At 42.6% G+C, this 57,671-nt stretch carries 59 protein-coding genes and 1 riboswitch (2 of these 60 running past the window's edge); of the genes, 44 read left to right on the forward strand and 15 right to left on the reverse strand.

Translation table 11 applies throughout. The features are described from left to right. Positions 1 to 881: the 3' portion of a thiol reductant ABC exporter subunit CydC gene (gene cydC, locus C6348_RS10580; RefSeq protein ID WP_106042983.1), read on the forward strand. The gene continues 853 nt to the left of window position 1, outside the view; the window shows 881 of its 1,734 coding nt (coding positions 854-1,734); its start codon lies off the left edge, out of view; the stop codon is at positions 879 to 881. Positions 882 to 935: 54 nt separating this feature from the next. Here the strand turns inward: cydC and C6348_RS10585 are convergent, their stop codons facing one another. Further along, positions 936 to 1,946 carry a pectate lyase family protein gene (locus C6348_RS10585; RefSeq protein WP_425592955.1) on the reverse strand — a complete coding sequence of 337 codons (1,011 nt, stop codon included), beginning with the start codon at positions 1,944 to 1,946 and terminating at the stop codon, positions 936 to 938. 510 nt (positions 1,947 to 2,456) lie between these two features. On the opposite strand from C6348_RS10585, the gene sigY reads away from it, so the two are divergent. The 13 genes from sigY (at position 2,457) to C6348_RS10645 (ending at position 13,749) form a co-directional block, all read left to right on the forward strand. Next, positions 2,457 to 2,990: an RNA polymerase sigma factor SigY gene (gene sigY / locus C6348_RS10590; protein ID WP_106042985.1), complete on the forward strand. Its 534-nt coding sequence runs from the start codon at positions 2,457 to 2,459 to the stop codon at positions 2,988 to 2,990. Further along, positions 2,987 to 3,298 carry a YxlC family protein gene (locus tag C6348_RS10595; RefSeq protein ID WP_034660438.1) on the forward strand — a complete coding sequence of 104 codons (312 nt, stop codon included), beginning with the start codon at positions 2,987 to 2,989 and terminating at the stop codon, positions 3,296 to 3,298. The genes sigY and C6348_RS10595 overlap by 4 nt, the downstream gene beginning before the upstream one ends. Continuing rightward, the gene (locus tag C6348_RS10600) at positions 3,295 to 3,507 is read left to right on the forward strand and encodes a hypothetical protein (RefSeq protein WP_060597571.1); all 213 of its coding nucleotides are present in this window, start codon (positions 3,295 to 3,297) and stop codon (positions 3,505 to 3,507) included. Before C6348_RS10595 ends, C6348_RS10600 begins: the two co-directional genes overlap by 4 nt. Positions 3,508 to 3,821: 314 nt before the next feature. Beyond that, entirely contained in the window at positions 3,822 to 5,192 is a 1,371-nt protein-coding gene (gene gdhA, locus C6348_RS10605; RefSeq protein ID WP_060597570.1) for an NADP-specific glutamate dehydrogenase, read from the forward strand. Positions 5,193 to 5,275: 83 nt separating this feature from the next. Then, positions 5,276 to 5,389, forward strand: a complete 114-nt coding sequence (locus C6348_RS19065; RefSeq protein ID WP_008345567.1) for a hypothetical protein — start codon at positions 5,276 to 5,278, stop codon at positions 5,387 to 5,389. A 124-nt stretch (positions 5,390 to 5,513) separates the two neighbouring features. Continuing rightward, positions 5,514 to 6,896 carry a copper amine oxidase gene (locus C6348_RS10610; RefSeq protein ID WP_106042987.1) on the forward strand — a complete coding sequence of 461 codons (1,383 nt, stop codon included), beginning with the start codon at positions 5,514 to 5,516 and terminating at the stop codon, positions 6,894 to 6,896. A gap of 70 nt (positions 6,897 to 6,966) precedes the next feature. After that, positions 6,967 to 7,581 carry a class F sortase gene (locus C6348_RS10615; RefSeq protein ID WP_106042989.1) on the forward strand — a complete coding sequence of 205 codons (615 nt, stop codon included), beginning with the start codon at positions 6,967 to 6,969 and terminating at the stop codon, positions 7,579 to 7,581. A gap of 237 nt (positions 7,582 to 7,818) precedes the next feature. Continuing rightward, positions 7,819 to 9,762, forward strand: coding sequence for a BglG family transcription antiterminator (locus C6348_RS10620; RefSeq protein WP_106042991.1), 1,944 nt, complete (start codon positions 7,819 to 7,821; stop codon positions 9,760 to 9,762). A 122-nt stretch (positions 9,763 to 9,884) separates the two neighbouring features. Further along, positions 9,885 to 10,190 (forward strand): PTS sugar transporter subunit IIB, encoded by a 306-nt coding sequence (locus C6348_RS10625; RefSeq protein ID WP_106042993.1) that lies wholly within the window; start codon positions 9,885 to 9,887, stop codon positions 10,188 to 10,190. 14 nt (positions 10,191 to 10,204) lie between these two features. Next, complete coding sequence (gene celB / locus C6348_RS10630; protein ID WP_060597567.1) at positions 10,205 to 11,554, forward strand: PTS cellobiose transporter subunit IIC; 1,350 nt, start codon at positions 10,205 to 10,207, stop codon at positions 11,552 to 11,554. 26 nt (positions 11,555 to 11,580) lie between these two features. After that, positions 11,581 to 11,907 carry a PTS lactose/cellobiose transporter subunit IIA gene (locus tag C6348_RS10635; RefSeq protein ID WP_034660431.1) on the forward strand — a complete coding sequence of 109 codons (327 nt, stop codon included), beginning with the start codon at positions 11,581 to 11,583 and terminating at the stop codon, positions 11,905 to 11,907. Then, positions 11,904 to 13,232, forward strand: a complete 1,329-nt coding sequence (locus C6348_RS10640; protein ID WP_106042994.1) for a 6-phospho-beta-glucosidase — start codon at positions 11,904 to 11,906, stop codon at positions 13,230 to 13,232. The genes C6348_RS10635 and C6348_RS10640 overlap by 4 nt, the downstream gene beginning before the upstream one ends. Positions 13,233 to 13,350: 118 nt before the next feature. Further along, positions 13,351 to 13,749, forward strand: a complete 399-nt coding sequence (locus C6348_RS10645; RefSeq protein WP_106043219.1) for a hypothetical protein — start codon at positions 13,351 to 13,353, stop codon at positions 13,747 to 13,749. Positions 13,750 to 14,063: 314 nt separating this feature from the next. Here C6348_RS10645 and C6348_RS10655 read toward each other — a convergent pair whose 3' ends face one another. Next, entirely contained in the window at positions 14,064 to 15,155 is a 1,092-nt protein-coding gene (locus C6348_RS10655; RefSeq protein ID WP_060597564.1) for a branched-chain amino acid aminotransferase, read from the reverse strand. Positions 15,156 to 15,523: 368 nt separating this feature from the next. Between C6348_RS10655 and C6348_RS10660 the strand changes: the two genes are divergently transcribed. The 5 genes from C6348_RS10660 to ywaC all read left to right on the forward strand — a co-directional run bounded on the left by C6348_RS10660 (position 15,524) and on the right by ywaC (position 21,768). Then, on the forward strand, positions 15,524 to 16,951 hold the full coding sequence (locus C6348_RS10660) for a right-handed parallel beta-helix repeat-containing protein (protein WP_106043221.1): 1,428 nt from the start codon (positions 15,524 to 15,526) through the stop codon (positions 16,949 to 16,951). A 116-nt stretch (positions 16,952 to 17,067) separates the two neighbouring features. Next, positions 17,068 to 17,177: riboswitch (SAM riboswitch) on the forward strand. A gap of 169 nt (positions 17,178 to 17,346) precedes the next feature. Continuing rightward, positions 17,347 to 18,465 carry a sugar ABC transporter substrate-binding protein gene (locus C6348_RS10665; protein WP_106042996.1) on the forward strand — a complete coding sequence of 373 codons (1,119 nt, stop codon included), beginning with the start codon at positions 17,347 to 17,349 and terminating at the stop codon, positions 18,463 to 18,465. Positions 18,466 to 18,534: 69 nt separating this feature from the next. Beyond that, positions 18,535 to 20,031, forward strand: a complete 1,497-nt coding sequence (locus C6348_RS10670; RefSeq protein WP_106042998.1) for a sugar ABC transporter ATP-binding protein — start codon at positions 18,535 to 18,537, stop codon at positions 20,029 to 20,031. Continuing rightward, the gene (locus tag C6348_RS10675; protein WP_034660426.1) at positions 20,028 to 21,041 is read left to right on the forward strand and encodes an ABC transporter permease; all 1,014 of its coding nucleotides are present in this window, start codon (positions 20,028 to 20,030) and stop codon (positions 21,039 to 21,041) included. The genes C6348_RS10670 and C6348_RS10675 overlap by 4 nt, the downstream gene beginning before the upstream one ends. Before the next feature lie 94 nt (positions 21,042 to 21,135). Next, the gene (ywaC, locus tag C6348_RS10680; protein ID WP_003215004.1) at positions 21,136 to 21,768 is read left to right on the forward strand and encodes a GTP pyrophosphokinase YwaC; all 633 of its coding nucleotides are present in this window, start codon (positions 21,136 to 21,138) and stop codon (positions 21,766 to 21,768) included. 48 nt (positions 21,769 to 21,816) lie between these two features. Here ywaC and C6348_RS18890 read toward each other — a convergent pair whose 3' ends face one another. Together C6348_RS18890 and C6348_RS10685 are read right to left on the reverse strand one after the other, a co-directional pair. Beyond that, complete coding sequence (locus C6348_RS18890) at positions 21,817 to 21,957, reverse strand: hypothetical protein (protein ID WP_162839379.1); 141 nt, start codon at positions 21,955 to 21,957, stop codon at positions 21,817 to 21,819. A gap of 19 nt (positions 21,958 to 21,976) precedes the next feature. After that, a complete protein-coding gene (locus C6348_RS10685) occupies positions 21,977 to 23,062 on the reverse strand; it encodes a Rap family tetratricopeptide repeat protein (protein ID WP_106043000.1) in 1,086 nt (361 codons plus the stop codon). 528 nt (positions 23,063 to 23,590) lie between these two features. Here C6348_RS10685 and C6348_RS10695 point away from each other — a divergent pair. The 3 genes from C6348_RS10695 (at position 23,591) to C6348_RS10705 (ending at position 25,794) form a co-directional block, all read left to right on the forward strand. Next, positions 23,591 to 24,355, forward strand: coding sequence for a transporter substrate-binding domain-containing protein (locus C6348_RS10695; protein ID WP_034660424.1), 765 nt, complete (start codon positions 23,591 to 23,593; stop codon positions 24,353 to 24,355). 69 nt (positions 24,356 to 24,424) lie between these two features. Then, on the forward strand, positions 24,425 to 25,069 hold the full coding sequence (locus C6348_RS10700; RefSeq protein ID WP_003215015.1) for an amino acid ABC transporter permease: 645 nt from the start codon (positions 24,425 to 24,427) through the stop codon (positions 25,067 to 25,069). Next, entirely contained in the window at positions 25,066 to 25,794 is a 729-nt protein-coding gene (locus C6348_RS10705) for an amino acid ABC transporter ATP-binding protein (RefSeq protein WP_106038309.1), read from the forward strand. The genes C6348_RS10700 and C6348_RS10705 overlap by 4 nt, the downstream gene beginning before the upstream one ends. Before the next feature lie 110 nt (positions 25,795 to 25,904). Here the strand turns inward: C6348_RS10705 and glxA are convergent, their stop codons facing one another. Then, positions 25,905 to 26,288, reverse strand: coding sequence for a glyoxalase GlxA (gene glxA / locus C6348_RS10710; RefSeq protein ID WP_034660421.1), 384 nt, complete (start codon positions 26,286 to 26,288; stop codon positions 25,905 to 25,907). A 118-nt stretch (positions 26,289 to 26,406) separates the two neighbouring features. On the opposite strand from glxA, the gene C6348_RS10715 reads away from it, so the two are divergent. After that, complete coding sequence (locus C6348_RS10715; RefSeq protein ID WP_034660420.1) at positions 26,407 to 27,588, forward strand: class I SAM-dependent rRNA methyltransferase; 1,182 nt, start codon at positions 26,407 to 26,409, stop codon at positions 27,586 to 27,588. Between the two features lie 35 nt (positions 27,589 to 27,623). On the opposite strand, the gene C6348_RS10720 is transcribed toward C6348_RS10715, so the two are convergent. Together C6348_RS10720 and C6348_RS10725 are read right to left on the reverse strand one after the other, a co-directional pair. Next, positions 27,624 to 28,304, reverse strand: a complete 681-nt coding sequence (locus C6348_RS10720; RefSeq protein WP_034660418.1) for a CidB/LrgB family autolysis modulator — start codon at positions 28,302 to 28,304, stop codon at positions 27,624 to 27,626. After that, positions 28,298 to 28,681: a CidA/LrgA family holin-like protein gene (locus tag C6348_RS10725; protein ID WP_080869561.1), complete on the reverse strand. Its 384-nt coding sequence runs from the start codon at positions 28,679 to 28,681 to the stop codon at positions 28,298 to 28,300. The genes C6348_RS10720 and C6348_RS10725 overlap by 7 nt, the downstream gene beginning before the upstream one ends. 165 nt (positions 28,682 to 28,846) lie before the next feature. Here C6348_RS10725 and cidR point away from each other — a divergent pair, with 165 nt between their 5' ends. From cidR to C6348_RS10745, 4 genes are all read left to right on the forward strand, one after another. Then, the gene (cidR, locus tag C6348_RS10730) at positions 28,847 to 29,734 is read left to right on the forward strand and encodes a cidABC operon transcriptional activator CidR (RefSeq protein ID WP_003214744.1); all 888 of its coding nucleotides are present in this window, start codon (positions 28,847 to 28,849) and stop codon (positions 29,732 to 29,734) included. Between the two features lie 17 nt (positions 29,735 to 29,751). Beyond that, a complete protein-coding gene (gene thiM, locus C6348_RS10735; protein WP_106043002.1) occupies positions 29,752 to 30,576 on the forward strand; it encodes a hydroxyethylthiazole kinase in 825 nt (274 codons plus the stop codon). Next, entirely contained in the window at positions 30,563 to 31,231 is a 669-nt protein-coding gene (gene thiE, locus C6348_RS10740) for a thiamine phosphate synthase (RefSeq protein ID WP_106043004.1), read from the forward strand. Before thiM ends, thiE begins: the two co-directional genes overlap by 14 nt. A 134-nt stretch (positions 31,232 to 31,365) precedes the next feature. Beyond that, positions 31,366 to 31,740: a nuclear transport factor 2-like protein gene (locus C6348_RS10745; RefSeq protein ID WP_106043006.1), complete on the forward strand. Its 375-nt coding sequence runs from the start codon at positions 31,366 to 31,368 to the stop codon at positions 31,738 to 31,740. A 26-nt stretch (positions 31,741 to 31,766) separates the two neighbouring features. On the opposite strand, the gene C6348_RS10750 is transcribed toward C6348_RS10745, so the two are convergent. The 5 genes from C6348_RS10750 to C6348_RS10770 all read right to left on the reverse strand — a co-directional run bounded on the left by C6348_RS10750 (position 31,767) and on the right by C6348_RS10770 (position 35,522). After that, positions 31,767 to 33,308 (reverse strand): solute symporter family protein, encoded by a 1,542-nt coding sequence (locus tag C6348_RS10750; protein ID WP_106043008.1) that lies wholly within the window; start codon positions 33,306 to 33,308, stop codon positions 31,767 to 31,769. Continuing rightward, the gene (locus C6348_RS10755; RefSeq protein ID WP_034660734.1) at positions 33,305 to 33,619 is read right to left on the reverse strand and encodes a DUF485 domain-containing protein; all 315 of its coding nucleotides are present in this window, start codon (positions 33,617 to 33,619) and stop codon (positions 33,305 to 33,307) included. Before C6348_RS10755 ends, C6348_RS10750 begins: the two co-directional genes overlap by 4 nt. A 107-nt stretch (positions 33,620 to 33,726) precedes the next feature. After that, complete coding sequence (locus C6348_RS10760; protein ID WP_106043010.1) at positions 33,727 to 34,398, reverse strand: glycosyltransferase family protein; 672 nt, start codon at positions 34,396 to 34,398, stop codon at positions 33,727 to 33,729. Next, positions 34,391 to 35,080, reverse strand: a complete 690-nt coding sequence (locus tag C6348_RS10765; protein WP_106043012.1) for a class I SAM-dependent methyltransferase — start codon at positions 35,078 to 35,080, stop codon at positions 34,391 to 34,393. Before C6348_RS10765 ends, C6348_RS10760 begins: the two co-directional genes overlap by 8 nt. Before the next feature lie 301 nt (positions 35,081 to 35,381). After that, the gene (locus C6348_RS10770) at positions 35,382 to 35,522 is read right to left on the reverse strand and encodes an anti-repressor SinI family protein (protein ID WP_008345506.1); all 141 of its coding nucleotides are present in this window, start codon (positions 35,520 to 35,522) and stop codon (positions 35,382 to 35,384) included. A gap of 456 nt (positions 35,523 to 35,978) precedes the next feature. On the opposite strand from C6348_RS10770, the gene C6348_RS10775 reads away from it, so the two are divergent. Beyond that, positions 35,979 to 36,362 carry a GtrA family protein gene (locus C6348_RS10775; protein WP_012011676.1) on the forward strand — a complete coding sequence of 128 codons (384 nt, stop codon included), beginning with the start codon at positions 35,979 to 35,981 and terminating at the stop codon, positions 36,360 to 36,362. A 27-nt stretch (positions 36,363 to 36,389) separates the two neighbouring features. Next, positions 36,390 to 36,647 (forward strand): hypothetical protein, encoded by a 258-nt coding sequence (locus tag C6348_RS10780; protein ID WP_003215318.1) that lies wholly within the window; start codon positions 36,390 to 36,392, stop codon positions 36,645 to 36,647. A 35-nt stretch (positions 36,648 to 36,682) separates the two neighbouring features. On the opposite strand, the gene C6348_RS10785 is transcribed toward C6348_RS10780, so the two are convergent. Further along, the gene (locus tag C6348_RS10785) at positions 36,683 to 37,528 is read right to left on the reverse strand and encodes an AraC family transcriptional regulator (RefSeq protein ID WP_034660412.1); all 846 of its coding nucleotides are present in this window, start codon (positions 37,526 to 37,528) and stop codon (positions 36,683 to 36,685) included. A 181-nt stretch (positions 37,529 to 37,709) separates the two neighbouring features. Between C6348_RS10785 and C6348_RS10790 the strand changes: the two genes are divergently transcribed. From C6348_RS10790 to qoxD, 8 genes are all read left to right on the forward strand, one after another. Beyond that, positions 37,710 to 38,888 (forward strand): galactokinase, encoded by a 1,179-nt coding sequence (locus C6348_RS10790; RefSeq protein ID WP_411266107.1) that lies wholly within the window; start codon positions 37,710 to 37,712, stop codon positions 38,886 to 38,888. Next, complete coding sequence (galE, locus tag C6348_RS10795) at positions 38,888 to 39,880, forward strand: UDP-glucose 4-epimerase GalE (RefSeq protein ID WP_106043015.1); 993 nt, start codon at positions 38,888 to 38,890, stop codon at positions 39,878 to 39,880. Before C6348_RS10790 ends, galE begins: the two co-directional genes overlap by 1 nt. Before the next feature lie 35 nt (positions 39,881 to 39,915). Next, positions 39,916 to 41,436, forward strand: coding sequence for a UDP-glucose--hexose-1-phosphate uridylyltransferase (galT, locus tag C6348_RS10800; RefSeq protein ID WP_106043017.1), 1,521 nt, complete (start codon positions 39,916 to 39,918; stop codon positions 41,434 to 41,436). Positions 41,437 to 41,440: 4 nt separating this feature from the next. Next, positions 41,441 to 42,523: a M24 family metallopeptidase gene (locus C6348_RS10805; RefSeq protein WP_106043019.1), complete on the forward strand. Its 1,083-nt coding sequence runs from the start codon at positions 41,441 to 41,443 to the stop codon at positions 42,521 to 42,523. 515 nt (positions 42,524 to 43,038) lie between these two features. Continuing rightward, on the forward strand, positions 43,039 to 43,995 hold the full coding sequence (gene qoxA, locus C6348_RS10810) for a cytochrome aa3 quinol oxidase subunit II (protein WP_095285740.1): 957 nt from the start codon (positions 43,039 to 43,041) through the stop codon (positions 43,993 to 43,995). A gap of 27 nt (positions 43,996 to 44,022) precedes the next feature. Next, positions 44,023 to 45,981: a cytochrome aa3 quinol oxidase subunit I gene (gene qoxB, locus C6348_RS10815; protein ID WP_034660406.1), complete on the forward strand. Its 1,959-nt coding sequence runs from the start codon at positions 44,023 to 44,025 to the stop codon at positions 45,979 to 45,981. Next, positions 45,981 to 46,598, forward strand: coding sequence for a cytochrome aa3 quinol oxidase subunit III (qoxC, locus tag C6348_RS10820; protein ID WP_007497820.1), 618 nt, complete (start codon positions 45,981 to 45,983; stop codon positions 46,596 to 46,598). The genes qoxB and qoxC overlap by 1 nt, the downstream gene beginning before the upstream one ends. A 1-nt stretch (position 46,599) precedes the next feature. Continuing rightward, entirely contained in the window at positions 46,600 to 46,980 is a 381-nt protein-coding gene (qoxD, locus tag C6348_RS10825) for a cytochrome aa3 quinol oxidase subunit IV (RefSeq protein ID WP_106043021.1), read from the forward strand. Positions 46,981 to 47,057: 77 nt separating this feature from the next. On the opposite strand, the gene C6348_RS10830 is transcribed toward qoxD, so the two are convergent. Next, positions 47,058 to 47,324: a spore morphogenesis/germination protein YwcE gene (locus tag C6348_RS10830; protein ID WP_003215279.1), complete on the reverse strand. Its 267-nt coding sequence runs from the start codon at positions 47,322 to 47,324 to the stop codon at positions 47,058 to 47,060. A 471-nt stretch (positions 47,325 to 47,795) separates the two neighbouring features. On the opposite strand from C6348_RS10830, the gene C6348_RS10835 reads away from it, so the two are divergent. The 3 genes from C6348_RS10835 (at position 47,796) to C6348_RS10845 (ending at position 50,926) form a co-directional block, all read left to right on the forward strand. Continuing rightward, a complete protein-coding gene (locus C6348_RS10835) occupies positions 47,796 to 49,007 on the forward strand; it encodes an FtsW/RodA/SpoVE family cell cycle protein (RefSeq protein WP_106043022.1) in 1,212 nt (403 codons plus the stop codon). Between the two features lie 110 nt (positions 49,008 to 49,117). Beyond that, positions 49,118 to 49,867 (forward strand): oxygen-insensitive NADPH nitroreductase, encoded by a 750-nt coding sequence (gene nfsA, locus C6348_RS10840; protein WP_066031565.1) that lies wholly within the window; start codon positions 49,118 to 49,120, stop codon positions 49,865 to 49,867. A 54-nt stretch (positions 49,868 to 49,921) separates the two neighbouring features. Further along, positions 49,922 to 50,926, forward strand: coding sequence for an LLM class flavin-dependent oxidoreductase (locus tag C6348_RS10845; protein ID WP_189293915.1), 1,005 nt, complete (start codon positions 49,922 to 49,924; stop codon positions 50,924 to 50,926). 324 nt (positions 50,927 to 51,250) lie between these two features. On the opposite strand, the gene C6348_RS10855 is transcribed toward C6348_RS10845, so the two are convergent. After that, positions 51,251 to 53,677 (reverse strand): S8 family peptidase, encoded by a 2,427-nt coding sequence (locus C6348_RS10855; RefSeq protein WP_106043024.1) that lies wholly within the window; start codon positions 53,675 to 53,677, stop codon positions 51,251 to 51,253. Between the two features lie 500 nt (positions 53,678 to 54,177). Here C6348_RS10855 and C6348_RS10860 point away from each other — a divergent pair, with 500 nt between their 5' ends. The 4 genes from C6348_RS10860 to C6348_RS10875 all read left to right on the forward strand — a co-directional run. After that, entirely contained in the window at positions 54,178 to 54,456 is a 279-nt protein-coding gene (locus C6348_RS10860) for a hypothetical protein (RefSeq protein ID WP_106043026.1), read from the forward strand. A 52-nt stretch (positions 54,457 to 54,508) separates the two neighbouring features. Next, positions 54,509 to 55,342: a PRD domain-containing protein gene (locus C6348_RS10865; RefSeq protein ID WP_106043028.1), complete on the forward strand. Its 834-nt coding sequence runs from the start codon at positions 54,509 to 54,511 to the stop codon at positions 55,340 to 55,342. 254 nt (positions 55,343 to 55,596) lie between these two features. After that, positions 55,597 to 56,985, forward strand: a complete 1,389-nt coding sequence (locus C6348_RS10870; RefSeq protein WP_106043030.1) for a sucrose-specific PTS transporter subunit IIBC — start codon at positions 55,597 to 55,599, stop codon at positions 56,983 to 56,985. A gap of 19 nt (positions 56,986 to 57,004) precedes the next feature. Then, on the forward strand, positions 57,005 to 57,671 hold the start of the coding sequence (locus C6348_RS10875) for a sucrose-6-phosphate hydrolase (protein ID WP_106043032.1). The gene runs 791 nt beyond the window's last position; 667 of the gene's 1,458 nt are visible here — the first part of the coding sequence; its start codon is at positions 57,005 to 57,007; the stop codon falls past the right edge of the window.

Consider the following 57,671-nt stretch of genomic DNA (forward strand, 5'->3'; position numbering starts at 1 on the left):
TAACAGAAGCCTTTCTTCCACTCTCAGATGCAGCAGGTGATATTCCAGTCTATCAGCATGCTGTCAGCAGATTAAATCATTATGAAAAGCTTTCGTATGAAGGAGAATCAGAGCGCAAGACAGTGGATCATTCAGCTATTTCTCAAGGTGAAGCTGTCTGTTTTGATCAAGTGTCCTTTCGGTATGATTCGCACCAATACGTGCTAAAGCATCTCTCATTTTCACTGAAGCAAGGGGAATCACTTGCTCTCTTAGGAAAAAGTGGTGCAGGAAAATCGACTATTTTGAAATTGTTAGAAGGAGCTGTCGTGCCAAATCAAGGAGCTGTCAGTATCCAGGGGAAACCGGTAGAAAGCATTCGAGAAACCGTGTCCACCTATGTGTCAGTGCTCAATCAACAGCCGTATTTATTCGATACCTCTGTTTTAAACAATATTCGCTTAGGCTCTCCAGATGCGACAGAAGAGCAAGTAAAAGAAGCAGCGAGACAAGTGCAGCTGCACGATACCATCGAATCTTTGCCAGAGGGTTATCACACCGGTGTGCAGGAGACAGGGATTCGTTTCTCAGGTGGAGAAAGACAACGGATGGCGTTAGCCCGGATTTTGCTGCAAAACACCCCGATTGTTGTATTAGATGAGCCCACCGTCGGACTTGATCCGCGCACAGAGCGTGAGCTGCTTGAAACCATCTTCCGTGTGTTAAAAGGAAAAACGGTCATTTGGATTACCCATCATCTCACTGGCTGTGAGGCATGTGACCGCATTATGTTTATTGAAGATGGACAAATTGAGATGCAGGGGGAGCATCAGGATTTACTGAAAGAAAACCCGCGCTATCAAAAATTGTATGAGATGGATCGTCCATTTTCTAAAATATAAATAAACGAAATAACAACGTTCGGACAGAAATCTCTGCCCGAACGTTTTGTGGTTTTAAGGGTTTACCTTTCCAACACCAGCATTTGATACCACTTCTGATTTGACATTGTTTACGTTAAGCAAAGAGTAGTTATAAGGAGGGTTGTACGTACCTGTTGAAGACGTTGGCAGACTGCCTGAGCTGTTAATAAATGAGTTGTTGATGACATGCCATGTACCGACTTGACGGCTGTCCCAGCTGCCGATCGCATTATTTGTATTTTCAAATACGTTGTGCTCAATTCTCATCTTCGCGCCCATACGAGAATTGATCGCTGTGGTATGAATGCCTTTATAGTAGTTGTTATACACATGACCTTCCCCGTAGCGCATAGACGGTACACGAGAATTCAGGTTTTCAAAACGGTTGTTATGGAACGTAATTTTTCGGTTGTAGTTGTCGTTATCAGAGCTGCCCATGAGCATCGTTTTCCAGCTGTCATGAACATAGTTCCATGAGAAGGTAATATAGTCGGAGTCTTTTTTCACATCAAATAATCCATCATAATCATCTTTCCCAGAGTTTAATGTGTTGTACAGCTCATTATGATCGACCCATACGTTTTTAGAAGCGCCTTCGATTCCGATGGCATCCTTGTCACCGATGTTACTGTGATGGATTTTCAGGTTGCGGATAATGACGTTATTGGAACGCCATACTTTGATACCAATTCCATTAAATTCACCTTTCGTGCCTTTGCCGACGATCGAGACATTGTTTGTATCTTTCACATCGATTTTATTGGCAGATGTATTAGAAGGGTTAATCGTCCCGTCGACAACAATTTTTAATTTTTCGTTTGTTCCTTTACTTTTGAGGGCAGCCAATAGTTCATTTCCAGTTTTGACTGTGACGGTTTTACCGCCTTCACCGCCTGTTGTACCGCCATTTAATGTGGAGAATCCTTGTTGATTAAAATTGGCCATAATAGAAGGGCTTTCTGGATACTTGGCTGCCGCTTTTGCCTCCCCATTAGGTGCAAATAATGAAGTCACGAGACCAACCGCTAACACACCAGCTAACATTGGAACTTTTTTCTTCAAAGTCAACATCTCCATTCTATTTTGTTTTAATGTAAACGTTTCCAAAAATAAGCTGCAATTCAACTGCCCCCCTTTCTTCGCCAGTATCGCCTTTTTCGGAATGTAGGAAGAGCATAGCACGCAAAAAGGTATCATCGGCTAAGAATTGGCGCTGTGTATTCCATGATTTTCTAGGAAACTAAGGCCATGATTATTTTATTTTCATCTAAATGAGACAAGGATCATTGACGATAGGTATTGGGATGACCTAGTGATTATGAGGGAGAGGCTCTTCGCTTGATAGAAAATCAAGATGATTACGAACGCACCATTTTGTTAGGGACGAAAGAATGTCATAATCATTACATAAGAAAAAATTGGATATAAAATGAATCAAATACTGGATCAACAGGGAGAAAAGGGAGCCAAGTTAAAAAAATTAAGTCTATTTTGAACGATGTCGTCATCCGTGTCGTCACATGAATAAGAGAAGAAAAGGAAGGAGGGGTGTGTTTGGAGCAGACAGAAGAGACATTATTGATTCAGCGGGCAAAACAGGGAGATGATGCTGCATTTACAGCCCTTTATCGTCATCATTATTCCTTTCTTTACCGTTATATAATGAAGCTCACCCTTCAACAAGAGCTGGCAGAAGAAATCATACAAGAAACGATGCTGAAAGCGTACATGAAACTTTCTTCATTTAGAGGAGATTCCTTATTTTCAACATGGCTCATTTCCATTGCATCTAGGCAATTTTTAGATCACCAGAAGAAAAGAAAACGTGAACAATTAAGAGAAGGGAAGGCGAATCAAGAGACCATACGCCGCTTCAAATGGGACATTCAGCAAAAGGGCCACACATGGCATGAAATGTGGGATGCTCTAAACGAATTGAAGGCTCAGGAGAGAGCACCGATTATTTTGCACTATTATTATGGCTTTACTTATCCAGAGATTGCTTCAATGCTCGGTATGAGAGAAGGCACTGTGAAGTCGAGGGTTCATCATGGATTAAAGAAAATTCGAAAGGAGTGGTCTCAATGAAGGAAGATCAGTTCACCGAACGTTTAAAGGAAGAGTTACAGCAGCTAGATGAACAAATTGAAGTGAAAGAGCCAAGTGAGCAGGCTGTCATGATGATGCTGAAGCAGGCAAAGGAACAAGAGAAAAGGCGTTTTAAACAAGAAGTACTGGCGTACGTTCTCATCAGTCTGACCATTCTGGCACTATTTGTCGCTGCCATCACCCATTTGCCTATCATCTTCATTCTTCTTCAAGTAGTGAGTGTGCCGCTCTGCGTCGTTGTCGGCATCAAGGAATATCAACACATTAAAGGAGGGTCTTCCTTATGAGTCAGACGGAGATGATCATCTTATTGTGCGCATTGCCGTTATTGTTTGCGCAGGGGCTTCTTTTATTTATGGATGCAAAGAAAAGAGGGCGCTATAAGTGGTTTTGGGGCATTGTCGGTTTAATTAATTTCCCATCGTCTTCTATTTTATATTGGCTTTGTGTCGTTTACCCTGATCGAAAGAAAGATGAGAAGATCCGAAAAGATTGAGCGGACGGCCTATAAAACTTTAGGCCTTTTTTTCGGGTTGAAGATCAACTAGAAATCATTCATGATTCATCTATTTGTCAAAGAGTGCGGGATATATAACGTCTAAATCATCAATTCTAGCACAATAGTCATTCTGCAAGAGATACTTTCTAAAAACGATTGCTGCGGCTGCTTGATCCATCTCAAATCGGCATCATTTTCATCTGTTATCAGTATTGATCAGATTTTACAAATGGTGTTAAATTAATCTCAATATGCGTTAGAAAATCTAACAGGATAAATGTGTGAAGATATACAAAGGAGGCAGATGAGACATGTTGACCTTAGATCGAGCAGCACAAACAGCACAAAGCTACATCGACCGTGTGTTAGAGGAGGTGGAAAAACGAAATCCTGGTGAGGAGGAATTTCAGCAAGCCGTAAAAGAAATTCTAGAATCACTCGTTCCTGTTTTTGCAAAACACCCAGAGTATGAAAAACAGGGCATTTTAGAACGACTCATTGAGCCTGAGCGGCTTGTGGTATTTCGTGTACCTTGGGTAGATGATGAGGGGAAAGTACAAGTCAATCGGGGGTTCAGGGTTCAATTCAATAGTGCCATCGGTCCTTATAAAGGAGGCATCCGTTTCCACCCATCTGTCAATGCAAGCATTATTAAGTTTTTAGGATTTGAACAAATCTTTAAAAACGCACTGACTGGTATGCCGATCGGCGGGGGAAAAGGTGGATCAGATTTTGACCCTAAAGGGAAATCTGATGGAGAAATCATGCGTTTCGTCCAAAGCTTTATGAGTGAACTCAGCCGATATATTGGACCTGATCAAGATGTACCAGCAGGTGATATTGGCGTAGGGGCACGCGAAATTGGCTATATGTTCGGACAGTACAAGAAAATGCGCGGTGCTTATGAGGCGGGTGTGCTCACAGGGAAAAGTCCTGGATTTGGAGGCAGCTTAGCGAGAAAAGAAGCGACAGGCTATGGACTGGTGTACTTTATGGAAGAAATGTTAAAAGCGCATGGACTGCAATTTGAAGGGCATTCAGTTGTTGTGTCTGGATCAGGGAATGTGTCTATTTATGCGATGGAAAAGGTCATGGAGCTAGGCGGTAAGGTCGTTGCTTGCAGTGATTCAAGCGGAGCGATTTATGATCCTCAAGGCATTTCACTTGAGACCGTGAAGCAGCTAAAGGAAGTGAGCAATCAACGGATTGGGGCATACATAGACATTCACCCGCATGCCGAATTGATTGAAGATTGTGAACAAATTTGGTCTGTTCCTTGTGATATTGCGCTTCCATGTGCAACGCAAAATGAAATATCTGAGATGCAAGCGCAGCAGCTCGTGGAAAATGGTGTCATTGCGGTAGGAGAAGGAGCTAATATGCCCTCTACTCTTCAGGCAGTCAAAGTGTTTGAACAGAATGATATTCTATTTGCGCCGGCAAAAGCGGCGAATGCTGGCGGGGTAGGTGTCTCAGCACTGGAAATGGCACAAAATAGTGCAAGAATGTCTTGGACATTTGAAGAAGTAGATGATCAGCTGAAACAAATGATGCAGACGATTTATCGTCAGTGTACAGAGACAGCAGACGAATATGGACACTCTGGAAACTTAATCGTAGGAGCAAATATTGCAGGATTTCGCAAAGTGGCAGATGCGATGATCGCACAAGGCGTGATTTAACTCCTGCTCTCCCGCACCTGTTTATTTCATGACAAGATGGGGAATCGTCCTTGTAAGAATGACAATAAGGAGGCGCGGGAGAAATGAAAAAATGGCTGAAACAAATTGTCAAATGGGCACCAGTGATTTATCCAGTGGTGAGGAAAATATATAAAGAGCGAAAAGCATCTAAAAGTCGTAACGTATCAGCCGGATAATCCGGCTTTTTTTATGCAAGCATTACCGATTTGTGTCCTGAACGAAAAAATAATAGATTTGAATGATCCAAGTCATGCCTCACTCCGTTAAGTACATAACAAACGGAAAGAGGAGGAAAAACAGATGAACATGAAAAAAGCAATTTTAACCATTCCACTTAGCGCAGCATTACTATTTCCGGCAGCTCATAGCGCAAGTGCACACGAAGGACATATGCATGGAGAGGCAAAGAAGACATCTTCGTCACAAGAGGTGTCAAACAAAGCAACCGATCTTCGAGCAGCACTAGACCAGTTATTTTCGGAGCATGCCTACTTAGCAGTCATCACAATGCAAAAGGGAATTGACGGTAGCAAAGATTTTAAACAAGCAGCGGCAGCGCTAAATGACAACACAAATGACTTATCGGAAGCCATCGCTTCTGTGTACGGAAAAAAAGCAGGGAAACAATTCAAAGACATTTGGTCAAGTCATATCGGCTACTTTGTTGATTATGTACAAGCAACGGCAAAGAAAGATGAAGCAGGTAAAAAGAAAGCAGTTAAGCAGCTTGACCAATATCGCATGAAACAAGCTGATATGCTCGATCAAGCAACAGACGGCAGTTTGAAAGCTAGCGAACTAGAAGAAGGCTTAAAAATGCACGTCAATGAACTGTTAAAAGCGTTTGATAGCTACACTGAAAAGGATTTTGATACGACCTATGAAACGGTTAGAAAATCCATTCATCATATGTTTGAAGTCGGTAAAGGCGTATCGTGGGCGATCACAGATCAATTTCCTGGGAAATTTGATCACAAATCAGTCGACACACCAGCAGCAGACCTTCGTGAAGATTTAAACTACTTGTTCTCAGAGCATTTGGCGCTTGCGGTCGTTGCTATGCAAAAAGGAAATGATGGCAGCAAGGACTTTGATCAAGCAGCGGCAGCTTTGAACGAAAACACAAATGATTTATCAGATGCGATTGCATCTGTTTATGGTAAGGATGCAGGAAAACAATTCAAAGACATTTGGTCAAGCCATATCGGTTACTTAGTTGATTATGTCAAAGCGGATGCATCAGGAGACAAAGAAGCGAAAGAAAAAGCTGTGAAAAACTTAGATGCGTATCGGATGAAGCAAGCGAAATTTCTAGATCAAGCGACAGATGGACGTTTGAAGGCGGCGGATTTAGAAGCTGGCTTGAAAATGCATATTGATGAGCTGATCAAAACATATACGTCTTACCATAATGGCGAATATGATCAGCTTTATCCAACAGTGAGAGAAGCGTACGGTCATATGTTCATGGTCGGTCAAGATGTCGGAGCAGCGATTGTTGATCAGCATCCTGAACTGTTCAAATCCAACATGCCTAATGAAATGCCGAAAACAGGTATGGGAGGCACAGCCGGTCCTTTAGGTATGTCATATGAAGCATTTGCGGGAATGATCGCAAGTTTGATCCTAGCCGGCGGTGCAGCGGGTGCGTTCTTCCTTACTCGCCGTAAGACATCAAATTAAGCTCGTATAAAAAGGAAAGGGGAACGTGCACAATCGTGCCGTTCCTTTCTTTAAAAGGAGGCAGACTGACTTGATAAGGTGGTTGTTTGGTCTTCTGATGCTTCTCATCATCACGGGCTGCGCATCACAATCTATGGATGATTCGTCATCCTCTAAAACAACCTCATCTCCTGAAAAAATGACAACAAACCAAGCCGCAAAACAGTCTCATTCACAAGACATGTTAAAAGACGAACCGTCTGGTATTGTCCCGGCTGAAATTGCGATTCCGGCGATTGATGTCAAAGCAAAGTTGGAGAAAACAACTTTATCAAAGGATGGCAGTATGGGCGTCCCAAAAAATACGGACAACACAGCTTGGTTTAAAGATGGTCCAAAGCCAGGAGATAAAGGAAATGCCGTCATGAATGGCCATGTTGATAATAAATGGGGACCTTCTGTTTTTTATCGATTAAAGGAGCTAAAAAAGGGAAACAAGGTAATCGTGACTTCCTCGTCAGGAAAAAAGCGAACTTTTGAAGTGATCAAAGTGCAAAGCTATCCGCGTGAAGAAAAGCCGAATGCGTTTTTCGGGTACGCTTTTACACGGAATCTCAATTTCATTACGTGTACAGGGACATTTGATCATGCAGCAGGGACTCATGAAAAGAGACTGGTTGTCTTTACCCAGCTGATCCCTTCATAAAAAAGGCGATGACACGGAGGTGTAGCGCCTTTTTTGATGGTTTCTGCCAGAGTCCTACAAAAAGATTCATAGGTCATTAGATATGGTTTGTTGTATAAATAGGGGCGTTTGTCATATAAATGAGTTGGCAATTTTTATTTCTTTTCAGTAGAATATGAGTAATGAAGAGAACTGCAAGCGTATACACCCTGTCCAGACAAGGCAGATTCTCCACCCTTACATAAGGAGGCCGATCTGATGCTGAGTAAAAGACTGGCGCACATCTTAAGTCAGCTCATGGCAGCGGAGACCCCGCTCACAAGCGCTGCGCTTTCTGTCAGCTTACAAGTGACAAGCCGCACCATTCGTACAGACATCAAGGAACTGAACGACCGTCTCGCTCCTTATCAAGCGGCTGTATCAGCTGTTCGAGGAGCTGGCTATGAGCTGTTGATCAACGATGAGAATGCCTTTCGCCGTTTTATGAAAGAGGAGGTCGAACAGGAAGAGCCACTGGCTGTTCTGCCGGAGGAGCGCGTTCGGTTTATTTTAAAGAAGCTGCTTCTCGCAGAGTCTTATGTGAAACTGGAAGACTTACAGGACCAGCTGTTTATTAGTAAATCGACGATGAGTAACGATATGAAATGGGTCAAACGCAAGCTTGAGCCATTTGATCTGAAGCTGGAAGCGAAGCCGAATAAAGGCTGCCGGATCAAAGGATCGGAGATGAAAATTCGTTATTGTATGTCAGAATATTTATTCAATGAACGCCGTTCCTGCCAAACGATGCTGAACACAGCAGTCACCATTTTGCCAAAACATGAATTGGAATTGATTCAGAAAACAATGATTGATTATATCAATGAAGAAAGAATGAATCTATCAGACATTTGCATGAATAATTTAATCGTTCATGTTGCGATTGCCTGCAAACGGATTAGACACGGAAACTATGTATCTGTTTTGCCAGAGGAAATCAATGAGATACCACAGGCAAAGGAATATAAGGTCGCTAAAAAAATGGTGGAATGCCTTGAAGGACTGCTGGACGTCTCTTTTCCACAAGAGGAGATCGTCTATATCGCCATTCATTTATTAGGAACAGCCAAAATGGTACAGTCTTTTTCATCGAGTGGTCAAAAACAAATTGTGGATGATGACACGAGCCGTCTTGTTCAGCTTATGCTCCAAGCCATTGATCAAAAACTGCAGCTTGATTTAGCCGGCGATGCGGAATTAATGATTGGACTGAGTCTGCATTTAAAGCCAGCCATGACCCGGTGTAAATATGGAATGAACTTAAGAAATCCGATGCTTGATGAAATAAAGGCGGGGTATCCACTTGCTTTTGAAGCAGGTATTATCGCCAGCAGGGTCCTAGAAGAAGAGGAGGGGCTGAGTATTCATGAGAATGAAATCGGATATATGGCGCTTCATTTTGGTGCGGCTTTAGAGAGGAGGAAAATGGAGATTCCGCCGAAGCGATGTCTCATTGTCTGTGCATCTGGTGCAGGGAGTGCAAGGCTGCTTCAGGATCGTTTGCGGTCACAATTTGGGTCAAAACTGACCATTTTAGGAACAGCAGAGCTTTATTCGCTTCCGCATGTGTCTTTACATGCCCTGGATTTGATTATTACAACGGTCCCGATTCAGATGGATTTACCGATTCCAGTCATACAAGTAAACACCATTTTAGGAGGCGGCGACTTTTTAAAAATTGAAGAAGCCCTGACGAGTGAAACAAGGGTGACATTGGCCTCTCAATATATGAAAAAGGAATTGGTCTTTACAAAATGCGCCTTTCAAACAAAGGAAGAGGTCATCACCTTTCTCACGGAAAAAATCATCGATATGGGTTTAGCACCAGCAGAGCTTACACCTTCTGTGATGGAAAGAGAAGAGGCTGCTCCTACATCCTTCGGGCATTATACAGCCATTCCGCACCCTATGACGCCGCTGACAGAAGAGACGTTTTGGGCGATATGTACATTAGAAAAACCGATCATATGGGGAGAGAAAAAAGTTCAATTTGTCTGCTTGCTTTGTGTCGAAAAAGAGAATGCCAAAGATTTAAAAGGGATGTACCGTCTGCTGGGCGAGCTTGTGCATAATGTGAAATTCATTCAGCATCTCATCGCCTGTGATACATTTGAAGACATGCTGGATACCATGTATAAAAAGGTCCCTTCGTACAAGAACTAACAGTGTGATCTTAACTTTTTCCGCTTCCTAAAGGAAAAAGTATAGGTGTTTATGAAAGCGGTTTCATAATATGATGAATGTGTAAAGAAAAGCTTCACACTTTCAAAAGGGGGCGTTTACACATGAACATCTTATTGGTTTGTGCAGCAGGTATGTCAACAAGCTTACTAGTCACAAAAATGGAGAAAAGCGCACAAGAACAAGGAAAAGACTATCGTATTTGGGCAGTATCAGGAGATTCAGCAAAAAGTCATATTGATCAAGCCGATGTGCTTTTATTAGGACCACAGGTTCGATATTTATTACCACAAATGAAAAAGCTCGGAGAAGAAAAAGGAATTCCAGTCGACGTCATTAATACCGTGCATTATGGCGTATGTAATGGGGCTGAGGTTTTAAATTCTGCTGAACAGTTAGTGAACGGATAAAGGGGGCGGAAGGGATGAATGGATTCAACCGATTTCTAGAAGAGAAGGTCATGCCGTTTGCAGGGAAGATTGCCGCTCAAAGACATTTACAAGCATTGCGTGACGGAATTGTTTTAACCATGCCTCTCATTATTGTCGGTTCACTGTTTCTCATTTTAGCCAACCTTCCGATCCCAGGATACAGCGATTTTATGGCAAGTATCTTCGGAGCTGAATGGGCCACGAAACTATCCTATCCTGTTAATGCAACCTTTGACATTATGGCACTTGTTGCCACATTCGGGATTGCCTACAGGCTTGCTGAAAAGTATGCAGTGGATGCCCTATCATCTGGTGCGATCGCTGTTGCAGCTTTCCTTTTGGCGACACCATATCAAGTTCCTTTCACACCTGAAGGCTCAACAGAAGCCATCCTAGTAGGTGGGGGAATTCCAGTCACATTGATGGGCAGTAAAGGGTTATTCGTTGCCATGATTATTGCCATGCTTTCAACTGAAATTTACCGATTCATTGTCCAGCGGAATATCGTCATTAGGATGCCTGATGGTGTACCGCCAGCAGTGAGTAAATCGTTTATCGCACTTATACCAGGTTTTGTGGTCATCACGCTGATCTGGGTCGTTAGACTTGTGATTGAGATGACACCATTTGAGAGTATTCATAATATCATCACGGTCTTAATTGGCACACCGCTTTCCATTCTTGGTGGAAGCTTAGGCGGAAGTATTGTCGCCATTGGTGTGCAAATGCTCCTCTGGGCATGTGGTATTCACGGAGCAACCATTGTCGGCGGCGTCATGGGCCCAATTTGGCTCGGTGCGATGGATGAGAACCGTCTCGCATTCCAAGCAGGAGAAGTGCTGCCAAATATCTTCACAGCGCAGTTCTTTGAAATCTTCATCAATGTCGGCGGAAGCGGTGCAACGCTTGCTTTAGTGCTGACGATGATCTTACGTGCCAGAAGTAAACAAATGAAACAGCTTGGCCGACTTGCCATTGGGCCAGCCATCTTTAACATCAACGAACCGATCATTTTTGGAATGCCGATTGTCATGAACCCAATGCTTCTCATTCCGTTTATCCTTACGCCAATCATGATGATCATCACCACATATATCGGAATGAGCACAGGACTTGTAGCAAAACCGGCGGGGATTGCTGTTCCATGGACGATGCCGCCCATCATTTCAGGCTATCTCGCCACAGGAGGCAAAATCTCTGGTGCTGTCATGCAGCTGATTAACCTGGCGTTGTCATTCGCTTTATACTACCCATTCTTTAGAATGTGGGATAAGCAGAAATTAAAAGAAGAAAGTGAGCTAGAAACAAAAGCATCAACTGATGAAAATGTCGTCAGCATGTAATAGAGGAAACAAGGGGGATGCGGCCGATGGAAATGGAACAAATTGTGTTTCAACTCATCTTACATGGCGGGAATGGCAGAAGCTCTGCGATGGAGGCCATTACAAGTGCAAAGCAAGGAAACTTTGATGAGGCGAAGCAAAAATTGCAGGAAGCACAAGACGCGTTAAATGAGGCGCATCACGCACAGACAGAGCTGATCCAAGGAGAAATTAGAGGAGAAAAGACCGACATCAGTCTCTTAATGATCCATGCACAGGATCATCTCATGAACGCAATGACCGTCAAGGAGCTCGCGGCGGAAATCATCGAGCTCCATGAAAAAATGAAGCAACTCGGAGGTGTCAATTCATGAAAGATGGAATCAAAATTGTCACAATAGGCGGGGGATCGAGCTATACGCCTGAGCTTGTCGAAGGGTTTATCAAACGATATCATGAATTGCCTGTAAAGGAATTATGGCTAGTGGATATTGAAGCGGGTCAGGAAAAGTTAAACATCGTGGGCGCTCTCGCGAAACGCATGGTTGAAAAAGCGGGTCTGCCGATTGAGGTACACCTGACGCTTGACCGCCGGGAAGCCCTGAAGGACGCAGATTTCGTGACGACACAATTTCGTGTAGGACTGCTGGAAGCACGGGCAAAAGATGAGAGAATCCCGCTCAAATACGGCGTCATCGGTCAGGAAACGAACGGACCAGGCGGTTTATTTAAAGGACTTCGAACCATCCCAGTCATTCTAGATATCGTGAAGGATATGGAAGAACTTTGTCCAGATGCATGGCTTGTGAACTTTACAAATCCGGCAGGCATGGTCACAGAAGCTGTGCTGCGCTACACAAATCTAAAAAAAGTAGTCGGTCTATGCAATGTACCCATTGGGATGAAAATGGGGATTGCCAAGGCGCTTGATGTAGATGTTGAGCGAATCGAGGTACAGTTTGCAGGCCTCAATCACATGGTCTATGGGTTAGACGTGTATTTAGACGGGGTCAGCATTATGGATCAAGTGCTCGATGAATTGGGAAATCCGAATAGTCAGTGGTCTATGAAGAACATTGAAGCGAAAAACTGGGAACCTTCTTTTGTGAAAGGCTTAGGGGTGATCCCATGTCCGTATCATCGCTATTACTATAAAACAAAAGATATGCTGGAAGAAGAGCAAAAAGCGGCCCAAGAAAAAGGAACAAGAGCAGAGGTTGTACAGCAAGTCGAGCAAGAATTATTTGAGCTCTATAAAAATCCTGATTTATCGATTAAACCACCGCAGCTCGAAAAAAGAGGCGGGGCATATTACAGTGATGCGGCATGTAACTTAATCAGCTCCATCTATAATGATAAGCATGACATCCAACCTGTTAATACAGTGAACAGAGGGGCGATTGCCAGCATTCCGGCTGAATCAGCGGTTGAAGTGAACTGTATCATTACGAAGGACGGACCAAAACCAATTGCGACGGGCGATCTGCCTGTATCTGTGAGAGGGCTCGTTCAACAAATCAAATCATTCGAGCGTGTGGCAGCAGAAGCGGCTGTAACAGGAGATTACGAGACGGCTCTTGTGGCGATGACGATTAATCCGCTTGTCCCATCTGATGAAATTGCAAAGCAAATTTTAGATGAAATGCTCGAAGCGCATCGTGAATATTTACCGCAATTCTTCAAATCAGTCAAAGCGTAAAACAAAATGGCCCCTTTATGGGGTCGTTTTTTATCATTGCCCCATATGGAAATTCGAGAAAGAAGTGTATGATAGAAAAAAACAGCATGTATGGCTTCAAAGAAAGGACGGTTTGAATATGGTTGCAATTGGTTTAATGCTTTACGGCTTTATTGTTCAACCACTGATGAGTTACGGCACAGTGGTCTTGTTTTTGTATGGCATCATTGCTTCATTTATTGGTCTTATTCGTCATAGACAGTATGTGTGGATTTATGTTCTCCGCCTGCTCGTTTGTTTTACCATTCCAGTGATCAACCTGTTGATGTATTTCGCAACGATTGGTGGAGATGAAAGAGACTTTAATTTCCAGCCCATGCCGCTTGTTTATTATCTTGTCTTTATCCTAGAAATCATCATCGTCTTTTTACCAGAGATCTTTTTACTGATCGAAAGAAAGCGGAGCATAAAAAGGAAACAGTGGATATATGCAGGGGCGATTGTGGGTGTATCGGTCTTGTTTTGGTGCACAATTTGATGGAAGGCTGACTGGACATCTGAGTCTATTTCGCCTTTTTGTTGCGTAACCTCCTTCGTCTAACCTTCACAAAAGTAATAGAAAGAACAAAGATAGAAATTCCGAGAAACTTAAATAGAACACGGGTGTGAAACGGTGAATCGTCGAAACCTGTAGCTATGATCATCGATCCGATACAAATACCAAAGAACGCTAGTAGATAAGTAAAAAACATACCATCACTCCTTATACGTATGATTACCATTATAAGGTATATTGGAGGGGTAAATAAACAAAAAAAGAACCCTTCATGACTGAAAGGTTCTTTTACATGCTTAAGTCTGTTTGACGACCGAGTCGACTTCTACTGTCCAGCCGAAGATATCTGGCTGTGTTCCTTTTTGAATACCAGTAATGGCTTCGTACAATTTCTTCGATACTTCACCTGTTTGACCATCTTGAATTACATATGGCTGATCGTGATAAATTAATTCCCCGACAGGAGAGATGACGGCCGCCGTTCCAGTTCCAAAGATTTCTTCAAGCTCACCTGATTGATGTGCTTCAATTAACTCATCAATCGAAATTTTACGCTCTGTCACTGGAATACCCCAATGTTTTAACAGCTCAAGTACAGAGTTACGGGTGATGCCTTCTAAAATGCTGCCGTTCAATTCAGGCGTCACGATTTCTCCTTTGATTTTAAAGAAGATATTCATACTCCCGACTTCTTCAATGTACTTTTTCTCGACTCCATCAAGCCAAAGAACCTGTGAAAAGCCTTTGGTTTCAGCGACTTGCTGTGCCTTGAGGCTTGAGGCGTAGTTTCCAGCTGTTTTGGCATTTCCTGTCCCGCCCTTAACGGCACGGACAAATTCGTTTTCAACTGCAATTTTGACCGGGTGGATGCCTTCTTTATAGTAAGATCCCACTGGAGATAAGATAATCAGCAGCTTATACGTGCTTGACGGCGCAACGCCTAAATACGGCTCAGTGGAAATAATGAATGGACGGATATACAAGGAAGTGCCCTCTGCATCAGGTACCCAATCCTTATCAATGCGAATGAGTTCATTTAAGCCCTCTAAAACCGTTTCTGTATCAATTTGTGGGATACACAGGCGGTCATTGGATCTGTTTAAGCGTTCCATGTTCTTTTCCGGACGGAATAAGAGAATTTTCTGATCCTCAGAAACATAAGCTTTTAAGCCTTCAAAAACAGATTGCCCATAATGGTAGACCATCGAAGCTGGGTCCATTGGAATGGCCTGATAAGGTATAATTCTGGGATCGTACCAGCCTTGATCAATGGAATAATCCATCACAAACATGTGATCTGTGAAGATTTTTCCGAATTCAAGTTGATCAGATTGAGGTTTTGGTTTTTTTGTTGAACTAAGTTCAACGCGGATGGGTTGTTTTGGCATCGTAAATCTCCTTGCTGTTTGATTATTTGAAAATTCTAATAATATGAAATAATTATGATTCTATTCTATACCTTCACAAAATATTAGCAATAGGTTTTCTGGAATTCAGATAAGAAAAATCTGTTAAAGCGCTTTCCTTCTCTCTGCCGTCAGTCTGTCTCATGTCACCCCTTTTTAATAAAGAAATAAAATCCAAATGCATTATTAACTGATTAATCTGACAATTTAAAAGCGGATGATTTTCCTGTAAGATATTCTTTCAACCATACACCTTTTGACTAGTACATTGCAAGGGGCATTCTCATATTTTAATCCTCTTTTTTTTAACCGATAAAGGAAGAAGAGAAGTGAAAGGAGCAAACAACAAGATGAAACGAGCGATACTAGGCATTTTACTTATTTTATTCATGACCGTGATCAGCTTCGGCTGTCAAGCGATGACAGAGGAGGCTGGCGCTAAGCAAAGCACAGCCTATTACGTGGCGCCAAACGGAAACGACAAAAACCCGGGAACGAAGCAAAAACCTTTTCGCACGCTGAAAAAAGCGGCAAGTATGGCGAAAACCGGGGCAGCCATTTACATGAGAGGCGGCACATACAAAGAGAAATTGATTGTCCGCCATTCAGGTACAAAGAAAGCACCCGTTATCTTTCAAGCTTACGGAAAAGAAAAACCTGTCATTAGCGGGGCTTCTCTTAAAGGAAATCAAGCAGATGGCGGTCTTGTCACGATCGATCAAAAAAGCTACATCACCCTCAAAGGTCTGACGGTGGGACATCTCAAGACGAATAAGGAAGATGTGACACCAGTCGGTATTTTCATCAAAGGAAGCGGCAAAGGCGTCAAACTGCTCAACAACCAAGTGTATGACATTCAGACGAAACACAAAAATGGGAATGCACACGGTATTGCGGTCTATGGAACAAAAGCTCCTGCGGCCATTGAAGATATTGAAATCAAAGGAAATACTGTTGAAAAATTAAAGCTGGGCTTCAGTGAAGCGCTTGTGCTAAATGGGAACGTCAACAAGTTCCGTGTGACCCATAACACGATCCGCCACACAGATAATATAGGCATTGATTTAATTGGTTTTGAGAACATAGCACCTTCTAAAAAGTACGATCAAGTCAGAAATGGTGTCGTATCTAGAAACAAAGTATATGAGATTACGAGTGCAGGGAATCCAGCCTACGGCAAAGACATCTCCGCTGGCGGCATTTATGTTGATGGCGGGAAGGACATTGTGATCGATCATAACATCACACATCACAATGACCTGGGAATTGAAGTTACAAGTGAACATAAAGGGAAAATGGCAGATCGCATTCGCATCGAACACAATCAAGTGTATTTGAACCGTTATACAGGCATTTCAATTGGCGGCTATGATAAAAAGCGGGGCGGAACAACAAATACGACGATCTCACATAATATTTTGTACAAAAATGATACAGCCGGCTTAGAAGGCGGTCAATTGTTAATGCAATATCAAGCCGTGAACAATCGAATCGCGAATAATATTATGACAGCGAGTGCCTCGCATTACTTAGTCGTGAATCTTTATGGAGTGAATCAAAAGAATACCTTCCAGAAGAACGTGTATGACGACCGAAAAGGTGCAAAGGCATCACAGTGGGTATGGCGCGGGAAATGGATGGAAGGCTACAAAACGTATCTCTCGAAAAGCGGCCAAGATAAAGGATCAGCACACCTCAATCCACAATTTGTAAATGAGAAAAAATATGACTTTCGCCTGAAGAAATCATCACCTGCTAAGAAAATCATCGGAAGTTAAGCATGTCTGAACCACAAACGCATTGTTTTAAATTTTCAAAAAAATCATTGACATTGATGTGACATCACATTAAAGTAAAGAAGACATTTTAACTAAAACAAAATTTCATAACGGATCTCTTATCAAGAGAGGCAGAGGGACTGGCCCTATGACGCCCGGCAACCGTTTCTACTATAGAAATTGGTGCTAATTCCTGCAAAGCTGTTACAGCTTTGACAGATAAGAGAGGAAGATTTCCCGATACATGTTTCATGCAACGGTGATCAAGCCTCTCTTTCCAGGAGAGGCTTTTTTTCGTCTCTTTTTCAAATGAAAGAACAGTTTACTGGCGTTTTCCCACTGTTTTACCTAGTTTTCCGATGTGAAAAATAAAAACAACTTGAGGAGGAACAGCAATGAAGCGTAAGCATTTTACATCATGTCTTATATTATTAATGGTATTGACGATCCTATTAACGGGCTGCGGCACTGGATCAAGTGCAGGCTCAAAGGCAAATGCGAACGAAAGGGTCTCCTTTGACAATGTACCGAAGCGATTTGCAAAGGGACAGGGAGCAAAAATTAAAGTCATCCGTAAAATCGGAGGAGATGATCATACAGCGCAGTTTTTAGCTGGGACGAAGGCAGAAGGTGAAGCGCTTGGCTTTACGGTAGATGTCTACACCGCAAATGGAGATACAGCAAAATTCCATGATGCGATCTCTCAGGCGCTGGAAGAAAATTATGATGGCTTTATCATCTCTCATGGGGACGACGAGGCGACCGTCGCTGACGTGAAAAAGATTACAGCGAAGGGCATTCCAGTCGTAGCGTTTGATTCGAATCCTAAGCTGAAGGACATCAAAGGGGTCACAGTGACGTCTCAAGATGACGAACAATTAGCGAAAAAATCATTAGACGCACTCGTATCTGATTTTAAAGGAAAAGCAAATATTGCATACCTCTGGGTAGATGGGTTCCCGCCAATGGTGAGACGAAACAAGGTCTATCAAGAAACGCTCAACCAACACAAAGGGATCAAGGAACTTGACCGCTTTGGCATTGCTTCCTCTGATACGTCTGTTCAAACGCAAAATGCAGTAGCAGCCATGCTGAATAAATATCCAAAGGGTAAACTTGACGCTATTTTTGCCACGTGGGATGCCTTTGCCATTGGCGCAGCAAGAGCGCTAAAGGAAGCAGGAAGAACAGAAGTGAAGATTTACGGGATTGATGTGTCAAATGCTGATCTTCAAGAAATGACAGCGAAAGAAAGTCCATGGAAGTACACAGCAGCGGTTGATCCGAAGCTCATCGGCGCTGTTGACGTGAGAATTCTTGCGAAGAAAATAGCGGGTGAGAAAACGCCATCTTCCTATGACCTTGAGGCCTCTCTCATCTCGCAAAATCAGCTTCAACAAGCAGGAAAAGCCATCAATATGGTCAATCTTGCAGACGAAGTGAAGGGGTTCGGCTCATCGACTGCTTTTGAAGAAGATTGGATGAAGACCTTGAAGAAGCATTATACAAAATAAACGACGTGCACTCTCTTCCATAGAGAGTGTTTCGTTTTTCAGATGATGATCATGAGAAGGAGGACACCTATGACTTCGCCGCTTGTTTGTATGAAACATATTTCGATTGAATTCCCAGGAGTAAAAGCGTTAGATCAAGTGAATTTTACATTAAAAAAAGGGACGGTTCATGCGCTGATTGGAGCGAATGGTGCTGGGAAGTCCACGTTAATGAAAGTTCTTTCTGGCGCTCATTCGCACTATGAAGGAAGCATCCATATCAATGGTCAGGCGGCATCCATTCAAACCCCAAAGGATGCGGCCTCATATGGTGTGCAGACGGTCCATCAAGAAGTGGATACGGCGCTAGTTCCCTACTTAAGTGTTGGTGAGAATATGATGATGCATCAGATTGAGAAAAAAACATTTGTCGGCTGGAAAGAGCTGCACCGTAAGGCAGCTCAACTATTAAAAGAAATGGACATCGACATCTCCACAAAACGCCTTGTGAGTGATCTGACCCTTGCAGAAAAACAGATGGTGCTCATTGCCAAGGCCGTTTCGATTAAATGCAGCATTTTAATCTTAGATGAACCAACGGCTCCTCTTAGTCATACAGAAACAAGCAAGTTATTCTCAATGATTGATCGGCTGAAACAGAATGGAACGGGCATTGTGTTTATCTCCCATCGCATGCCTGAAATTTTCACCATCTGTGATGAACTGACAGTGATGCGAAATGGAACCGATGTCGCAGCTCACCTCGTTCAAGATACAAATCCGCAGCAGATCATTGAAGAAATGCTAGGTGCGCCATTAGAGGAGCAATTCCCGCTCCGTACACCTTTGAAGGATGCACCTATTGTGCTTGAAGTGAAGCAGCTAAACGACCAGCATAAATTACGCAACATTCATCTTCACGTGAAAAAGGGGGAAATTCTCGGAATTGCAGGCCTTGTTGGTGCTGGAAAAACGGAATTGTGTAAAGCCCTTTTCGGCGCCTCAGAAAAAAAGACGGGAACTGTGCAGCTTCATGGTCAAACCGTTCGCATCACATCGCCTTATCAAGCTGTGAGAGCTGGAATTGCCCTTGTGCCGGAAGAGCGGAGGAAGGAAGGAGTTCTAACAGAAGAGAGCGTGGGGTGGAACTTAACGGCTGCAAGTCTTCGTTCATTCTCACCGGTGTTCAGCTTCTTACATCGTTCGAAGGAAAAGCGGGAAGCAGACGTAATCGTCAAACGGCTTGGTGTCAAAACGCCTTCTCTTGAAGCAAAGGTGAAGCATCTATCCGGTGGAAATCAACAGAAGATTGCCATTGGAAAATGGCTGCTGGCTGAGGCGGATGTCTATCTCTTTGATGAACCAACAAAAGGCGTTGACGTTGGAGCGAAAAAAGATATTTTCACCCTGATTGCAGAGCTTGCCGCCCGCGGGAAATCTGTGATTTATGCGTCAAGTGAGCTGTCGGAGATTGCAGGTATCGCAGACCGAGTCTACGTGCTGTATGATGGCAGCATTGCCCGGGAAATGACTGCGCCAACGACTGAGGAAGAGCTTTTATATCATTCAATAGGAGGACAATCATGAGTGAACGACAAATTCCAGCCCCTGTGCAGCAAATGAAAAAACAGCGGCCATCCTTTCATCTATTTGATTTCTTTTATCGATATGGCACGATCTTAACCATTGTCGTATTGATTGTGGTATTTGCGGCAGCGAATCCAGCGTTTTTGCAATCAGGGAATATCATCAATATTTTACGGTCTATCTCCATTGTGACCATTATTGCGGTGGGCCTTACCATCTCATTGGCAGTAAACGGCTTTGATTTATCAGTCGGATCAGTCGCAACGTTATCGAATGCAATTGTGATTTCTATGTTCGTGTGGTTTTCGCAAAACCCGCTGATTGCGATCCTCTCTGCGCTAGCGGCTGCCCTTATTGTTGGTTTACTCAATGCCTTGATGATTGTCAAAATGAAAATTCCAGATATGCTCATGACATTAGCTATGATGTTTATCATTCAAGGACTGGCTCAAACGTATACGAAAGGGGCGACCATTTCTGAAAACATGGTGCTGCCTGACGGTACATTCTCAACGGGCACAATCCCCGCCTTTTTCAGCAAAATCGGCCAGGTGCCATATATCATTCTCTTAATGGCAGCTATTGTGCTATTTGCACATGTTTTCATGACCTACACAAAACACGGCCGATTTATGTACATTATTGGAGGGAATAAGGAAGCGGCTCGATTGTCCGGTATTCATGTAAACAAATATAAAATCGCGGCATATCTGCTCTCGGCTTTATTTGCAGCAATCGGTGGTATTGTGCTGGCATCAAGGGTGATGACAGCGGAAATAAATGCTGGCGCACCTTATTTAATGGATGGCGTAGCGGCAGCTTTTATCGGTTTTTCCGTCATGGGAGCAGGAAAGCCAAATGCATTTGGTACGTTTATTGGGGCTGTGCTCATCGGTATTTTGCAAAATGGACTTGTGATGATGTCTGTCCCTTATTACGCGATGGATATTGTGAAAGGCTCTGTACTCGCGCTTGCGCTGGCGTTAACGTATTACAAACAGCGAGGCTGACGACGTATTTTTTAAAACCTTTTGAGTCCTTTCTCCGTCTAGTAAACGGAAAGCGGTGCAGCCGCCGTTTCCCAAAAGGAGATGACAAAAAGAAATGAATATGTCAGCAACTCATGTAGAAGATTTGAAAAACGTCATGGAAGACTGGAAAAATGAATTATTAGTATATAAATTTGCATTAGATGAAATGGATACAAAGTTTTCAATTATCAGCCAGGAATATAATTTAATCCATGGACACAATCCAATAGAGCATACAAAATCACGAATCAAATCCTTTGAAAGCATTGTAAATAAATTAGCAAGAAAAGGATGCGACATCACAACACAATGTGCCAAGGAGTATATCCATGATATCGCAGGTGTCCGTATCATCTGCTCCTTTATTCAAGATATCTATAATATTATGGATGTATTGAGGCAAAGAGAGGATCTAAAAATCCTTGAAGTGAAGGATTACATTCAACATCCAAAACCAAATGGCTACAGAAGTCTTCATTTAATTGTGGAAATCCCTGTGTACTTAACGAATCGTGTGGAGCATGTGAAGGTTGAGATTCAGGTGCGGACCATAGCGATGGATTTTTGGGCGAGCCTTGAACATAAAATCTATTATAAACTGCAAAACGATGTCCCTCATCAGCTGACCGATGAATTGAAGGAAGCGGCAGATATCGCCCATTACTTAGATGAAAAAATGCAAAATATTAAACGAGAAATTGATTAGCGCATAGAAAAGAGCAGCTGTTATATTCACAGCTGCTCTTTTTCATTTTTAAGGATTGGTGCCGCGGTCTCTCTTTTGAATGATATCTTGAGATTGTGCAGATTGGCTGTCTTTTTGGATAGAAGCGCCAATGGAAACACCTGTTATCAAGAGTGTCAAAATCGCAGTTGTGATAAACCATTTTTTCATCATACATCACTCCATATTCTTAACAAGTTTTTAAGGACAACGCCTTGTTCCAGAAATAAGTGGATTCTTCATGAAGTCCAAGATCCGTTAAGTAAGCAGCTGCATCCTGACAGATGGCTTCAAGATCGACAAGGAAATTCATAGATTCTAATTGATCACAATAAGATTTGATTTGCTCCATCATGTTGTCTGGCTGAAGCATAAGTGTTTCTAAAATGGATAATTTAAGTGAAATGTTTCGTTGTTTTAAATTTTCTGCTTTTTGTAGTGAAAGCTGTACATAATAGTGGAACAAACCAGGCTTTTTCAGCTTGAATAGTGCTTTTGTATAGGCATACATGGCAAGTAAGTAGCCGCCTGGAGAAGACGTTTCAAATGTCTCGATCAATAAAGCTTTTTCTAGGAGCGGCACAGCTTCACTGTATTGATTTCTAAGACTTTTAATAAAAGCTGCATTGCAATACGCGTGACCAAGTAAATCTGGGTCTTCCATTTGTTCTAGTGAATGAATCACTTCTTCAAATAATGACTCTGCCTCATCATATTTCGATTGATCAGCATAATTCAAAGCGAGCATCATTTGACAGCTGATTGATTTTTTCACATAACATGGATCTGCGTCATAAATAGATGAAGCCATCTTTAAGTGGTGTATGGAGAGAAGCGTGGACCTTATATTATAGTAAAGACACCCTGTTTTATAATGAAATTCTGCTTTTTCAATGTCATCGTGCACGAGATCTAATTTATCCTCGGCCAATTTTAAAAGGTGAAATGCCGTATCCTGATTGCCTCTGCGCATTTCATACATCCCTTTAAAGAAATAGAAATAGTAACTGAGCATGTCATCTGTACGGATCGCATTTTCATCAACAAAAAGACTATGATCCAACGAAGCTGTATCTTCGATGAGATCCTTAAAACGGTACTCTAGCAATTGATAGTAAAGTAAGACGTCTTGATTCTCTTCCATTCGATCAAACGCTTGAAGAATCTCTTCTTTTAGCTGGATCGCACCTTGTATTTCTCTTTTTTTCATCATGACATACCAGTCATTTAACATATTCGCTACATCAACGGACGACAAAACACCTGTTTCGGCCAATTTATATCCTCCTTTCTTCATCTATCCATCTAGTTCGATTTCCATTCATCTGAATTCACTTTCCATATTCAGTATCTTCTTATATTTTAAGCGCTCTCTTGCAATTTGTAAAACATGTTTTTTGATGTAAATTCAACCAGTTGTGAAAGAAATAGGGATCATCCATCTTTTTGTATGCGTTTACATATTTTTAGGTAAAAAGAGGGTTTTGGAAAAAATATATTACGATATCAATAGAGAGAAGAAGGTAATTCAAGAGTCTGTTTTCGTATGTTAGAAAAAACGGAGATTTTCAAGGTGATGTCTCATTTTTTCGTAAGATTATCTCACATCATGATTGTGAATCACTCTTCTTTTAGAATAAAATGAGTTATTCGCAAAAAAATAAAATTTAAAGAGACTATTGATCTAGTATTGTATGGATCTTTGGTATTGATAAAAAATATCACACGCTATAGATTTAGCGTGGTATAGTATTATTGGTATTGCGAATATTTAGACAAAACTGACAATAGGGGGTCGTGTTTTATGAAAAAATCGATGTTACTGATCATGGGACTCATTGTTGTGCTCGTCATGGCAGCCTGTGGATCAAAATCGGACAGCGGTTCGGGAGAAGGCAAAGGCACATATAAAATAGGGATAGATACAACATATCCGCCGTTTGAATTTGAAAAGGGCGGTAAATATGAAGGAATAGACGTTGATCTGATTAACGCAATCGCGAAAGACCAAGACTTCAAAGTGAAACTTGAAGCTATGGACTTCTCAGGCATTATTCCAGCAATGCAGGCAGGCCAGCTTGATGTAGGAATGGGCGGGATGAGTATTACAGATGAGCGTAAGAAGAAGGTAGATTTCTCAGATCCATACTTCGACGCTGGACTGACAGTTGTTGTGAAAAAGGACAGCAGCATCAAATCAATTGATGATTTAAAGGGGAAAAAGCTAGCTGTTAAAAATGGGACGACAGGTGCAAAATTTGCATCAGATAACGCAGATAAATATGGGTATGAAGTTGTTCAATTTAATGACAGCCCATCGATGTTCCAGGAAGTTTCAAACGGAAATGCAGATGCCTTAATTGAGGATTATCCTGTCATTACGTATGCAATCGCACAACAAGATTTAAAATTGAAAACAGTTGGAGACCGCTTGAATGGAGACCAGTATGGTATCTCTGTGATGAAGGGGAAAAACCAAGACCTATTGAAGAAGATCAATAAAGGTCTAGAGAACCTAAAGAAAAACGGTGAATATGACAAAATTATTGATAAATATTTGAAGTCATAACACAAGCGAGGCGCGCTCCGAGCGCGCTTTCTTTATGTGGCACCGTATGTGAATTAGGGAGGGAGAAACATGGACACGATTATTAATGCATTTCCATATTTAATGGATGGTTTGCAAACCACTTTATATATCTTTGTTGTTGCCATCATTTTAGGATTTATCATCGGTTTGATTGTGGCATTATTCCGTCTGTCACCTTTTAAAATCTTAAATTTCATCGCACTCGTCTTTGTCAATGCCATTCGAGGCACACCATTTATCGTTCAGCTATTCTTCATTTACTTTGGTTTGAATACACTTGAATTCATATCGCTTGATCGAGTGCCGGCAGGGATTATTACAGTAGCGATTAATGCAGGGGCTTATTTCTCAGAAATTATTCGTGCAGGAATTCAGTCCATTGATAAAGGACAAACAGAAGCTGCACGTTCCTTAGGTTTTACAGGGGGACAAAACATGCGCTTTATCGTCCTTCCGCAGGCATTCCGCCGCATGCTTCCAGCGATTACAAACCAAGCCATCATCAGCTTGAAGGACACGTCTCTCTTATCGATTATCGGAATCGCCGATATTATGCAGCGGGGACAAGTACAAGCATCGGCAACATTTGATCCTTTGAATGTCTGGCTCATTGTCGGTATCATTTATTTCGTGATCATTTATTTACTTTCTCTACTGGCTAGCTACGCAGAAAGGAGATTTGATATCAAATGAGTATGATTACGGTGAAAAATTTAAAGAAATCCTTTGGCGATCACGAAGTGTTAAAGGACATTAATGCAGTCATCGAGGAAAAGGAAGTAGTGTGTGTGATTGGTCCTTCTGGATCAGGCAAAAGCACGTTTCTAAGATGTCTCAATAAATTAGAAGATATTACGGCTGGCGAAGTCGTTGTCCACGGACATACGATTACAGATCCAAAGGTGAATATCAATAAAGTACGACAAGAAGTGGGGATGGTGTTTCAGCACTTTAATTTATTTCCTCATAAAACCGTTTTAGAAAACATCACGATCGCACCGATGAAGGTAAAAGGCGCCGACAAGAAGGCGGCAGTCGATAAAGCAATAGACCTGCTTGAAAAGGTCGGCTTAAAAGACAAAGCCAAAAGCTACCCTAACCAATTATCTGGTGGACAAAAACAGCGTGTCGCCATTGCAAGAGCCTTGGCAATGGACCCGAAAGTGTTATTATTCGATGAACCGACATCTGCTCTTGACCCTGAAGTCGTCGGGGATGTATTAGCAGTTATGAAACAATTAGCCGTCGAAGGCATGACAATGATTGTGGTCACACATGAAATGGGCTTTGCGAGAGAGGTAGGAGACCGCGTGATCTTTATGGATGGCGGATATATTGTCGAAGAAGACAAACCGGAGGCTCTCTTTGGAAACCCGCAGCATGAGCGGACAAAATCATTTCTTAGTAAGGTGTTATAAAAAAAGAGTAAGGGCATATGGATGCTCTTACTCTTTTTCTTTTATGGAGCCTAAGAAATATCGCAGTTTATATGATGATAAAGGTAACTGGCCCCATTTCCTAGGAAATATTAGCGCTGGAAGAATTCGATCCATTCTTGGTCTGGGCCTCTGAAAAAGAAGTAGCAGTATCCATTTGGTAACGTCGTAATTTCTTCATCAATTAATTCAATTTGCAGCTTTTGAATACGATTGAATTCAGCATGAATATTGTCTGTTGTAAAGGCAAGATGATGGACCTTTCCTTCAGATGGCAGGTCGCTGCTGTACCCTTGGATGAGCTCAATTTCCGTTTCTGTTTCATCTTTAAAACCGAGAAATGCAAGCTCAATGACTCCGTTTGTATGAGTGATGCGATCCTTTAATTTCATGCCCACGACCTTTTCATAAAAATCAATGGACTGATCAATATTTGTGACCATAATACCTGTATGATCTAATCGTAATGTCGTCAAAAAAAGAGCCTCCTCTATGGTGTGTTGATATTTTTCTCCTCATCTTATCATAATAGGAGTAACGTATACATTCATATGATAGGATAGAGAGAGTCAATTTAGGATAAGGATGACACAAATGAAAAAAATCTCATTAAAACAAACATTTGCAGAACAAGTGAAAAAGGGATATCCGCTCATTTCCAAAGATGCTGTATCTCATGTAAGCGGTGTGAAAGAAGGCGAGCTGATTGAATGGGTGGATGAGCGAGGCGCCTTTTTAGGAAAAGGATATTATGGTGTACAAAATAAAGGAATCGGCTGGGTACTCACATTTGATGCCAACGAAAAAATAGACCAAGCCTTTTTTGTCTCCAAGCTTGAGCAGGCAGCGAAAAGCAGAACGCATTTATTTCGTGATGCGCAGACGACTGCTTTCCGTGTGTTCAACGGAGAGGGAGATGGCATTGGCGGCTTCACGATTGATCATTATGACGGTTTCTATCTCATCCAATGGTATAGCGAAGGAGTTTATACATTCAAGGCGGAAGTATTGGCTGCACTTGAGCACGTATATCCAGACTATAAAGGCATTTATGAAAAGAAACGATTTGATACGTCTGGACAGTATATAGAAGATGATGATTTTGTGAAGGGAGAGAAAGGTGAATTTCCTCTCATCGTGAAAGAAAATGGCATGAACGTAGCGGTTTACTTAAATGATGGTGCGATGACAGGCATTTTTCTTGATCAACGTCATGTGAGAAAAGCGATTCGAGATCGTTATGCAAAAGGAAAGACCGTGCTTAATACATTTTCTTACACAGGCGCATTCTCAGTGGCAGCAGCGCTTGGCGGAGCGAGCCGGACGACAAGTGTAGATGTCGCAAACCGCAGTTTGAAAAAAACAGCTGAACAGTTTGAAATCAACGATATAGATGTGGACGGGCAGGATATGAAAGTCATGGACGTCTTTAAATATTTTCCGTTTGCAGCGAAAAAAGGATGGACTTATGATCTTGTCATCTTAGACCCGCCATCCTTTGCACGCACGAAAAAGCACACATTCAGTGCGGCGAAGGATTATAAGAAGCTATTAAAAGAAGCCATCCAAATCACAGCTGAGAACGGCGTCATTGTGGCATCAACGAATAGCAGTGCATTTGGTATGAAGAAATTCAAAGGATTTATTGCGCAGGCCTTTAAAGAAACAGGGCAAACCTATCGTATCCTTGAAGAATATACACTTCCTGAGGATTTCCGTACAACGAAGAATTATCCTGAAGGAAATTATTTAAAGGTTGTCTTTATCCAAGCATAAGAAAAAGCCATTTTCCGATAAAGGAAATGGCTTTTTTATAAGGCAAACGACATGAGGAGAGGCGCTGCACATAATGTAATAATGGCTGAAAGAATCATCGACACACTTGAGATCGTCCCTGAGACGGAGCTCATTTCAAATGCCTTCGATGTTCCTGCCCCGTGTGCACCTGTTCCAAGCAGGACGCCCATGGCAATGTCATTATCAATACGGAAATAACGAATGACCATTGGACCGATGATTGACCCAAACAGTGCGGTTAAAATGACGAATACAGCCGTAACGGACGGCATGCCGCCAATCATTTCTGACACACTCATCGCCACTGGTGTTGTGACCGACCTTGGGACAAGACTTTCAATAAGTCCTGTATCCAAATGAAACAACTTGGCGATAAATGCTGTTGATAGGATCGCAATGACAGAACCGCAAGCCACATTCAAAATAATTTCCACTGCATGCTTCTTCAGAATGTGAAAATACTTATATAAAGGAATGGCAAAAGCAACAGTCGCAGGCTGAAGCATATTCGTGAGCCATTTACCGCCTTGATTGTATGCATCGTAAGGAATGTTGACGATTAACAGCAAGACGACAAGGACAAGCGGCGTTACAAGTAATGGGGAGACATAGACCTTCGGATGCCGTTTATACACCGCTTTTGATCCGAGATATAAAAGAACCGTTAAGATCAGAAATAGTGCGCCAACTAACATAGCTTTTTTCGCTCCTTTCTTTTTGCAATCATTTGCGTCATGATACCAGTCGAGAGCATGACGACAAAGGTACTAAGTAAGACGACAAGGACAATACTTGTGCCAGATTGAGAAAGCAATGTTCCATAATCAATGACACCAACTGCTGACGGGATAAAGAATAGCAGCAGTTCTCCAAGCAGCCATACGGCGCCAAGTTCAATCCATTTTAATTGAATAATTTTAAAATGAAGTAATAAGAAAATGACCAGAATGCCTAAAATCGTGCCCGGAATTCTTAAATGCAAAAAGGCCGCGAGCACATTCATCAATTTCGCAAAAACAAACAAAGCCATAATCTGAAGGACAGCAATCAGCGGCGTTTTGAGCAATCTCACTTTCTGTTCACTCCTTTTTCTATATAAATTGTTCACTGTTTCACAAAAACATGACAACGTTCCAATTGATTAGCTTACTTTAAAGTGTACAGCACGTTCAGTTATAGGTAAAATACATATATCGAATAGTTAGTATTCCTTTTGTCTATAGGAAGGGTGAGTCATGTGGACATTAGACATTTAACATATTTCTTAGAAGTGGCGAGGTTAAAAAGCTTCACAAAAGCATCACAATCTCTTTATGTGTCGCAGCCTACCATTTCCAAGATGGTCAAAAATCTCGAGGATGAGCTGGGGGTGCAGTTGTTTTATCGAAATGGCCGGCAGGTTGAAATGACAGATGCTGGACAAACGATGTATACACAGGCGAGTGAAATCACACAATCATTTCAGAATTTAACGAGCGAGCTAAATGATTTAATGAATGTCAAAAAAGGACATATTCGCATCGGGCTGCCGCCGATGATTGGATCGAGTTTTTTCCCGAATGTCATGGGAGAATTCCGCCAGCAGTATCCAGATGTCACATTTCAATTGGTGGAGCACGGCTCTATTAAAGTAGAGGAAGGGGTCGAAGATGGTTCGTTAGATATTGGTGTCATTGTTCTGCCTGCAAATGATAAAATTTTTCATACGTACACCATTATTAAAGAAGACATGAAGCTCGTGACGCATCCATCACATCCGATGGCAGGTCGTGATAAGGTTGATTTAGCTGATTTAAAGGAAGAGTCTTTTATTTTCTTTCGAGAAGATTTTGTTCTGCATAGCCGGATATTGAATGAATGTATGAATGCGGGATTCCGGCCCAATGTCATTTATGAAACGTCTCAATGGGATTTCATTAGTGAGATGGTAGCCGAGAACTTGGGAATTGGTCTTCTGCCTGAGCGGATCTGCCGTGATCTTGATCCTGAAAAGGTGAAAGTCATTTCCTTAAACACGTCGATCCCGTGGCATTTAGGAGTCATTTGGCGAAAGGATCGCTATTTGTCGTTTGCGGCAAGAGAATGGTTAAAGCATACTAAATCCTATGTGTGGGGAGCAGAGTAAAAGGGAGGACGATACGGATGAAAACAAGCTGCGTGTCTCATTTATTGGAGAGGGTTCGAGCGGAAAATCCACTCGTTCATAATATCACCAATCAAGTCGTGACGAATTTTACAGCGAATGGTCTGCTTGCTTTAGGCGCTTCGCCAGTCATGGCAAATGCCAAAGAAGAAGTGGCTGAAATGGCGCAGTTGGCGGATGCACTTGTGCTCAATATCGGCACATTGACAAAGGACACGGTGGAGGCCATGGTTCTGGCTGGACAAGCTGCCAATGAAAATGGTGTACCTGTTCTATTAGATCCTGTCGGCGTCGGTGCGACAACGTTTCGAACGAAAGCGGCAAAACAGCTGTTAGAGCAAGTGAACATGACCGTTGTCAGGGGAAATGCTGCAGAAATGGCTCATTTACTTGGAGTGGATGGCTGGGAGTCAAAAGGCGTTGATGCGAAAGCAGCGAACGGAGATGTATCGGCACTAGCCAAACAAGCGGCAAGGACACTTCAGACCGTTGTGGTGATCACAGGAAAAGTCGATGTGGTGTCAGATGGAGAGGACGTGTTGTCTATTCATAATGGACATGAATGGCTCACCAAGGTGACGGGAACCGGCTGTTTACTGACGTCTGTCATCGGGGCATTTTGTGCAATAGGTGAACGGCCGCTTCATGCGTCGGCAGCTGCAATACTGTTTTACGGCGTCGCAGCTGAAAGGGCAGCTCAGTACACAAAGGATAAAGGACCAGGAACTTTTCAAATGGAATTGTTAAATGCACTCTCACAAACAAATGGCGATGATGTGTTGACATTGGGGAGAATAGGGGGAATTTCACATGACAAAGGCTGATCAACAGCAAATCAAACAGCAATTATCGGTTTATTTTATTATGGGAACAGCGAATACAAGCAGGCAGCCGCTTGATGTCGTAAAGGAAGCCATTCAAGGCGGGATCACCATGTTCCAATTCCGTGAAAAGGGTGATGGAGCTTTGCAAGGAGAAGAGAAGAAACAATTGGCTCGTCAACTTCAAGTGCTTTGCCAAGAAGCAAATGTTCCTTTTATTGTGAATGATGATGTACAGCTAGCGATGGATCTTGATGCAGACGGCGTTCATGTTGGACAGGAAGACACAAATGCAGAAGACGTCAGACAACGGATCGGGAATAAAATATTAGGTGTGTCTACGCATAACCTAGATGAAGTGAAACAAGCCATGAAGGACGGCGCAGATTATGTCGGCATGGGCCCAGTTTATCCAACAGAAACGAAAAAGGATACACGCAGTGTCCAAGGTGTGTCTTTGATCACTGAAGTACGTCGTCATGGTCTCCCTATTCCGATTGTGGGCATCGGGGGTATCACATACGACAATGCTGCACCAGTCATCCAAGCAGGGGCAGATGGTATTAGCATCATTAGCGCCATTAGCCAGAGCGCTGATCCAAAAAAAGCAGCAGAAGAATTGAAAGCACTTGTTGCATCAGAAAAAGCATCTCTTTAACCTGTAGGAGACATGGATTGACTCAATTCATGTCTTTTCTGATTTCAGGGAAAATAGACAGGTGAGAAACAATTGTGTACAATTAAATTGTTCGATTATTTTCGAAATGACAGGTAAATAAAGGAGAATGAACAATGGAAGTGCTCGATACGTATTTTCGCCGCTACGATGAAGCAGGAAAAGGACAGGAGCAACTGAATGAATTGCTGGCATTGTTTTCTGACGATGTCATGATTGTCTTAAATGGTGCCGGGAAGCCTGGCATCCAAGCGTTTACACAGTTTTTAAACACATTTTTCCACGTGCATGAAGACATCAAGCATATGTGGGATGGATGGAAAAAAAGAGAAGACGGAAAGTATGAAACGAACTGGGCTGTTTGCGGGAAACTTTCGGATAGCCGTGTCTATACAGCAGAAGGAATTGACATTGCAGAACTGGACGACAAAGGAAAGATCGTTTATTTAGAAAACGTTCCGAAAAATCCAGAGTTATTTCAGCGCTATTAAAAAGCCGGCTCACTGCCGGCTTTTCCTTATGAATCAGTATCCATATGCATGCCTGTATGTGCCTTTACTTGAATTTCCGTAAAGGTGTCATCATCTGCTTTTTCAGAGGAGAATATCGTGCCTAAGTAAGCGGCAAGGAATCCGAGTGGGATCGAGATAATTCCAGGGTTCGACAGCGGGATGAGCGGATCTCCTGTAAAGATGGCGGCTCCCGATGGGTCCCAGACGCTTGGACTGAGCGAGACGATGATCAGTGCGCTCAGCAGTCCTACTAAGCTCCCTGCAATGGCACCCGTAGAATTAAATCGTTTCCAAAAGACAGTGAAGATAATCAATGGTAAATTTGCACTTGCTGCCACGGCGAAGGCAAGTGACACAAGAAAAGCGACGTTTAAGGATTGGGCAAATAATGCAAGAATGATGGAAAGAATGGCCACGCCGATGGAAGCAAAGCGTGCCGCCTTCACCTGTTCCCGTTCACTCGCTTTCCCTTTGCGGATGATCTGACTATAAAAGTCATGGGCAAAGGCAGACGCTGCGGATAAGACGAGACCAGTTACCACTGCCAAAATGGTCGCAAAGGCAATAGCGGAAACAAAGGCAAATAATAAATCACCTCCAAGGGCTTGGGCGAGCAGAGGAGCGGCCATATTTCCTGCTGCATCTGCTGCTGTGATCGCTTCTGTTCCAACAAAGGCAGCAGCACCGAAGCCAAGGAAAACCGTCATTAAATAAAAAATACCGATGATCCACGTAGCGGATAGAACAGATTTACGCGCAGAAATGGCATCCTTTACCGTATAAAACCGAATCAAAATGTGCGGCAAACCTGCTGTCCCAAGCACTAAAGCAAGGTTCAAAGACAGGGTCTCTAAAGGCACATCATATTTATTTCCCGGGTGAAGAAATGCCCCACCGAGCGGGGTCGCTGTTTTCATCTCCTCAAACATCTTCAGCAGGCTAAAATCAAACTTTGCAAATACAAGCAGTGAAATAATCAGGGTCCCAAGCATGAGAAGCACAGCCTTTGTGATCTGTACCCAGCTGGTAGCGATCATGCCGCCAAACACTACATAAATGGTCATCAAGACACCTACGACCAGTACAGCAATCCAGTAATCAATGCCAAGAAGCAGTTTGATTAATGCACCTGCCCCAACAAGCTGTGCAATCATATAAAAAGTAGAGACTGTGATTGTGTTAAACGCGGCAACCCCTCGAATGGCAGGACGCTTAAATCGTGCAGCAATCATATCGGCCATCGTATATTTCCCTAGATTTCGAAGCGGTTCGGCCACAACGTAAAGAACGACAAGATACGCCACTAGAAAGCCAATGCTATAGAAAAATCCGTCAAATCCATTTAACGCGATCATTCCAGCGATCCCTAAAAATGATGCGGCAGACATATAGTCCCCGGCGATGGCAAGGCCGTTCTGAAACCCAGTCAAACCTCCGCCTGCTGTGTAAAAATCGCTCGCATTGCTCGTTTTTTTCGCAGCAAAATATGTGATGACCAATGTGAGCCCTACGATCGCTATGAATAAAATAAAAGCGGTCATGCTCATTCGTCATCACCTCTTGATTCAGTTTTTAAAGCGCTTACATATTTGTCAAACTGTGCTGCTTTTCTCGCATAAAGTCCACATAATACCCAAGTCATGACAAATTGTGTGAGGGCGAATAACCAAGCCCATGAGATCGCGCCAATTGCCGGCGTGTTCAAAAAGGTGAAGTAGGATGTAGCAACCGGAAGTGAAAAGTAAAAGAGAAAAAAGAAAATCGTCATCGGTACGATAAATCTGCGTTTTTCCTCGAGAAGTTTTCGAAAATCCTCTGAAGCGGCAACCTTCTTATAATGAACTTTTTTGTCTGCCATTGTTTCCTCCTTTGTACGAATTAGGGACAAGGTACTCCAATGCATATGAGACGATCTGGTTGTTTATGACAGTATATCATAAAAAAGGCACCCGAAAAGGGTGCTTTCTACCGATAATTCGCAAGAAATGTTTGTCTCGCTTTTTCATATGTTTCTGCATCAAAATGATCTCCGCATTTGTGGATACACCAAGGCTCTTCTTGCCTCGCAATTCCAACCTCATAGCCCTGCTGGACGAATTCAAAGGACTGCGAAACATCATAAAAATGAAAGCCATCAAAGAGATCCTCACGCCACTTCACATCATACTGCGTCGCCATGAAAAGACCATCAATCGCCGAAGCGTTGATATAATCTTGTGTTTCCGCCTGTTGTTGACGACCTCTTTCAAACGAAAGCAGCTGATAGGTATCGTGACGATATTCAATGACTTTCCCCCTGCAATCAGAACTTTCCCACCAGATCCCATTGTCAGGCACGCTTTCTGCACCTATGACCCCAACCATCCCAAGTGATGGATGCTGTAAAAAAAGCGGGATCAGCTCAAGCAGCATATGCTGTTTGACAATCAAGGTATCTTGATGAAGATAAATTTTAAACTGAGCTGGATGGGTGATCGCTTCATTATAAGCAGAGGTCATACTGGATGCATGTCTAATCGGCAAAACCTCCACATGATATCCATGGGGAGCAGGAAGTGAAGCGAGCTGCCGAAAGCAAGCCTGAAACATCGATTCATCATTTACACATAAAACAAACAGGATGGTGGGGTTACTCATGAAACTGAACCGCCTCAACCACATACTGATAGGCGGTAGCCGCCTCGTGAAAATCTGAACGAATGCCATGATTCATGAGTAATTCATGTAAATCATTCATCACGCTTGCATAGGAAGGATGCTGTACGCGAATGGTTTCAAGTTCGCGAATACGAAAGCCTGCTGAATGAAAGAGTGCATGAATTTCGTGAAGGGTGAAGAAACGTAAATGTGTTTGATCCATTAATCCTGCATCTGTATAAGTGAATCTGCCGGCTAGTAATTCTAAAACTGTTGATATGTGACCGATATTCGGAATGGATGACAGGATGACTCCTTCTTTTTTAAGGAAGGGTTTGACCTTCTTTAAAACGGCCCACGGATCCAATAAATGTTCAAGGACATCTCCGAAAATGATGCAGTCAAAGTGTTCATGTTCGTAAGGGAGAGTCATCTGTTCAATATTTCCGCATAGAACATGATCTAGCTCTTGCTCAGCCTCTTTTGCTGCATCCTCAAACGATTCAATTCCATAAATGGTCCGGCCCTTTCGTTTCAGGACTTTTCCAAGTTTGCCTGTGCCGCATCCGATATCCAATAAAGACGTCCATTCCTCACGAATACGGCTGACAATGACCGGGTTCACGCCATGATAATACTGATCCTTTTTTTGGTGATAATAGGAAAGGGAATCTGAACTCACGCTCTACCCACCTTTCTGCTTTCTCATTGTTTTCATGCTTAATATATGGGTGGGGAGCTTGGTTTTATAACGTGAGAAGGACAATTTTCATGAATAGCGGCTATAAAGGGATCATATAAAGAACGGGAAACGGACTGTCCTCCTAATATAGAAAGACAGAACCCCATGAGTGGAAGGGATTGGTATGAAGGGGTGTTCAATTACTGTAGCGTATCGTCATGAAAGGATTTTCAAAAGGTCAATTGACAAGTCAGAACTTTTAGCCAAAGCAGTCTGAAAGACAAAGGATAACGGCGTTGATTTACGGTTTGTTTATCATCTTCTGATCACCGTTGGATGTTAAAAAAGCTTGTATTTCTTCGATGCCTAGTCCAATTTTTTTCGCTTCCTGAATCAAATAAACCCACTCTTCGTCAACTCTTCTTTTCACTTGCGTATCCATAATATCCTCCAGTTCAATAAGACATATTCATCTGCAACCAATGACTTGAACAAACCGTCTAGTAACTGTACGTGTGGATGAAAACAGCGCAAAATAGATTTTGTCGAAAAATGATGACATTTAACCTATTTTGTAAAATCTATCACCTACCACGTTCCTAAAAAAATGACTAAAAAACCCATAAATATTGATTTCTTACTTCTAATAATAAACAATTGTAAAGTCAGTTAAAAGATTATAAATTAAAATAATGAAAAAGACCTAAATCATTTGGCTTATATAAACCAATTAGGTTGACATTTGCCATCAAGTAGAACAAATTTCATCTGTGCAGGACGTACATATTGTTCGTTTGGGAAGTTCTTCTCAAGATGGTATTCTAAAAGAAACAGAAACCACCAAGAAGGAATGAAGAAAGACATGTATAGCCTTTTTCAAAAGTATCAAGAAGTTGTCATGTATCTTGTGATGGGTGTGTGTACAACCATTGTCAACATAGTCAGCTTCTACTTATTCGTTGAGATGTTTTCCATGGATTATAAAACAGCTACAGTTGTTTCATGGGTATTTGCTGTTCTCTTTGCTTATATCACCAATAAGAAGTATGTCTTCAAGCAAAAGGCTCGTGATACGAAAAGCCTTATGCGTGAGCTTTCTTCATTTTTTAGTGTTCGTCTCATGTCTCTAGGTGTAGATCTGGGGCTGATGATTTTATTTGTGAGCCAAATGGCGCTCAATGAAACTGTCGCAAAAATTCTTGTCAACTTTGTGATTGTGGTCGTGAATTATGTCGCCAGTAAATGGTTCGTCTTCAAGAAAACAAAAGAAGATGCGATTTAACACATGAAAAAAGATAGGTGATGTGAAATGAGCAGCAGGCCAGACGAATTATATGATGTCATATATCAGCAAACAGAAAAGCAGCATGAACAAGTGCTGAGGCTAGTCAAAGAAATGACCGCACATCCAGAAGCGTTTTCGGAACAAGAAAAGGAAAAGATCAACCGAATGGACATTGCGCTTCAAACGGCAACGGACATTTTAGAAAACTTAATGACACCTGACACGCAAATGACCATTGTTTTAAGACAAGGGAGAATTCATGTTGACCTGACGAAAGCGTAAAAGAAGCAGCCAATTGTGAAAGCGGCTGCTTTTTATTATGCATCGCTTGTTTCCCGCAGTTGCTTTGGAGACATGCCGATTTTCTTTCGAAAGACTTTATTCAAGTAATTCGCATTTCGGTAGCCGCACTGTATGGCGATTTCTTCAATCGAGTATTTTGTTGTTTTCAGTAACGTTTCCGCCTTTTCTAACCGGATATTGGTTAGATAGTGAATAGGTGTGAAGCCAGTGGCCTTTTTGAATTCCCTCGTAAAATGACTTTTGGATAAACGTGCCGCAGCTGCCATATCGTCCGGGCCAATTTCCTCGTGAAAATGATGGCTGGCAAACAAGGCAGCTTGAACGATGGGCTCGGGCCATTTCTCCATTTGTCCCTCAAGCTTTGGCAAATATGAATATAGTTCCATGACAAATTGATAAGCAAGGCTAGACCCCTCAAATGGATTGGTAATCCGTCTTTCACTGGCTTCATCATAAATGTTCTTGAGCAGGCGGATCGGTCTGGAATTTGGGTGAAAACGCATGACCTGCTTTCCTTGGTCAATAAATTGGTCAAAGCAAAGATCGCAGGCTTCCCCGTAAAGCGTTAAATAAAGGAATTCCCAATGCTCACTGTCCTCTGGAAAATAATATTGATAGGCACTTGGGCTTTTCACGAGAAAGGCCTGACCCGGCAACACTTTGAAACGTTTCTCTCCGATTTCAATCATGCCATGTCCAGACAGTGTGAGCTGAAAGATGCACTTGCCCTGATCTTTCCGCTCCACGCCATTCCAGCTATATAACGAAGATGATTGTACTTCCCAGCCAACAGACCATATTTGCGCCGGCAATGTCACATCAGAATGGTGAAAACGAAATGCAAATGCTTCCTTCTTCAAATTGGAAACCCTCCTTCACAGCAAAAAACAACCTTTTTCTATTTAGAATCATGTTACACCTCATATCACATCGTACCATTCACAGCAAAAAAAGGGTATTTTTTAACGGTTTTTTTACCATTGAACTGATGCTGCTGGGACAACTAAAATAAAAGTATCAGAAGAGAAAAGGGGAATGGATATGATCGATACGTTACGCGCGGCATTTCACCAGCAATTTGGAGATAGAGAAGAACTTCGCTATTTTTTTGCCCCAGGAAGGGTGAACTTGATTGGTGAACATACAGATTACAATGGAGGCCATGTGTTTCCATGCGCACTTACTCTCGGAACGTATGCTGCTTGTGCGAAGCGTTCAGATGGCCGCGTGAGAATGTATTCCTTGAACTTTGATAGCGAGGGTGTGAAAGAATTCAATCTTTTTGAATTCGCTTACGTGGAATCGGATGGCTGGGCGAATTATCCGAAGGGTGTGTTCAATCAGTTTATAGAAGCAGGGATGAAGATAGAAGAAGGCTTTGACATTGTGTACAGCGGCAATATTCCAAATGGCGCAGGTCTGTCTTCCTCTGCCTCCATTGAGCTTGTCACCGCTGTTCTCATCAACGAATGGCATTCATTCAGCGTTTCAAATGCCCGTCTTGCCCTCCTTTCACAGCGTGCAGAAAATGAATTTATTGGCGTCAATTGCGGGATCATGGATCAGTTTTCGATTTCCCTTGGAAAAGAAGATCACGCCATTTTGCTCAATTGTGACACCCTTGCCTTTGAATACAGTCCGTTTCGGCAAGAGGGACTGGCGCTTGTCATCGCCAATACAAATAAAAAGCGGACACTGGCTGATTCCAAATACAATGAGCGCCGGGCAGAGTGTCAATCAGCTTTAAATGATCTTCGGAAAAAAATCGACATCACCCACTTATGTGAGCTCACTGCGGATGAATTTGCAGCACATGCCCACTTGATTGAAGATGACATATGCCGCAAACGGGCAAGACATGTCGTGACGGAAAACGAGCGGACGATGAAAGCAGTAAATTTTCTGAAAGATGATAAAATGGAAGAACTAGGTGGGCTCATGAAGGCTTCTCATCTTTCTTTAAAGAATGATTATGAAGTAACAGGACTTGAACTAGATGCACTGGCTGAAGCAGCTTGGGGGCACCCGGGGACGATTGGCTCCCGTATGACAGGTGCAGGCTTTGGCGGATGCACGATCAGCATTGTGAAAGAAGAGCTGCTGGGTTCATTTATAGAAGAAACTGGTGCGATATATCAAGAGAAAACAGGCATTCAAGCCTCTTTTTACACAGCTGGAATTGGAGGCGGCGCAAGAGAACTCACAAAGGGGGAAGGTTGATGACAATTTTAGTTTGTGGAGGAGCAGGGTACATAGGCAGTCATGCGGTGGCGGCTCTTCTAGCGAAAGGCGAACGAGTAGTGGTAGTGGATAATTTGCAGACAGGCCACAAAGAAGCTGTTTTGGAAGGAGCTGTCTTAGAAGAGGGAGATTTACGGGATCACGTCTTTTTAAGACAGGTTTTCAAAACGCATCAAATAGAAGCGGTCATGCACTTTGCGGCAGATTCACTTGTCGGGGAGAGTGTGACAGACCCGCTTAAGTACTATGACAACAACGTCGGCGGAGCAACCGCTTTACTACAAATAATGAATGAATTTGATGTGAAACACATCGTCTTTTCTTCAACTGCTGCTGCATACGGTGAACCGAAGTGCGTGCCGATTGTTGAAACGGATGAAACGAACCCAACGAATCCTTATGGAGAAACAAAATTAGCGATTGAAAAAATGCTGAAGTGGTCTGAGCAAGCGTATGGAATAGAATACGTGGTGCTTCGGTACTTTAATGTAGCTGGTGCCCATACAGAAGGACTTGTCGGAGAGGATCATCAGCCTGAGACACATCTCATTCCAATTATTCTGCAAGTTGCTTTAGGAAAACGGGATCAGATCATGATTTACGGTGATGATTATGAGACAGAGGACGGCACGTGTATTAGAGATTACATTCATGTGATGGACTTAGTAGAGGCACACATCTTAGCCGTTGACCGGCTGCGTGCTGGAAAAGGCAGTGCGACCTACAACTTAGGGAATGGAACAGGTTTCTCCGTGAAGCAGGTCGTAGAAGCTGTCAGAAAAGTCACGGGGCATGCCATCCCGGCACAAGTGGCAAAAAGACGCGCGGGAGATCCAGCAAAGCTGATTGCTTCTTCTGAAAAAGCGCTGCAAGAATTGGGATGGACACCTCAATATGCTGACCTTCACACGATCATTCAGAGCGCGTGGGATTGGTTTCAGAAGCATCCAGATGGCTACCGAAGTGAATAAAGCGTAACAGGCAGGCAAGAGAGGGGACAGAGGGAATGGCGATTGATATTTTTGAAAAATTGGAACAGCTGATTCAATACGGGATCAATAAAGAGCTGATGACATCACTAGATATCGATTATACGAGAAACCGGCTGCTTGAGGTGCTCGGGCTCGATGACGCTGAAGCAAGAACAGTCTCAGGAGATGCAGACCTTGAAGACATTTTAATGCCGATGCTGGATTGGGCAGTAGAAACAGGCCTTATTCCTGAGGGGACGGATACGTATCGTGATTTACTAGATGCGAAAATCATGGGCTGCTTGGTGGCACCTCCAAGTGTCATCTATGCGAAGTTTGAAGAAAAACGCCAGCATGAAGGACCGAAGGCAGCTACAAGCTGGTTCTATGCGATGCAGCAGCATGCCCACTATATTCATACAGGCAGGATCGCCAAAAATGTACAGTGGTTTACACCAACAGACGATGGTGTGCTGGAGATCACCATTAATCTATCAAAACCGGAAAAGGACCCCAAAGCCATCGCTGAAGCCAAGAAGCTCAGTCAAAAGCAATATCCTCTTTGTCACCTTTGTAAAGAAAACGTTGGCTTCGAGGGGCGGATCAACCATCCAGCGAGACAGAATCACCGGATTATTCCTGTGACACTCTCAGGTGAATCGTGGTTTCTGCAATTTTCACCTTATGTGTATTACAACGAGCACTGCATAGTGTTCAAAGGTAAACATGAGCCAATGAGCATCACCAAAAAAACCTTTGAACGACTGCTTTCCTTCATATCTATATACCCGCACTATTTCATCGGGTCGAACGCCGACCTTCCGATTGTCGGAGGCAGTATATTAAGTCATGACCATTTTCAGGGCGGTGCACATGAATTTCCGATGGCGAAAGCAGAGATGGAAGAAGTCTTTTCTCTCAAAGCCTTTCCGGATGTGCGAGCTGGCATTGTGAAATGGCCGATGTCTGTGATCCGCCTTCGAAGCAGCGAGCGGCAGCCGCTCGCGGACGCAGCAGACTTTATCTTACATGAGTGGAAATTGTATTCAGATGAAGAGGTGGGGCTGATCGCTCATACAGGAGAGACTCCGCACAATACCATTACACCTATTGCGCGGCGCCACGGGGATGACTATGAATTAGATTTAGTGCTGCGTAATAACCGTACAGACAAGCGGCACCCAGACGGCATTTTCCATCCGCACGAAGAAGTCCACCATATTAAAAAAGAGAATATCGGATTAATTGAAGTCATGGGCCTTGCTGTCCTTCCTGGCAGATTAGCAGAGGAATTAAGCCAATTAAAAGAGGCTTTGCTATCCGAAAGTCCAATTGAAGAAATCAAAGCCCGTCCTGAAATCATGAAGCACGAGGCTTGGGCAAAGCGGCTGCTTGAAGAGAACACCTTTACAGAGGACAATACCGAAACCATTTTACAACAAGAAATTGGCTCTATTTTTTCTCGAATTCTCTCGCAGGCGGGTGTGTTTAAAAGAACTGAGCAAGGGAAAACAGCTTTTAACCGTTTCATTCAAACACTTTATACAGGCAGGTGATTAGATGATTGAACAAGTAAGAGAGCTAATGGAAGAAAAGCAGCTTGATGGTGTCTTGATTCAAAAGCGAAATAACTTCTCCTGGCTGACAGGCGGAAGAAGGAATCACATTGTGTTAAATACGCCAGAGGGCGTGTGCCAGCTGCTCGTCTTAAAAGACGACCTCGTCCTCATTGTGAATCAAATGGAAGAAAAGCGGATCATTGAAGAGGAAATGGCGTATGTCGATCATCCCTTTCAGGTGGTCACAATGGATTGGCATGAGGATGAGACCCCCTACATTCAAGAATTCACAAAAGGTAAACGAATTGGGGCGGACATTCAAATGGATGGATTCGAATGGATCGAGCCGGATTTGTCACATGTTCGATCGATCCTTACTGCCTCGCAGCTCAGTCAATATGAAATCCTTTGTCATGAAACAGCGGTCATTGTAGAAAGTGTCTGTCAAGAAATCGTGCCAGGGCAGACCGAACACGAAATTGCTTCGCTTGTTGCTCAAAGAGCCATTGCGCAAGGGATGACGATAGAAGTCCTGCTTGTGGCAACGGATGACCGGATCCATCAATACCGTCACCCGATTCCAACAGAGAAAGCACTTCAAAAGCACGCGCTTGTTGTCCTCTGTGCAGAACGGCACGGGCTCGTAGCGAATGTCACAAGGTCTGTTTACTTTGGTCAGCTTCCAAAGGAGCTTGAAGAGAACAAAGAGCGGCTTGCACGAATTGATACAGTCATGAATGCCGCCACACGTCCTGGTAAAACATTAGGAGATGTACTGAAAGCTGGTATTGCTCAGTATGAAAAAGAGGGCTTCCCTGATAGCTGGAAAAAGCTTCATCAAGGGGGAAAGACGGGATTTGTATCTAGGGAAATCATTGCCGTTCCCTCATCGAAGGAAGAAATTCAGCTGCATCAAGTGTTTACGTGGAATCCTTCGTTGCCTGGACTGAAATCAGAGGATACGATAGTAGTAGAAAAAGAGGGCAACCGCTTTTTAACCTATACAGGCAAGTGGACGTACATGGACATTGAACATGAAGGGGAGATCTATAGACGACCTGACATCTTAGTGAGAGATGAATAAATGCAGAGTGCCGGCGCTGAGCCGGTTTTTTGCTGGAAGTCTTTAGCGAGATTCCACTAATTCAGCATCATTACCAATTCTTACAGCGTATCGCAGAGAATCGATACTTTCTTTTCTTGTGAACTTGCGTTAAAATGAGTAAGGTTTTTGTTAAATGTGGGGATACCTATTTCAAAATTGTTTACCTAGATAAAATTTCATTAAGTTAAATTGAAATTCGACCAAACTTTTTTATTGTGGTAAACCTAAATTTGACAAAGTTCTTGATTGTTTGTCCTTTGCCTTCAACTCTCAACTTTTCAAAATCCTAGAAATTTATTGTGTGTGCAATAATATAAATTTATGTCGAATTTATGACATTTTAATAGAAATCTGTTGAAAAATAAATGAACTTTTGAAAAAAGGGAAGCTAACTCTAACAGATTTTGATAGCATTACAAAGGGAAGAAAAGTTTTCGAAGGCAGATGGCTTTTCACAATTATTCAGCAATTTATACATTATCTAAGGAAGGATGGTGATCTTCTTGTTCAGAGCCATTAAACCTATGCTTTTATTAGCGATGCTCGTGAGTGTTTTTTTATTAGGAGGTTGCAGCAATATCGCTGTTTTAGATCCTAAAGGACCTGTCGCAGCACAACAAAAAGACTTGATCCTTTTATCCATCGGATTCATGCTCTTTATCGTTGGTGCGGTATTTGTACTGTTTACCATCATTTTGGTTAAATACCGTGAGCGTAAGGACGTTGGAAACGCCTCTTATAACCCAGAACTACACGGGAATACGCTTCTAGAAGTTATCTGGACAGTGATCCCAATATTAATCGTTGCTGCCCTTTCGGTTCCAACTGTAAAAACAATTTACTCTTTGGAAGAGGCACCTCAAGCAACAAGCCATAAAGATCCACTTGTCGTTTATGCTACAGCTGTTGATTGGAAATGGATCTTTAGCTATCCAGAGGAAAATATTGAGACAGTGAACTACTTAAACATTCCAAAAGATCAGCCGGTTTTATTCAAAATCACTTCCGCTGATACAATGGCATCACTATGGATTCCTCAGCTAGGCGGGGAGAAGTATGCGATGGCTGGAATGGAGATGGAACAATATCTTCAAGCTGATCAAGTTGGCACATATGAAGGAAGAAACGCCAACTTCACAGGCGAGGGCTTTGCTCAGCAAAAATTCAAAGTCAATGCGATGACGCAGTCTGACTATGATAAATGGGTAAGCAAAACGAAGAAAGAAGCACCAAAGTTAACGAAGAAAACGTATGACTACTTGATGCTTCCGGATGCTGCAGATGTGCAGACATTCTCATCAACACATTTATCCTTTGCGAAGCATGGAGAGGATTCTGAATACGCACTCCAAGCACGCAAACGTTTAGGTTACCAATCAGTTTCTCCGCATTCCAAAACAGATCCTTTCGAGAATGTGAAGAACTATAAAAGAAAACTAGATAATGAATAAACTGACTAAGGAAAGGAGGAGGCCGTTATGCATTTGAAATGGGATGAGTTTTTTGTAACTGGAGACCCATTAATTCTTGGTGCGCAAATTTCTATCGCTCTTACTTCCATTGCCATCGTGTTTGTTTTAACCTACTTTAAAAAGTGGAAATGGCTCTGGAAAGAATGGCTAACATCAGTTGATCATAAAAAGCTTGGGATCATGTATATCCTTGCTGCTGTGATTATGTTCTTCCGCGGTGGGGTAGACGGACTGATGATGCGCGCGCAGCTGGCGCTTCCTAATAATACGTTTTTAGATTCCAACCACTATAATGAAATTTTCACAACGCATGGTACGATCATGATTCTATTCATGGCGATGCCATTTTTAATTGGTTTAATCAACGTCGTTGTGCCTCTTCAAATTGGTGCACGTGACGTTGCATTCCCTTATTTGAACAACCTTAGCTTCTGGACATTCATGGTTGGAGCGATGCTGTTCAACATTTCCTTCGTCATTGGAGGATCACCAAGTGCAGGCTGGACGAGTTACATGCCGCTCGCCGGAAATGATTTCTCACCAGGACCTGGACAGAACTATTACTTGCTCGGGCTCCAAATTGCAGGTATTGGTACACTTATGACAGGTATTAACTTCATGGTGACCATCTTAAAAATGCGTACAAAAGGTATGACGCTTATGCGTATGCCAATGTTTACATGGACAACATTGATTACGTCTGTCATCATCGTATTCGCATTCCCTGTATTAACAGTTGCTTTAGCACTTATGACATTTGATCGTTTATTCGGTTCTGCATTCTTTACACTCGAAGCAGGCGGTATGCCAATGCTTTGGGCGAACCTTTTCTGGATTTGGGGACATCCTGAGGTATATATCGTCATCCTGCCGGCTTTCGGTATTTTCTCAGAAATCTTTGCGACGTTCTCAAGAAAACAGCTGTTTGGTTACAAAGCGATGGTTGTATCGATTGTGGCAATCTCTGTTCTTAGTTTCCTTGTGTGGGTTCACCACTTCTTTACAATGGGGAACAGTGCAGCGGTTAACTCATTCTTCTCGATTACAACAATGGCGATTTCTGTACCAACAGGTGTGAAAATCTTTAACTGGCTCTTTACGATGTATCGAGGCCGTATCAGCTTTACTTCACCAATGCTTTGGGCACTTGGTTTCATCCCGAACTTCGTTATCGGTGGTGTCACTGGGGTTATGCTTGCGATGGCAGCTGCGGATTACCAGTACCATAACACGTACTTCCTTGTATCCCACTTCCACTATGTATTAATCGCAGGTACTGTTTTTGCTTGTTTTGCTGGCCTTGTTTTCTGGTATCCAAAAATGTTTGGTTACAAGTTAAACGAAAGAATCGGCAAATGGTTCTTCTGGGTATTCATGATCGGATTTAACATCTGTTTCTTCCCGCAGTACTTCTTAGGACTGCAAGGAATGCCAAGACGTATTTATACGTATGGACCAGAAGATGGCTGGACTGCACTAAACTTTATTTCAACAATTGGTGCATTTATGATGGGTATCGGCTTCATCATCCTTTGCTACAACATCTACTACAGCTGGAGACACGCGAAACGTGAAGTGTCTGGAGACAGCTGGGGAGATGGACGTACTCTTGACTGGGCGACATCTTCTGCAATTCCGCCGCATTATAACTTTGCAGCACTTCCAGAAGTGACAACACCAGATGCATTCCATCATTGGAAGCAAAACAACGTAGACGTTCATCCTGAAAAAGAATTCAAGAAAATTCACATGCCGCACAATTCAGGCAGACCACTCATCATGTCTGCATTCTTCGGACTTGGTGCATTCGGTCTTGTATTTGAATGGTACTGGATTGGCGTTATTGGCTTAATCGGTGTATTCGCAACAATGATTTTACGCTCATTTGAATATGACGATGGCTACTATATTCCTGTTGAAGAAGTGATTGAAACAGAGAAAAAGAATAAGGAGGCGCAGAAGTAATGGGACATAATGATAGCAGCTATGCAAATGCACCGCTTGAATATCAGTCTGAAACAGGACGTTTAAACATCCTTGGTTTCTGGATATTCCTTGGCGCGGAAATCGTGTTATTCTCAACACTTTTTGCGACCTACTTTGTTCTTCATGGCAGAACAGCTGGCGGCGTTTTACCAGCTGAACTGTTTGATATGAAGCTTGTATTGATCATGACATTCCTGTTATTGGTTAGTTCATTTACATGCGGGATTGCTGTTCATGAAATGCGCCGTGGAAGTACAAAAGGGGTTGTCATTTGGACGATTCTGACACTGCTTCTAGGTGCAGGCTTCGTTGGCTTTGAGATTTTCGAGTTCTTCCATTATGTACATGAGGGTGCGAGCATCCATACAAGTGCGTATTGGTCTGCATTCTTTGTACTCTTAGGAACTCACGGACTACACGTATCCATTGGTATCTTCTGGATTACCGGGGTCTTGTTCCAAATTAAAAAACGTGGATTAACTCCACAAACAGCAGCGAAGATTTTTATCTCAAGTCTATACTGGCATTTCCTTGATGTTGTATGGATTTTCATCTTCACAGCTGTTTACTTGATCGGATTAGGGGGGCTTTTGTGATATGGCTGGAAAAACACATTCCTCAGCAGAGCACGAACACTTCCCTTGGAAACACGTAGTTGGCTTCATCCTATCCATTGTGCTAACAATCTTAGCATTCTGGATTGCCATTGGAGCTGAAATTGGCAGTTCTGCAAAACTATGGATTATCTTTGGTTTTGCCTTCATTCAAGCGTTCTTGCAGCTATTCATGTTTATGCACATGACAGAAAGCGAGAACGGAAATGTTCAAGTCGGAAATACATTGTTTGGCCTGTTTTGTGCGATTATCTTCGTTATCGGATCTGTTTGGATCTTTGCGGCTCACTACAGCCACGGAGAGAACAGCAAAGACGGTTATTCGCCTTCTGCGCCAAAGCAGTCTGAGCATTCAGAGAAATAATAAAAAACCACTCATCCCTCAAAGGTGAGTGGTTTTTATCATGATGTTGATTACGCCTCCAATAGGTGGTGCGTGATTTATCTGGTGCTGCTGAATCTTTTGCGAATGAATGGAAGTCCATAAATGAGAAACGCTGCAATGTGTGCCAAAATGACGTTAATGGCAAAGAATGCGATCATGAAGGTATGTCCTGCTGGAGATAAACTGCTCGTCATGTAAAGACCGAAGAAAATCCACATAATCATAATGGGTGGAATAGAAGCTAGTGCAATTTTTCTGTTTTCAAGCCATAAAAACAGGGGTGTAGCCGTTGCAATACATAGGTACGCAAAGAACATATCCATCGTATCCAACTCCTTTGTAAGTTGATATCCAAATCAAATAAGAGGTCAGGATGCAATTGTGTCTGTTTTTAGGAGATATTGTGAACATTTTGTTACAAGTATTATACCACAATTGACTTTGAAGTAAACTCAATAATTGGAAAATGGGCCTTATTCCGTAGAAAGTGGCTTTTTCCTTTTCTCTCCGTACAGCTTATGCTGGCTTGATAATTGCTTGTCCGCCACATAGGTCATTGAATTTTCCCCTTAATATCTGTAAAATAATCTTTTTAAAGGACTCATGATCGGATGAATGGAAAGAGTATAGAGGAATTTTTCCTATTGTTAGAATGAAAAGTATTTCATTTTTTGAAAAATGATTGGAACCTTTCGGATGTATCTTCCGTCATATTTAAGGTGAGTTGCTTTTGAGAAAATTTCAATCTAATATAAATAAGGGCTTTTATGTTTTGTAATAAGGGTGGTTAGTTCATGAACAAGCAGAATACATCTCCGTACTATCAAGGGGATTTAATTTTTATATTTTTAGCCTTCTTTGCTATCAGTGTCATTGCGATTTATGCTGCGGGTCAATTTGGACAGTATGGATCTAATGCATGGACGAGGCAGATTATTTACTACATGGTCGGAGTTATATGTATTGTAGCCATAAATTACTTTGATTTGGAGCAATTAGAGAAGCTAAGCCTCTATATTTTTATAGGCGGCATTATGCTGTTAATTTTTCTGAAAATCGCTCCTGCACAAATCGGAGGTCATGATTTTGCTCCAATTAAAAATGGTGCAAAAAGCTGGTTTGTGATACCGGGGATCGGAACACTTCAGCCCTCAGAGTTCATGAAAATTGGTTTGATTATGATGCTCGCATCTGTTATTGGCAAGTCAAGCCCTAGAGGAAAACGGACATTAGAAGATGATATCTTCCTACTATTAAAAATTGCCGGTGTAGCAGCCGTTCCAGTTGGACTGATTTTCTTACAGGATGCAGGTACGGCAGCTGTCTGTATGTTTATTGTCGTTGTGATGGTGTTTTTATCAGGGGTTAATTGGAAGCTGATTTCTCTCATCGGTTCTGTGGTTGTGCTTTTAGTTGCCGCTGTGTTAGCCGTGATCATTCTCTTCCCTGATGTTGCGAAAACAATTGGCATTCAGCAGTATCAGATTAACCGGATTACCGCTTGGCTGCCTGATAGCTCTACGTCAGCCAATCAAGCGCAGACTCAGGATGCGTCTGGGTCTGATAAATATCAAGTAGACCAGGCCATTATGGCTATTGGTGCTGGACAGATTTTTGGGAATGGGGTTAAAAACTTAAAAGTCTATGTGCCAGAAGCACAAACAGATATGATTTTCTCCATTATAGGAGAAGCCTTTGGCTTTGTCGGATGTGCGTTTGTTGTGATCATGTTCTTCTTCTTGATCTACCGGCTTGTCGTGCTGATTGACCGTATCCATCCATATAGCCGGTTTGCGTCATTCTTCTGTGTAGGATATACAGCACTGATTGTGATCCATACGTTCCAGAACATTGGGATGAATATAGGCGTGATGCCTGTAACAGGGATTCCGCTCCTATTTATCAGCTTCGGAGGAAGCTCTGTCTTATCTGTCCTTATTGGATTCGGGATTGCTTATAACGCAAGTGTTCAATTAACGAAATACCAAAGTTATTTATTTAAATAAAACGGGTAAGGGCAGTCTAAGTATAGACTGTCTTTTTTCATGCGAGTTTTAATTTTTGAAAAGCCATATGTCTTTGTCATATGATAGTACAAGTGAAGGAGGTCTTCGAATTGAACAAAACGATAGAAACGATATTAAATCATCGGTCCATCCGTTCGTTTACAGACGAGCGTTTGTCCGAAGAAGAGGTGCTGACACTCATTAAAAGTGCACAGGCTGCTTCGACATCAAGCTATGTACAGGCGTACAGTATTATTGGTGTGACAAATCAAGAGAAGAAGGCCAAGCTTGCTGAACTAGCCGGGAATCAGCCATACGTTAAGAAGAATGGGCATTTCTTTGTCTTCTGTGCAGACTTGAAACGCCATGATGATATTGCAAAAAAAGCAGGGGAAAATCATCAAGAGGCGCTTGAGAATACGGAAGCCTTTCTCATTAGCGTCATTGATACGGCGCTCGCTGCGCAAAATATGAGTGTAGCCGCAGAATCAATGGGACTTGGGATCTGCTATATTGGTGGTCTGCGTAATCAACTGAAAGAAGTGTCTGAATTACTTGAAACGCCATCTTATGTGCTGCCGTTATTTGGTCTGGCTGTCGGACATCCAGCGAGTCAATCGTCACAAAAGGAACGGCTGCCAGTTGAACTCATTTATCATGAAAATGCATATCAGCAAGATGAAGCGCATGTGGATCGTTATTTAAAAGAATACGATGATCGTATTTCATCATATTATGAAGAACGAACAAACGGAGAGAGAAAAGATACTTGGTCTAAGCAGATGCTTCGCGGCTTTAGTCAGCCAAAGCGTGCCTTCCTTGGAGAATTTGTTAAAGAGAAGGGCTTTAATCGAAAATAAATAAGACATCCCCCCTTTCGATTGAGAGAGGGGGATTTCTGTAAGAGGTGCAGCATGATGAAATTAAGTATACTGGATCAATCTCCTTTGATCGGAGATGCAACACCTGCTGAAGCATTGAAGCAAACGGTTGAATTGGCAAAGCAGGCAGAGAAGTGGGGCTATCACCGTTTTTGGGTATCAGAGCATCACTTTTCAAACTGGCTTGCAGGGTCGAGTCCAGAGGTGCTTCTCGGTCATTTATCAGCCGTTACGTCACATATTCGTATTGGCTCAGGCGGTGTGATGCTGCCTCACTATAGTGCCTATAAAGTAGCAGAGAACTTCAGGGTTCTCGAAGCAATGGCTCCTGGCAGAATTGATCTTGGGATTGGACGTGCTCCTGGTGGTATGCCCATTTCCTCCATTGCCCTTCATCATGATGAACGAAAACGACTAGGTGATCAATATCCTGAGCAGGTAGAAGAATTGAAGGTCTATTTACACGACCTAGCGGATGAATTTTACCCGCTGCCCCATTTAACCGCTTCTCCGAAGGTAGAGACTGCACCAGAGGTATGGATGCTTGGTTCCTCTGGAGGGAGTGCAAGACTTGCGGCGAAAGCAGGTGCAGGCTATACGTTTGCTCTATTTATCAATGGCGAAGGCGGAGAAGATTCTGTGGAGCAATACATCAACCGGTTCGAACCTTCAGCATTCGGTGATGAGCCGCGCGTCAGTCTTGCGGTCTTCGTTTTATGTGCTGAAACAGAGGAACAGGCAGAAAAACTGGCAGTCAGCTTAGATTTATCCTTACTCGCCAATGAACAGGGGCAAAACCTCGGGGGCTTTCCTTCATATGAAAAGGCACAAGCTTATTCCTACAGTCCATATGAACAAAAACGAGTGGCTGCCAATCGTCAAAGGATGGTGGTTGGAACGCCATCTTCTGTGAAAAAGCAGCTGACGGCACTAGCGAAAGCGTATCGTACAAATGAAGTAATCGCTGTGACGATCACTCACCACATGCAAGACCGGCTCACATCGTATCGTTTATTAAAAGAAGCCTTTGATGCATAACGTATGTATGTCTGTTTACCGTCCACGCAGCCAATAGAGGGGGAAAAGGAGCATCATGATGAAAATAAACGCGGCTGTCACCAGCAAACTAAGCGGGTAAATGAAGGACACATAGACCGTCAGCTCGCATGCTTGATGAAAAGGACGAGGATGTTTCGCGTGTAAAAGGGTGAAAAAATACACCAAAGTGATCGTTAGAAAAAAAGCAGTCAAAAAAGAAACGATCCATAGCAATATCAACATCAGACTCTCTTTCCTCCATATATAATTGAAAAGCCTTGATGAGCTAATCCGCTCATACAAGGCTTTTCTTGTGATTCACGTTTATTCAGGATAAATATCGAAGGGTTCCTTCGTTTGAACAGTGTCTGATTTCCCTTTCAAACTTGCATACGCAAGCATTGTATACTCACCAGGTTCCAGCTTTTGACCTTGATTGATCGTGCCATTCCATTTTACACGGTGTTCTCCTTTATCAACATGTTGATAAACACCTGCTTCACCTATATACTCTCCATCTGTCGAGTAGACGAGAAATGCAAGGTTCTCAGCGCCACCAGGCAGATAGCTGCTAATGACATAGCTTCCAGCACGGTTATCCGGCTCGACGGAAACCGAAGTGACGCGCGGATAATCAGGCTCTTTTACAATCAATAAAGTAGGAATCTCTGTGACCTTTCTGCCATTTTCACGAAGGGTAATGCTGCCTTGGTACGTTCCTTTTTTGGTTTTACCGTATTTCACTTGTACCGCGGAAGTAAAGGACCCAGTGGAATTCCCTTTGACAGTGATTTTTTTCGTTCCGTTTGTGCTGATGCCGCTGCCATTGAATTTGTAATCAATGGTATACGTTTTCGGTGCTTTTGAAAGGTTTTCTACCTTGAATTTCTTCGTTTTGATTTGAACGCCTTTTTCTTTCAAGAAAGTGCCGTAAGAATAGCTGGCATCAGAAACGATAGATGACGCTTGGAGTGATTCGATGATTCGAACACTGCCTGTCCCTTGTGTGTTATGAGGGAATGGGCTGCCATTTGCGTCAAATAGTTTTTCTGCTGTATTCATCATCAGTGCTTTGATCTGTTCAGTTGTGTACGATGGTTTTGCTTGCTTGATGATCGCTGCGACCCCTGCCACATGCGGTGAAGCCATGCTTGTTCCTTGCTTTGAGCCATATCCGTAAGGCTGAGAAGGGTTATGCGTTGGAATCGTACTCACAATGCTGACGCCAGGTGCTGATAAATCAGGCTTAATCATCCAAGTATCCACAACTGGTCCGCGAGATGAGAAGTCAGCGACTTGCTCACTAAGTTCTTTGACAAATTGAATGGAGAAAGTCGTTGTATTGTTTCCAGCCTCAATGGCTTTGACAAGCGCCGTTCCTTCAGCTTTTGAAAGCTTAATCGTAGGAAGAGCGAGACCCGGTACATCGACTGGAATTTCTCCATCGGTGTTGTTATACATCACAACGCCGATTGCACCAGCAGCTTTTGCATTGTCTACTTTATCAACAAAGGCAATGGCTCCTCGTTCGATCACGGCAACCTTTCCTTTCACATCGATGTCTTCAAATGCTTTTTCGTCACCGATACCTGCATGGACGAGTGTGACTTGTTTTTGGTCAAGTGCTTTTAAATCACTCTCTTGGTAGTAGCCCATCACTTTTGCAGTAGAATAGTTCGGGAATTTCACACTATAAAGGCTGTACGGAAGTTGAGTTGCTCCGACAGAAATGGCATCTCTTGACGTGCCGGGAGAACCGACTGTCCAGCTGTTCGGTCCGCTGTTTCCATTCGATGTGACAGCGACAACGCCTTCAGACATGGCCCAATCGAGTGCGATGCTTGTGGCATAATCAGGGTTATTCACACTGTTTCCGAGAGAGAGGTTCATGACATCTGCTCCATCAGTAACAGCGCGGTCGATGCCTGCAAGAACGTTCTCAGTTGTCCCAGACCCGCCTGGTCCAAGTACACGGTACGCAAGAAGTGTGGCATCCTTTGCGACACCTTTAATTTGTCCATTGGCAGCAATTGTTCCTGCGACGTGTGTGCCATGGTCTGTCGATTCACCTCTAGGGTCTCCTTTAGGCGTCTCTTGCGGAGAATAATCGTTATCAACAAAATCATAGCCTTTGTATAAACCAAAGTTTCCTTTTAAATCAGGGTGGGTATAGTCTACTCCAGTATCAATGACAGCGACTTTTACCCCTTTTCCAGAGTAGCCGGCATCCCAAGCTTTTGGTGCACCGATAAATGGAGCGCTTTTATCCATAAGAGGGGAGACATCTTCATTTGGAAGCTGAATGCTTTCCTTTTTCACTTCATCTGTTTTATATGTAACATCCGGATAAACGGCTTTTACTCCGTCAACTGCGAGCAGCTTCGGAATTTCGTTTGCAGGAAGTTTCATAGAGAAACCAGAGAAGACTTTTTCATATTCTTGACGAACACTCGCTTTATCAATTTCTTTGAGTGCTGCATTCTTTATTTTTGTTCGAGATTTTTTGAGGGAGGCCTTTGTTTGAGCTTTGCCTTCTTGCTTGGCTTCAACTAAGGATTTTTCCTTTAATTCAACAATAACAGTGGTATGTTTTCTAGATTTTACATTGATTTCACCGAAGATTTCTGCTTTTTCTAGTTCCACCTGTTTGTTCGATGGAGCGGCAGCAGCCTGTTGACCTGTAAAGAATGTGGATAAAATAAAAATAGTAGAGAACAATAGAACAGAAGAACGAGAGATGACCTTTTTCATTAATTTTCCCCTTTCTAGCTGTGTTTTTAGGGAGATAGCCTTTCTTTTTGTGGATAAATAGGAAAGATTCACTGCCCGTTATTAAGTATTCAATACGATGAAAACAATTCCTTTACTAAAATGGTCTTATTTTACATAGTTACAAAGAACTATTTTGTTTATAAAGTCTCACTTATGCACAAACTCCTGTTGATAACTCAATTATTTAGATATATATATGGAAAATAAAAAAAACACATACACAAAATCTAGTAATGGGGTGTTGATATGTGGATAAACCCTGTTGATAAGGTGTGCTTATCTTTTGGATAGTGTGTGTATAAAATTTTTATTCAAACACCCTCATACATGATCATCTTCTCCACTTTTCAACAAAACTTCTGAAAACTAGTTTGTTTTTTCACCCAGATTGTGACAAACCTCTCTTTTTTCTCGGGATATGATAGGAGCAGTTGTTTTGCTAGAACTGCTAGATTCTAAGAAAAGCGGAGGGATGTTCAGTGAAGAAATTCAAAAACTGGTTGAGTGTATGGTTTGGTTTCATGATGAATGTGCTTGTGAATCCTGGTGTGATGATGAAGCAGCAACGGTTTCAGGCGGCTGCGGTGGATAATCGTTTCTTTCAAGGTGTGAACGAGAGAGAGCTAGAGAAGCTGGCAGAAGAAAAGAACAAGAAGCGCAGGTCAGAGAAACCGTTTAAGCAAAGTCTGATGATGCTTGATGAGAAGACGACGAGAGAGGCGCGTGCTGGCCCGCTCTTACCTTTACATGGGAGATGAAACAGGGTAAAATCCCACATAAGAAACGTTATCTGGTGGGAGAGGATACCCCTTGAAGATATATAAAATATTGAATAACAATGCAGTGGTTGTAAAGGAAGGTGATCAGGAGAAAATTGTGATGGGGCCTGGAATTGCTTTTCAGAAGGGGAAAAATGACGTCGTTCCCGTTCAAAAAATAGAGAAAATCTTTGTTGTGCGTGAAGAAAATGAGAAATTCAAACAAATTCTTGCGACATTGCCCGAAGCGCATATTGAGGTGGCAGAGCATATCATCAGTTATGCAGAGGGTAAACTGATGATGCCGCTTAGTGATCATATCCATATATCACTGACTGACCATTTATCCTTTGCTATAGAGCGCATTCAAAAGGGCATTGTGCTATATAATAAATTGCTTGGTGAGATCAAAGTCTTATATAAGCAGGAATATGATATTGGAAAGTATGCCATTCATTATGTAAAGGATCGGCTTGGGGTTGAACTGCCGGACGATGAGGCAGGGTATGTGGCACTCCATATTCATACGGCCAAAATGAATACGGAGTCTATGAAAAAGACCGTGAAATATACAACGATGATCAAAGAAATGATCGAGCATATAGAAAGCTATTTTCAGCATTCAATTGATGAGGATAGTATTTCCTATCAGCGGCTTGTGACACATTTGAGGTATGCATTAGGCAGGTTGGAATCAAATGAGGCATTTCAAATCATGGACGATGACATGCTGAGTTTTATCCAAACAAAGTATGATTTGGCTTACCGGTGTGCACGTGGACTCGCTGATTTGTTGAAAAATGAATATGAACTTCATCTCCCTGAATCGGAGATCGGCTACATCACGCTGCATGTCCAGCGTCTGCAGGATGCCGAATTGGTTTAGTGGTTGTGCCTGCATGCAGGCTTTTTTTTATGCACACTACTCTTATTAGTGTATATGGGTCAATTGATTCGAAAAAAGAGGTTGACGCACGTCTCTCTCTTATACTATGATGAAAGCGTAATCAAAATTTGATATCGTGGGATTGTGACTGCCAGGCAGGCAAGACCTAAAATTTGCGTAACGAGGGGACGTGTATGTCCTTTTATCGTTGGTGAATTTTAGGTCTTTTTTGCTTTAAAAAAGGAGGAGACAACATGGATTATCAAAAAACAGCCAAAGAATTAACAAAACGATTAGGCGGCAAAGAAAATGTCATCAGTGCCACGCATTGTGCAACAAGACTCAGATTGGTGATAAAAGATGAGGAACTGATTGACAAAGAAGCCATTGAGGAACTTGAAGGGGTAAAGGGGGCTTTCTCAAGCTCTGGACAATTCCAAATCATTTTTGGAACGGGGGCAGTCAACAAAGTATATGAACCATTTGCTCGTGAGACCGGTCTTGAGACAGGAGACGAGAAACAAAAGCCTGTCAGCCATGATGAAGCAGTGAAACAAAAAATGAATCCACTTGCACGTTTTGCAAAGACGTTATCAAATATTTTTGTACCGATCATTCCAGCAATTGTTGCAAGCGGTTTATTAATGGGCCTATTAGGCATGATGAAAGCCTTCAAATGGGCTGACCCAAGCTCTGCGATCTTCCAAATGCTTGATATGTTCTCAAGTGCAGCCTTTATCATTTTGCCGATTTTAATTGGGGTCAGTGCAGCGAAAGAGTTTGGTGGAAATCCGTATTTAGGAGCCGTTATTGGGGGGATTATGATTCACCCGAACCTGCTCAACCCGTGGGGGCTGACGGATGCGAAACCAGAGTATATGCATTTATTCAATTTTGATATTGCTCTTCTTGGTTACCAAGGAACAGTCATTCCAGTCTTATTGACTGTGTACATCATGTGTCTTGTTGAAAAGAATTTAAGAAAAGTGATTCCGAACAGTATTGATTTACTTGTGACCCCGTTTGTGACGGTGATTGTGACTGGATTTGTGACGTTTATTGCAGTTGGACCGCTTGGAAGAATGCTCGGTACTGGAATTTCGAATGCATTGACATTTATTTATGATCATGCAGGCTTCTTAGCAGGACTCATTTTCGGAGGAGCCTACTCTCTCATTGTGCTCACAGGGGTTCATCATAGCTTCCATGCGATTGAAGCAGGACTGCTGAATGATATTGGGCGTAACTATTTGCTGCCAATTTGGGCCATGTCCAACGTAGCTCAAGGCGGGGCGGGATTGGCTGTCTTTTTCTTAACGAAACGCGCGAAAACAAAAGAAATCGCACTTCCTGCAGCTTTCTCAGCTTTCCTAGGTATTACCGAGCCTGTCATATTTGGTGTCAACCTCCGCTATCGTAAGCCGTTTATTGCCGCGATGATTGGAGGCGCATTAGGCGGGGCATTTGTTGTCTTCACGAAGGTTGCAGCCAACGCCTATGGTTTAACGGGTATTCCGATGATTGCGATTGCCGCGCCATACGGTGTGCAGAATGTGGTAAATTATGTGATTGGTATGTTAATCGCTGTTGCTGTTTCATTTACTCTCACCATCATCTTTAAAGTAAAAGAAGTAGAAAAATAATCAAGGAGTGGTCACAGTCATGACAACAACTGACGCAGCACTTCGTCAAAAGGTAGCAGACCGTATTCGAAACTATGAGCATTTGGTGAAAAAAGATGTGTACCGTCAGCATTTTCATTTAATGCCGCCAGTTGGTCTTTTAAATGACCCGAATGGGTTGATTCAGTGGAAAGGGGTTTACCACGTTTTTTATCAGTGGCAGCCATTCAAAACGGGACACGGCGCAAAATTTTGGGGCCATTACACATCGACAGATCTAGTGAATTGGCAGCACGAGGAAGCCGCCCTTGCCCCAAGTGATTGGTTTGATCAAAACGGCTGTTATTCTGGCAGCGCAGTCATTGACGATGGACAGATGTATGTGATGTACACTGGAAACGTTCGCGATGAACAAGGAAACCGTGAGACATATCAATGTTTAGCTGTTTCAGAAGATGGCATTCATTTTCAGAAAAAAGGTGTCGTGGCGACGCTGCCAGAAGGATTCACCGCCCATTTTCGTGATCCGAAAGTATGGAAGCGAAATGGCCAGTGGTACATGGTTCTTGGTGCACAAAGCCTGGACCTGAAAGGGAATCTCGTCTTGTTTACCTCTGATACTTTAGACAATTGGACGTTTCAAGGCATGATTGCTGGCAGTGGAAAAAATGGATTAGAGGATTTCGGTTATATGTGGGAATGTCCAG

It is taken from the genome of Bacillus sp. YBWC18 (assembly GCF_002998775.1).
Taxonomy (GTDB): Bacteria; Bacillota; Bacilli; order Bacillales; family Bacillaceae; genus Bacillus.

Coding starts and splice junctions, on each gene's coding strand:
- C6348_RS10655 (WP_060597564.1), bottom strand. CDS start 15,155: ATGCCAAAACAACCCATCCGCGTTGAACTTAGTTCAACAAAAAAACCA.
- C6348_RS10780 (WP_003215318.1), top strand. CDS start 36,390: ATGAGCAGCAGGCCAGACGAATTATATGATGTCATATATCAGCAAACA.
- C6348_RS10855 (WP_106043024.1), bottom strand. CDS start 53,677: ATGAAAAAGGTCATCTCTCGTTCTTCTGTTCTATTGTTCTCTACTATT.
- gdhA (WP_060597570.1), top strand. CDS start 3,822: ATGTTGACCTTAGATCGAGCAGCACAAACAGCACAAAGCTACATCGAC.
- C6348_RS10620 (WP_106042991.1), top strand. CDS start 7,819: ATGCTGAGTAAAAGACTGGCGCACATCTTAAGTCAGCTCATGGCAGCG.
- C6348_RS10720 (WP_034660418.1), bottom strand. CDS start 28,304: ATGTTAGTTGGCGCACTATTTCTGATCTTAACGGTTCTTTTATATCTC.
- C6348_RS10610 (WP_106042987.1), top strand. CDS start 5,514: ATGAACATGAAAAAAGCAATTTTAACCATTCCACTTAGCGCAGCATTA.
- C6348_RS10665 (WP_106042996.1), top strand. CDS start 17,347: ATGAAGCGTAAGCATTTTACATCATGTCTTATATTATTAATGGTATTG.
- C6348_RS19065 (WP_008345567.1), top strand. CDS start 5,276: ATGAAAAAATGGCTGAAACAAATTGTCAAATGGGCACCAGTGATTTAT.
- C6348_RS10595 (WP_034660438.1), top strand. CDS start 2,987: ATGAAGGAAGATCAGTTCACCGAACGTTTAAAGGAAGAGTTACAGCAG.
- C6348_RS18890 (WP_162839379.1), bottom strand. CDS start 21,957: ATGAAAAAATGGTTTATCACAACTGCGATTTTGACACTCTTGATAACA.
- C6348_RS10660 (WP_106043221.1), top strand. CDS start 15,524: ATGAAACGAGCGATACTAGGCATTTTACTTATTTTATTCATGACCGTG.
- qoxB (WP_034660406.1), top strand. CDS start 44,023: ATGCATTTGAAATGGGATGAGTTTTTTGTAACTGGAGACCCATTAATT.
- galT (WP_106043017.1), top strand. CDS start 39,916: ATGGCGATTGATATTTTTGAAAAATTGGAACAGCTGATTCAATACGGG.
- thiM (WP_106043002.1), top strand. CDS start 29,752: ATGAAAACAAGCTGCGTGTCTCATTTATTGGAGAGGGTTCGAGCGGAA.
- C6348_RS10700 (WP_003215015.1), top strand. CDS start 24,425: ATGGACACGATTATTAATGCATTTCCATATTTAATGGATGGTTTGCAA.
- C6348_RS10870 (WP_106043030.1), top strand. CDS start 55,597: ATGGATTATCAAAAAACAGCCAAAGAATTAACAAAACGATTAGGCGGC.
- C6348_RS10705 (WP_106038309.1), top strand. CDS start 25,066: ATGAGTATGATTACGGTGAAAAATTTAAAGAAATCCTTTGGCGATCAC.
- C6348_RS10635 (WP_034660431.1), top strand. CDS start 11,581: ATGGAAATGGAACAAATTGTGTTTCAACTCATCTTACATGGCGGGAAT.
- C6348_RS10695 (WP_034660424.1), top strand. CDS start 23,591: ATGAAAAAATCGATGTTACTGATCATGGGACTCATTGTTGTGCTCGTC.
- ywaC (WP_003215004.1), top strand. CDS start 21,136: ATGAATATGTCAGCAACTCATGTAGAAGATTTGAAAAACGTCATGGAA.
- C6348_RS10585 (WP_425592955.1), bottom strand. CDS start 1,946: ATGTTAGCTGGTGTGTTAGCGGTTGGTCTCGTGACTTCATTATTTGCA.
- C6348_RS10835 (WP_106043022.1), top strand. CDS start 47,796: ATGAACAAGCAGAATACATCTCCGTACTATCAAGGGGATTTAATTTTT.
- C6348_RS10750 (WP_106043008.1), bottom strand. CDS start 33,308: ATGAGCATGACCGCTTTTATTTTATTCATAGCGATCGTAGGGCTCACA.
- C6348_RS10805 (WP_106043019.1), top strand. CDS start 41,441: ATGATTGAACAAGTAAGAGAGCTAATGGAAGAAAAGCAGCTTGATGGT.
- qoxC (WP_007497820.1), top strand. CDS start 45,981: ATGGGACATAATGATAGCAGCTATGCAAATGCACCGCTTGAATATCAG.
- C6348_RS10770 (WP_008345506.1), bottom strand. CDS start 35,522: ATGGATACGCAAGTGAAAAGAAGAGTTGACGAAGAGTGGGTTTATTTG.
- celB (WP_060597567.1), top strand. CDS start 10,205: ATGAATGGATTCAACCGATTTCTAGAAGAGAAGGTCATGCCGTTTGCA.
- C6348_RS10760 (WP_106043010.1), bottom strand. CDS start 34,398: ATGAGTAACCCCACCATCCTGTTTGTTTTATGTGTAAATGATGAATCG.
- C6348_RS10645 (WP_106043219.1), top strand. CDS start 13,351: ATGGTTGCAATTGGTTTAATGCTTTACGGCTTTATTGTTCAACCACTG.
- C6348_RS10830 (WP_003215279.1), bottom strand. CDS start 47,324: ATGGATATGTTCTTTGCGTACCTATGTATTGCAACGGCTACACCCCTG.
- C6348_RS10790 (WP_411266107.1), top strand. CDS start 37,710: ATGATCGATACGTTACGCGCGGCATTTCACCAGCAATTTGGAGATAGA.
- C6348_RS10755 (WP_034660734.1), bottom strand. CDS start 33,619: ATGGCAGACAAAAAAGTTCATTATAAGAAGGTTGCCGCTTCAGAGGAT.
- C6348_RS10745 (WP_106043006.1), top strand. CDS start 31,366: ATGGAAGTGCTCGATACGTATTTTCGCCGCTACGATGAAGCAGGAAAA.
- C6348_RS10640 (WP_106042994.1), top strand. CDS start 11,904: ATGAAAGATGGAATCAAAATTGTCACAATAGGCGGGGGATCGAGCTAT.
- galE (WP_106043015.1), top strand. CDS start 38,888: ATGACAATTTTAGTTTGTGGAGGAGCAGGGTACATAGGCAGTCATGCG.
- C6348_RS10670 (WP_106042998.1), top strand. CDS start 18,535: ATGACTTCGCCGCTTGTTTGTATGAAACATATTTCGATTGAATTCCCA.
- C6348_RS10625 (WP_106042993.1), top strand. CDS start 9,885: ATGAACATCTTATTGGTTTGTGCAGCAGGTATGTCAACAAGCTTACTA.
- C6348_RS10775 (WP_012011676.1), top strand. CDS start 35,979: ATGTATCTTGTGATGGGTGTGTGTACAACCATTGTCAACATAGTCAGC.
- C6348_RS10675 (WP_034660426.1), top strand. CDS start 20,028: ATGAGTGAACGACAAATTCCAGCCCCTGTGCAGCAAATGAAAAAACAG.
- C6348_RS10845 (WP_189293915.1), top strand. CDS start 49,922: ATGATGAAATTAAGTATACTGGATCAATCTCCTTTGATCGGAGATGCA.
- thiE (WP_106043004.1), top strand. CDS start 30,563: ATGACAAAGGCTGATCAACAGCAAATCAAACAGCAATTATCGGTTTAT.
- qoxD (WP_106043021.1), top strand. CDS start 46,600: ATGGCTGGAAAAACACATTCCTCAGCAGAGCACGAACACTTCCCTTGG.
- C6348_RS10715 (WP_034660420.1), top strand. CDS start 26,407: ATGAAAAAAATCTCATTAAAACAAACATTTGCAGAACAAGTGAAAAAG.
- C6348_RS10600 (WP_060597571.1), top strand. CDS start 3,295: ATGAGTCAGACGGAGATGATCATCTTATTGTGCGCATTGCCGTTATTG.